The following is a 56013-nucleotide window of genomic DNA, read 5'->3' as shown; positions in this document are numbered from 1 at the left end:
CGATCGGATCGGGATGCTGGTGCAGGATCTCGACCCCGACCGTGCCCTGTCCGGCGATCACGTCCGGGTCGTCGTAAGGATGGACGAAAGTCAGGCCCTGCTCGGCCTCCAGCTTGCGGGCGTGTTCGTAGGCGACGTCGAAGGTATCGCCGTGCAGGACGATCTCGGCGCCCCAGTAGCGGACGGCCTCGACCTTGATCGGCGGCGTCGTCACCGGCATGACGATGACGGCGCGAAGGCCGAGGCGCTTGGCCGACAGCGCCACCCCTTGGGCGTGATTGCCGGCCGAGGCGCAGATGACGCCGGCTGCCCGCGCCGCCGCGTCGAGCCGGACCAGCTTGTTGTAGGCGCCCCTGATCTTGAACGAGAAAATGGGCTGGAGATCCTCGCGCTTCAGGAAGACATCGGCGCCGATCCGGCCGCCAAGGCGGGTCAGGGGATCGAGCGGCGTCTGCTCCGCGACGTCATAGACGCGGGCATCGAGGATCTTGCGCACATAGTCGGTCACGGCGGCCCCTCCAAGGCTGGCCGACGGTATAGCGCGAATGGCGCCGCCCGCGCTGCACGAAATCGGCAGCCCCCCATTCCCCCCCGATCGCGGGCGATGCAAAGGCCCGCGAATGTCACTAGATTACCGTCAACGCCCGCTCGAGTGGGCCACAAGAGAAAGAGGGAGAGAACACATGAGCGGTGAAATCACCGATGTCCTGATCATCGGCGCCGGCCTGTCAGGGATCGGCATGGCCTGCCATCTGGCGCGGGAATGCCCGGGCAAGTCGGTCGCCATCATCGAGCGGCGGAATGCCATCGGCGGCACCTGGGACCTGTTCCGCTACCCCGGCATCCGTTCCGACAGCGACATGTTCAGCTTCGGCTACAAGTTCCGCCCGTGGAACGACCTGAAGGTCCTGGCCGACGGCCCGTCGATCCGCAGCTATATCCGCGACACCGCCCGCGAATACGGCATCGACAAGAAGATCACCTTCGGCTTCCGCACCAAGAGCGTCGACTGGTCGTCGCGCGAGGGCTGCTGGACCGTGACCGGCACCGACGAGGCAACGGGCGAGACGCTCAGCCGCAAGGCCCGCTTCGTCATCGGCGCCACCGGCTATTACAATTATGACAAGGGCTTCCAGCCCGATTTCCCGGGTCTTGCCCAGTTCAAGGGCCAGCTGATCCACCCCCAGAAGTGGCCGGAGGGTCTCGACTACAAGGGCAAGCGGGTCGTCGTCATCGGCAGCGGCGCGACCGCGGTCACCCTTGTCCCGGCCATGGCGGGCGAGGCCGCCCATGTCACCATGCTGCAGCGTTCGCCGAGCTATATCTTCTCGGTGCCGGCGCTCGACAAGCTCTCGGGTTTCCTCAAGACCTTCCTGCCGGAATCCTTCGTCTACGGCCTTGCCCGCCGCCGCAACATCACGGTGCAGCGCTGGCTCTATATCGCCGCGCGGCGCTGGCCGAATCTGGTCCGGCGCTGGCTGCTGTCGAATGTGCGGAAGGCCGTCGGGCCCAACTTCGACATGAGCCATTTCACCCCGACCTATAATCCCTGGGACGAGCGCCTGTGCGCCGTGCCCAACGCCGATCTGTTCGCCGCGCTGAAATCCGGTCAGGCCTCGGTGGTCACCGACCAGATCGACAGTTTCACCGAGACCGGCATCCGTCTGAAATCGGGCAAGCTGCTCGAAGCCGACATCGTCGTCTCGGCGACCGGGCTGAACGTCCAGATGCTGGGCGGCACCGAAGTCTCGCTGGACGGCAAGACGAAGCCGGTCGCCAGCGCGATGATGTACAAGGGCGTCCTCGTGCAGGATCTGCCGAATTTCGCCTGCATCTTCGGCTATATCAACGCGCCCTGGACGCTGAAGGCCGATATCGCGTCCAGCTATATCTGCCGGCTGCTGAACCACATGGATCGCAACGGCATCAAGGTGGCAACGCCGCGCGATCTCGAGGGCAGCGCCCTTGACGATACGATCATGGGCGGCCTGTCGTCCGGTTATGTCCGCCGGGCCAAGGATGCCCTGCCGCGTCAGGGCCGCAAGCTGCCCTGGGCTGTGCTGCACGACTACAAGCGCGACAAGGTCATGCTGCTGGACGAGGCGATCGACGACGGCAACCTCGAATTCGCCCGGGGCTGAACGGATGGGGGCGCGGCTTTGGCCACGTCCCCTGCCCCTTTGCGATCACTCTGCCTTCGGCTCCTGCCGGTAGGCATAGGTCGCGTCGAAACGCGAGAGAACGTATTCGCCGGCGATGACCGGCGGATATTTCGCCGGCCGGTCCGGGCCGACGCAGGACGGCAGCGCCTCGATCAGCGTGTCGTAATTGGTGCCGAGGAAGAAGGGCATCGAATAGCGCGGCTTGCCCGACAGGTTCAGTGCCCGATGCCGGGTCGAGGCGAAGACATCATTGGTCCAGCGCGCCATCTGGTCGCCGATATTGACGACGAAGGTGCCCGGGATGGGCGGCGCCGAAACCCATTCGCCCCTGCCGTTCTGGACCTGCAGCGCCTGAACGCCCAGTTGCTGGCCGAGGATGGTGAAACACTCGTAGTCGGTATGGGCGCCGATGCCGATCTGGCGCTGGTCGATCGGGCCGTCCTGGCTGGGGTAGGACAGGATGCGCAGCACGCCCGTGGGCTTCGTCACCATCGGATCGAAATAATCCTCCGGCAGGTCGAGGGCGAGGGCGAAGGCCCGGAACAGCCGCCGGCCGAGGGCCTTCACCGCCTCGAAATAGGTCAGCATCTGGTCCTTGAAGCCGGGCAGGTTGTCCGGCCACTGGTTGGCGCCGTAAAGCGCCTCCCGCCCCCGGGCCATCGGATCGTCGGCCGGCAGTTCGTTCGCCATGTCGAAACCCTCGTGCAGGTCGCCGAGGGCGGTCTCGTCGGTGTTTTCCTCGAGCAGCGGGGTATAGCCGCTGTTGTTCACCGACTTCTTCACATGGATCTTCATCTTCTCTTCGAGCGGCAGGCCGAAGAAACGCGGACAGAGAGCGAAGGTATCGTCGATCACCTGCTGCGGCAGGCCGTGATTGCGGATGTAGAAGAAGCCGACGTTAACGCAGGCATCGCGCAGGGCCTTCGCCGTCGCCTGTTTCGCCACCGGATCGTCGCCCGCCATGGGGCCGAGGTCGATCTGCGGGATCTCGCTGAAATCGCTTTCCCGGGCCGAGAGCCCCGCCGCTTCGAGTTGCGCCTTCGCCGTCACTGTCGTCACCCTGTTCCTGATGTGCCCGCGAGGGGCGATACCGAAAGCACCAGCAAACACCATGCCAAGGCCCGCGCCTTCGATTGATATCCAATCTATAATCCATGGATATCATATATTCGACGTTCGACAGCCAGAAACCGCGCCCTCCGGCGCATGGCGCGAGTCGGAATTCGCAGCATTTACCGAGGCTTTGCAACCCTTTGGGCAAAAATCACGCGGGCCCTGCCGAAAATTTGTCCCGTCTGCATCAAGATTTGTTCTAATTTTAGGCAATCGGGGAAATTGATATCCAATAACCCGTTGCAGGATGGCAATGGCACGCTCCTTGCTGTTGCTTCCGCAATCGCCACCGACAGGATCAGGGGATATGTCCATGTCAGTCTTTACCGCCGCCCGCGCCCGCCTGCGGGGCACCGCCCTCGCCCTCGCCCTCGGGCTCGGCCTTGCCGTCCTCGCCGGCGCCCAGCCGGCCGATGCCTTCGACCTGAAGGGCCCGCCCAAGATCGCCTTCATCTATGCCGCGGCGATCAAGGACGGCGGCTGGAACGAGGCGATGGATGCCGCCCGCGTGAAGGTCGAAGAGGCGCTGGGCGTGAAGATCGCCACCTCCGAAAGCATTCCCGAGGAAGCGACGGCGTTCAAGGCGGCGGTCGATCTCTATGTGAAGCGCGGCTACAACATCATCGTCGGCACGTCCTACGGCTATTCCGACCCGATCCTCGAGGCGGCCAAGGCCTATCCCGACGTCGCCTTCCTGAACGCCTCGGGCACCACCAATGCCGCCAATCTCGAGAGCTTCTACGCCCGCACCTACGAGGCCTGGTACCTCGCCGGCATGGCCGCCGGCTCGGTCAGCGGGAGCGGCAAGGTCGGGATGCTGGCGGGCTTCCCGGTCAGCGTCGTCAACTGGGACATCAATGCCTTCACCCGCGGCGCGCAGGCGATGAAGCCGGGCGCCGAAGCGATCGCCATCTTCACAAATTCCTGGTGGGACCCGGTGAAGGAAGGCCAGACCTCGGAAGCCATGCTCGATCAGGGCGCCGACGTGATCGCCACCAATCTGTCCGCCGCTTCGGCCCTCAACGCCGCCGAGAAGAAGGGCAAATACGCCATCGGCTACCAGATCGACATGACCGCCTATGCCCCCAAGGGCATCCTGACCTCGGTCGTGTTCCGCTGGGAAAACTACCTGACGCCGACGATCAAGAAGATCATCGCCGGCGGCTGGACGCCGGAGGAATATGGCGCCTTCGTCGGCATCAGCACCAAGACCGTCGACCTGCTGCCCTTCACCGCCAATGTCCCGGCCGAGGCGCAGGCCAAGATCGCCGAGACCCGCGCCGCCATCGAAGCCGGCACCTTCAGCCCCTTCGCCGGCCCGGTGGTCAAGCAGGACGGCACCGAAGCCGTGCCCGCGGGCGCGGTCATGGATGACGAGAAGCTCTGGGCGCTCGATTACTTCGTCAAGGGCGTGATCGGCACCATGCCGGCGGCCTCGAAGTAAGCAGAACACGGTCAGGAGGGCGGGAATGAGCATCGGCCGGCCGCGTCCCGCCCTCTCCCTCAAGGGGATCGACAAGGCCTTCGGCGACAGGAAGGTGCTGGACGGGGCCCATTTCACCGTCCGCTGGGGCGAGGTTCATGCCCTCCTCGGCGAGAATGGCGCCGGCAAGTCGACGATCATGAATGTCGCGACCGGCGTCTATGCCGCCGACGCCGGCACGATCGAGGTCGACGAGCAGGACTTTCCCTTGCGCGGCCCGGCCGACGCGGCCAGGGCCGGCATCGGCATGGTGCACCAGCATTACCGCCTGGTCGGCCGCTTCACCGTCGCCGAAAACATGCTGCTGGCCGCCGGCACCCAGGTGCCGGGCATCGCCACCCTGCGCCAGGCCGGCGCCGCCATCGAGGCCAAGGGCCGGGAGGTCGGCCTCGCGGTCGATGCCTCGGCGCGGATCGACACCCTCTCGGTCGCGGAGCGCCAGCGGGTCGAGATCCTGAAGGTGCTGATCCTCGGCGCCCGCATCGTCATCCTGGACGAGCCGACCGCCGTGCTGACCGACGCCGAGTCCCGCGCCATGCTGGAGTTCGTGCGCCGCCTCGCCGCCGCCGGCACCGCCGTCGTGCTGATCACCCACAAGCTGCGCGAAGTCCTAGAACACGCCGACCGGGTGACCGTGATGCGGCAGGGCAAGACCGTGCTGGCCGACGCGACGACGGCGGGCCTCGACACCGGCGAACTCGCCCGCCTGATGGTCGGGGAGCGGACGCCCCCGCCGCCCCGCGCCGCCATCGCGCCCGGCCCCACGCGCCTGAGGCTGGAAGGCTTTTCGGTGCGCCGGCCCGACGGCACCCCGGGCATCGAGGGCATCGACATCGAGTTGCGCGCGGGCGAAATCCTCGGCATCGCCGGGGTCGGCGGCAATGGCCAGCAGCCGCTGGCCGATGGCCTGATCGGCCTCGCCGAGACCGCCGCCGGCCGCCTGTCGATCGACGGCATCGACCTTTCCGCCGCGCCGGTCGCCGCCCGGCGCCGGGCCGGGCTTCGCATCATCCCGTCCGACCGTTTCGCCAGCGGCCTCGTCGGCGATCTCAGCATCGCCGAAAACCTGTGCCTGACCGCCCTTTCGAGCCCCGCGCTGAACCGCGGTTTCCTGCTGCGGCCGGGGGCGATGCGCCGGCGCGCGGCAGAAGCCATCGAGCGTTTCGCCATCGCCGGGGCGGCGCCCGGACGGGTCAGCCGCCTGCTGTCCGGCGGCAATGCCCAGAAGCTGATCCTGGCGCGGGAAATCGACGATCACCTGTCGGTGCTGGTCGCCCATTCGCCGACGCGGGGCCTCGACGTTAAGGCCTGCGATTTCGTGCATGACACGATCCGCGCCTCGGCCGCGCGGGGCGCCGCCTGCCTGCTGATCAGCGAAGACCTCGAGGAAATCCTCACCCTCTCCACCCGCATCGCGGTCATTTGCGCCGGCCGCATCACGGGCGAACTTTCGATGCGGGAAGCCGACGCCGAGCGCATCGGCAGATTGATGATGGGCCATGTTTGACCGGATCACCCTCGTCCGCCGCCAGGATGTGCCCTGGACGGCGCGCACCGCCACCTTTCTCGGCGGCCTCGGCTTCGGCATCGCGCTGTCCTGCCTGCTGCTGGTCGCGGCGGGCGTGCCGACGGAAAGCCTGATCGACGAACTCGTCGTGCAGGTCTTCCTGTCGTCGGACGGCCTCGCCCAGACCGTGACCGCCGCCGCGCCGCTGATCCTCGTCGGCCTGTGCTCGGCGCTGGCGACGCGGGTGCGTTTCTGGAACATCGGGATCGAGGGCCAGCTGTGGCTGGGCGCCATCGCCGCCGCCGCCGTCGGCATTCTCGACATCGGGCCGGAGGCGATCCGCGTCTGGCTGATGATGCTGGCGGCCCTCGCGGCGGGCGCGCTGTGGATCCTGCCGCCCCTCGTCCTCAAGAGCCGCTTCGGCGTTTCCGAGACGGTGCTGACCCTGCTCCTTTCCAATGTCGGCTTTCTCTGCGTCCAGCATCTGCTGTTTGGTGCCTGGAAAGACCCGAACAATGGCTTTCCGGTCTCGCCCCAGATGGGGCCGGCGGAACAGCTCGCCCGCTTCGGCTGGGGCAATGTCGGCATGGGCACCGCGCTTGCCCTGACCATCGCCGTGCTCGCCTATGTCTTCATCGACCGCAGCCGGATCGGCCTGCAGGCGCGGGCCATCGGCCTCAACCCGACGACGGCGCGGGCCGCCGGCCTGCCGGTGACGGCGACCGTCGCCCTGATGGTGCTTTTGTCGGGCGCGCTGGCCGGGCTTGCCGGCGGGGTGATCGTCGCCGGCACCGAATTCCGCCTGACCCAATATCTCGGCAACAATTACACCTTCAGCGGCATCACCATCGGCTTCCTCGCCCGCACCCACCCGCTCGGCGTCATCGTCGCCGCCTTCGGCGTCGCCGGCATGTTCACGGCGGGCTCGTCACTCAAGGTATTCTATGGCCTGTCCGACGCCGTCGTCGTGCTGATCCAGGGCATCGTGCTGATGTCGCTGCTGTCGGCGCAATTCTTCTCGACCTATCGGCTGTCGGTCGCGCGGCGGGGGGTGGCGTGATGATCGACTTCCTCGTCACCTGGCTCGCCTCGACGCCGACCTTCGCGACACCGATCCTGCTTGCCTGCATTGGCCTCATCGTCTGCGAGCGGGCCGGCGTGCTCAACCTCGGGGCCGAGGGCATGATGGCGGTGGGCGCCATGGCCGCGGTCGCCGTCACCCTGACCGGCGGCAATCCCTGGACCGGCATCCTGGCCGGTATCGGCGCGGGCGCCCTGCTCGGTCTCGTCTTCGGCCTCGCCGTCGTCGTGTTGCGCGCCGACCAGATCCTGGCGGGTCTTGCCGCCGTCGCCATCGGCCTCGGCGCCGCGGGGCTGATCGGCAAGCCCTATGTCCATACGACGGTGACGGGCATCGCCAGGCTGGATATTCCCGGCCTCTCGGACCTGCCCGTGGTCGGGCCGATCCTCTTCGCGCAGGACCCCTTCGTCTATATCGCCGTGGCGCTGGCCCTGCTCGGCTGGTTCTACCTGATGCGGACGCGGGCGGGCCTTCGTCTCCGCGCCACCGGCGAGGACCCGGGGGCGGCCGATGTCGCCGGGGTCGATGTCCAGCTGACGCAGCTGGCGGCGGTTATCGTCTCGGGCGCGGCCTGCGGGCTTGCCGGGGCCTATCTCTCGGTCGTCGCGTCGCAGGTCTGGGTCGAGGGCATGGTGGCCGGCCGGGGCTGGATCGCCATCGGTCTCGTCATCTTCGCGCGCTGGAGCCCGCCGCGCGCCATCCTCGGCGCGCTGATCTTCGGCGGCGCCGATGCGCTGACGCCGCGCCTGCAGGCGGTCGGGGCCGATGTTCCGGCCTATCTGATGATGATGCTGCCCTATCTGCTGACCATCGCCGTGCTCGCCGTGCCGGCCCTGCTGCGCCGGGGCGGCAACGCGGAACCGGCCAGCCTCGGCCTGCCGTTCCTGCGGCAGGACCGGCGCTGAGCATGGCGGTCAGGCCGGGGTGGCGAGGAAGGGCGCGATGGCTTCCGCGAGGGGCAGCGGGCGTTTCGCCTCGCTTTCCTCGAGGAAGAAGCCCTTGACGATGACGCGGTTGTGTTCCGCGATCAGATCCTGCGCCTTCTTCAGCTGGCGCTTCTCGATCAGGTCGAGGATGCGCAGGTGATCGTCGGCAAGGGCACACTGGTCGAATTCGGAGCGGTAGATCGAGTGCAGCAGCGTAACCCTGCGGGTCAACTGGGCGTGCATGTCCTCGAGCACGCGGTTGCCGGCAAGACGGACGAGGTCGAAATGGAAACCGATGCCGAGGTGGTCGGAAAGCCCGTGGTTGCTGTCATGCGCGGCCTGACGCTGCAATTCGGCCTGACGCCGGATCGCCGCCCAGGCCGTGGTGCCGACGCGGGTGACCGCCAGCGCGGCGGCGCCCTGCTCGATCACCGTCATCGCCTCGTAGATCTGCAGGGTTTCCTGCAGGCTGAGGCGGGAGACGAAGGCGCCCCGGTTGCGCTCGATGGTGACGAGCCCGTCCTCGGCCATGCGGATCAGGGCCTGACGGACGACGATGCGGCTGACGCCGAGCGCCTCGGCCAGCTCGCGCTCGCCCAGCTTGGCGCCGGGGGTCAGGCGCTGGCCCATGATGGCGCGGGTGAGGATCGTGGCGATCTCGCCGGACCGGCTGCTCATGGCGGCGATGGAATCCCGTTGCTGGCGAACATGCTTCCTTGATCGCAGGAATGCGTGGGCCGTTCAAGGATATTGGTACGCGAAAGCCATGGATTCACCGCAATCCCATGTCGATTTTGGAATCCAATTTGATGTATATTGGATTCCAATATAACGATGGGCTTCAAGATGACCGAGACAGGCGGGATCGACCCCGATACATGGAACCGCTGGCATGTCGTCGGCTGCCACGATGAATTGCCGGATGACGGCGCGCGGGCGACGAGGCTGCTGGGCCGGGCCATCACGGTGGAGCGCCGGGGCAGCGGGGCCGAGGTTCGCCTGACCGGCGGCGGGGCCCTGCCGGTCAAGGTCGCCTATGGTTATGTCTGGTCTTCGCTGGGCACGCCCGGGCCGCTGTTCGAGCTGCCGGAACATGCCGAAGCCGACCGTCGCAACCTGAACGGTTGCAGCTTCTTCGTTCGCACCTCGCCGCCCCGCGCCATCGAGAATTTTCTCGACATGGCGCATTTCCCCTTCGTCCACACCGGCATCCTGGGCGAGGAAGCCCATCCGGACGTGAAGGATTACGATGTCGCCATCAGCACCGACGGGCGCGAGGTGGTGGCCAGCAACTGCCATTTCTACCAACCGAAGGCCGCCGCCGCCTCGACCGGCGGGGTGGACGTGACCTATCGCTACCGGGTGCCGCATCCCTGGTGCGCCATCCTTTACAAGGACAGTCCGGCCAAGCCCGGGCGGAGCGATGTCATCGCCCTTTTCGTCCAGCCCTGCGGGGAGGAGGAGATCGTCGCCAACCTCGCCCTGTTCATCCTCGACGACGACACGCCCCTGCCGGCGCTGCGCCGCTTTCAGCAGCAGATTTTCGTGCAGGACAAGCCGATCCTCGAGAACCAGATGCCGCGCCGCCTGCCGCTCTACCCCCGGGCGGATTCCCCGGTCCGGGCCGACAAGGCCTCCATCGCCTATCGCCGCTGGCTGCGCCAGCTCGGCACCAGCTTCGGGGTGCTGTCGTGAGCTACCATCCCGTTGCCTCGTCGCGCGACCTTGCTGGCCGCCATGTCTTTCAAGCCTGTCTTCTGGGCCAGGACATCGCCCTGTGGCGGGCCGACGACGGCACGGTGAACGCCTGGGAAAACCGCTGTCCCCATCGCGGCGTCCGCCTCTCCCTCGGGGTCAATCTGGGCGACAGGTTGATGTGCCGTTATCATGGCTGGCGCTACGACAGCGGCAGCGGCGCCTGCAGCCATATCCCCGCCCATCCCGAGGGGCCGATCCCGGCGACCCTCTGCGCCCGGCGCTTTCCCGTCATCGAGGCGGGCGGACTGGTTTTCGTCGCGCTCGGCGACGATACCGCCGCCCTGCCCACGCTGCCGGAAACAGCCATCCCCCTGCGCGCCCTGCCGGTCGGTCGGCCGGCGGAAGCCATCGCCGCCGCCCTCGCCGGGGCTGGCCTTGCCGCCGCAGGGCCGCTTCATTTCGCGGAAACGCAAGGCGGCGCCACCGTCCATCTGCTGATCCAGCCGGCGAGCGGCACGACCTGCGTCATCCACGGCCTCGCGGACATGTCGGCCGAGGCTTTGCCCCTGCAACGCCATATGTCCCGGCTGATGGAAAGCCGCCGCCGCGCGTGGGAGGCCCGGCCATGATCGCCCTCCATGATTACGACCTTTCGGCCGAGGGTTATGCCGTCCGCCTGTTTCTCGCCCTGCTGGGACTGGATTACCGGCTCTTGCCGGTCGAATTCTATCCGGCGCGCGAGCATGAGGGGGAGGAGTTCCGCGCCCTGAGCCCCATGGCCAGCCTGCCCGTGCTGGTCGACGGCGATCTCGTGCTGACCGAAGTCGCCGGCATCCTGAGCTATCTCGCCGCCCGCCATGGCGGCGCGGACTGGTATCCGGCGGGCGACGCGGCGCAGCTCGGCCGGATCGGCGACGGGCTGGCGCTGTCCGCGCGGCTGGCGGCGACCGCCGGGGCGGTCCGGCTGGCTGACGGCATGATGCTGCCCCTCGACGGCGCGGCGGCGCGGGCGGAGGCGAAGCGCCTGCTGCGCGTGATCGACGAGCGTCTGTGGTTCGGCGAGGCGGCGGGGGACGACTGGCTGTGCCCCGGCCCCCGGCCCAGCATCGCCGACATCGCCTGCTTCCCACACATCGTGCTGGCGGAGGAAGGCGACATTCCCCTGATCGACTATCCCGCCATCCGCCGCTGGCTGGACCGGGTGCGGCGCCTGCCGGGCTTCGTCGTCATGCCCGGGGTGTTCGGCGCCTGAGCCTTACTCCGCCGGGGCGGCGGCGGCGCGGCCTTCGACCGGCAGCAGCAGGCAGAAGGCGGCGCCGATCCCGGCGAACAGGGCGAGCGCGACCAGCAACCCGTCGAGCGAGCCGGTGAGCCGGTGGATCAGCGGCACCAGGCTGACGCCCAGCGACGAGACCCCGAGGGTGAGAACGAATTTCGCCCCGAAGGCCCGGCCGCGCCAGGCCGGCGGCGTATAGCGGGCGAGCAGCGAATTCTCCGCCGGCTGGCCGACGACATTGCCCGAGACCATGAGCACGGCGACCCCGACCAGCGCCGAGCCGGAAAGCGAGACCGCGATCAGGATGAAGGGGATCTGCACCAGCTGCGCCATCAGATAGACGGCGCGGGGCGGAAAGCGGTCGGCCAGTTCGCCGCCGACATATTGCGTGAGGGCGGAAACCAGATAGACGACGGAGACGAGCAGGCCGATGCCGAAAGTGCCGTCGACGAGGCCCCCTGCCCGCTCCTCGAACAATTTCGGCAGGCCGACCGAGGTCGCCTGGAAGATCAGCCCGCTCATCAGCATGGTGACCGACAGCACCCAGAAGGCGCGGCGCACGTCACCCCGGCTGGGCGGCGCGCCGGGCGCGACGTCATGGGCCGGATCGGCGATGCGCCCCAGGCGGATCAGCACGGCGAACCACAGCCCGACCAGCAGGGAGACGATGCCCGGCACGATGAAGGCCGCGCGCCAGCCGAACCGATCGGCCAGGTAACCGGCAACCACCGCCGCCGCCGCGGTCCCGAGGGAGCCGAAGATGCCGTTGATGCCGAGCGCCCGCCCCCGGTTGGTCGCCACCCGCACCAGCCAGGCGATGCCGACCGGATGATAGATCGAGGCGAAAAGCCCGATCAGGGTAAGGCCGACCGTCAGGCCGGTCAGGCCCTGCGCGAGGCCGGTCAGGATCGACGAGGCACCGAGGCCGAGGAAGAACACGGCGATCATGCCCGGCGCGCTCCAGCGGTCGCCGAGCCAGCCGGCCGGCACGGCGCCGAGGCCGAACATCAGGAACAAGGGCACCGAGGCAAAGGCCAGCGTGTCGTAACCAAGGCCCCAGTCCTTCTCGATCGACAGCACCACCGTCGCGTAGAGCAGGGTGAAGAGATGCGAGAAACTATGGGCCACGCTGGAAAAGCCGAGGCCGAGGCGGGCTGAGGTCGCGGTGGCGGACGTTGGGGCGCGGTCGTCGTCATGGCGGGGATGATGCGCCAAGGCCCGGGCTTTGTCCCCTGCCCGGATTTCAAGGCCCCATGCTATGGTCGGCACGCGAGGTGAGCATGGACCGTATAGCCCCCGAAAACTGGTACCGCGTGCAGCGTCTGGCCGACGACATCAGCCTGATCGACGAGCCCTTCATCGTGCCCTTTTACCGCTGCAACATGTGGCATGTCCGGGGGCGGGAGCGCGATCTTCTGGTCGATTCCGGCATGGGCGTCGTGTCCTTGCGCGCCCATATCCCGCTGGTAAGCGAAAAGACCTGTGTCGCCGTCGCCAGCCACACCCATTTCGACCATGTCGGCTGCCATCACGAATTCGGCCATTGCCTGGTCCATGCGGCGGAGGCGGAAATCCTGCGCCACCCGACACGGGCGAACACCCTGGCCGAGCCCTATGTGGGCGACGCCATCTTCACCGGCCTGCCGCCCGAGCCTTACACGAGCGCGACCTACACGGTGAAAGGCGTCGCCGCCCCCGGCCTGATCGGGGACGGCGACGTGATCGACCTCGGCGACCGGCAATTCACCGTGATCCACACGCCCGGCCACTCACCGGGCGGCATCGCCCTGTTCGAGGCGTCGACCGGCACGCTGATATCCGGAGATATCGTCTATGACGGCCCGCTGATCGACCAGGGCGAAGGCATCGACCGCCCGGCCTATGCGGACAGCCTGCGCCGCCTGCTGGCGCTGCCCGTCCTTACCGTGCATGGCGGTCATTTTCCGTCCTATGGCGGCCAGCGTCACCGACAGATCATCGAGGACTGGCTGCGCCGCTATGAGGCGGGGGGCTGATCACTCCCCCGGGTCGATCATCTCGATGTCGCGCATGAAACCGGCGAGGCTGGTGCGCTTCTTGGTCGTCTCCTCGAGGATGGCGACATTGTAGGGCACGCGCTTTTCCGGCTCGCGGATCGCGGTCATCGGGTCTTCGCCGTCGCGGATATAGCCCATCGAGAAACAGCCGAGCTGATAGCCCATGACCTTCAGGAGATCGTCCGGCAGGGTGCGGGCAATCTCGATCGGCGTCGTCAGATACTGGTTTTCTTCCTGGCGCACCCAGCCGACGGCATAGGTGATGTTGATCGCCTGGCGCAGCTTGTCGGACTTGTTCTCGCCGGCGCCGTGGAACACCTTGCCGGTATAGAACAGGGCGGAGCCGCGCTTCATCACCGCCGGCAGCGAATCCTCGATCGAGTATTTCTTGCGCGTCGACAGATGGCTGCCGGGCACGACGCGGGTCGCGCCCATCTCCTCGGTGTAATCGGTCAGCGCCCACAGCAGGTTGCACTGGATTTCGTAATCGAGCGGGAACGGGAAGAAGTCCCAGGCGACCTCGTCCTGATGCAGCTTCTGCGCGGGCGAACCCGGGTAGACGCTGATGATCTGCGTCAGGTGCAGGCGGAAGGTCGAGGCATTGGCCAGCACGAGGCCGGCGGTGCCGAGCACGGTCGGCAGCATGATCAATTCGCGCGCCGCGGGCGAGCGGGCGATCAGCGCGCCCGTGCGCTTCGTCTGCAGCCCAAGGAAATTGTCGAGGCCATACATCGAATTCTCGACATAGGGTGACATTTCAGCGGTGATGCGATCCATCAAGGAACTGGGCGCAAGCTCATCGACGATGCAATAGCCGTTTTCCTTCATCGTCTTGGCGATATCTTCGGGTTTTGCATCGGATGGCAGATGGATCAGGGACATGGACTTTCTCCCGGCCAGTAAAACAACTGAACAATACTAGGCTTTACCAACACCGCCGCGGTATCCATCCGAAGGTGGATGAGCCCACTTTATTTGCGTCTGTCCGCCGCATTTCGCCAATGGCACGATGCAAAGACCGTTCACAAACGCGATGCCCGGCCCTAATCTGATCACTTCGTTGCAGCGCAGCACATTTGCCGTTCCGGCAGGAGGCAAGGGTCATGGCTCAGCCGCCCGTCAACAGCGATGCCCCGATCGAGCAGATGATGCTCTTCGCGCATCGCAGCTTCGCGGTCTCCTCGGTCGTCTTCTACTGGGTGGACGATACGTCGGAGATGACCGATTTCCGTGCCGACGGCACGCCGGGCGACTTCATGCGCCGCTACATGGGCGGCATGAGGCAGCTCGACCCGCTGCTGGTCAGCCGGATCTCCAGTCAGGGCAAACGCATCGCCCGCCTTTCCGAGGAATGGCACAATGTGCCGACCGATCAGGGCGACGCCTATCGGCATTTCCTCGGCGATTACGGCATCGTCGACAATATCGACTTCGTGTTCTGGAACGGGGGGGCGCCGGTTGCCGGCCTCGGCCTGCTGCCCCGGGCGGAGGACACGCCCGTGGACCTGCGCTGCCTGAACCTCGGCGCCCTGCACCGCTATTTCGAATTCAACCTCGGCCTTCATCCCCGCCTGCGCGCCCGGCGCCTGCGCCACGACTTGCGCGACCGCTACCGCCTGTCCCCGCGCGAGATCGAGGTCGCGGCCCTGATCGGCGCCGGCGCCAGCAACACCGATATCGCAGAGGTGCTGAACATCGGTGTCGCCACGGTGAAGACCTATGTCCTCGCCATCCTGGCCAAGCTCGAGGTCGACAACCGCGCCAGCATCGCCGCGCTGACCGCCGGCCTCGGCTTCGACCCCGGGGCCGAGCGGATCGGTCTGCGCAGCCCCTGACATCCGGCGCCTCTAGACCGCCTGGGCGGCGGTATCGGCCGCCGCCTTGGCCGCCTTGCTGGCGCGGCGATTGCGCAACACGTCCTCGAACTCGTCATCGCCCATGATGCCGTCGCGGCGCAGGGTCATGCACAGCACGATGACGGCACCGAGGAAGAAGCCGGTCAGGCCGAACATGGTCGGCAGCTTGGTGCCGAAGACCATGGGGCCGTTCTCCAGCGTCCGCGCCAGTTCCGAGCCAACCGAGATCAGCGCCGTGCCGACGATGACGCCCGAGACCGAACGCATCCCGCCAAGGATGACCATGGCCATGATCAGGAAGGTCTGGGTGAAGTAATAGCTGTTGGGCCCGATGGTGCCGAGATAGGTCGCGTGCAGCACGCCGCCGATGGCGACGAGGAAACCCGACAGAACCCAGGCCTTGAGGCGCAGCCGCTCCACCCGGACACCCATCGAACGGGCGGCCAGCATGTTCTCGCTCGAAGCGCGAAGCTGCAGCCCGTCCTCGGAGTCGCGGAAGAATTTGGCGACGAAGATAACGAAGGCCGACGCCAGCATGGCCCAGGGCAGGCTGGAAGCGATCGGAATGCCATAGAGCGAGCGCGGCCCGCGCGTCAGGTCGATCCAGGCGTTGAAGACGACATAGCAGATGACGAGGACGGCAAGGGTCAGGATTTCCCCCGCCGCGCCCGACACGCGCTTGATCAGCAGGCCCGAGACCCAGGCGAAGGCGACGGTGACCGCAAGGGCGATCAGGATCGCCGTGACGACGTCGAACTGCACGAAGCCGAGGCCAAAGGGCGCATCCGGGATCTGCGTCTTCTTGAGCGCGAGCGGGATGGTCAGGATCGCGACGACATAGGCGGAAACACCCATGAAGGAGACATGGCCGAAACTGACGACGCCCGAATTCCCCATGAACACCTGCAGGCCGATGGCGACCACGAGGTTCATGAAGAAGGCATAGGCGATGCGCACCTGATAGGCTTCGGCGAAGAAGTAGATCAGCGTGCCCACCGCCGTCAGGACGATGATGGGCAGGGCCGAATTGCGCGCGGTGCGGAGCAGGTGATTCATGCTTCCTTGTCTCCCAGCTCGACTTTCCGGCCAAGGAGGCCCTGCGGGAAAGCCACGAGAACGAGGCCGACGACACCGAAGACGATGGCATCGCGATAGGCGGTGATTTCCTGCGGCAGCGTGACCTGCAGCAGCACCTCGAAGACACCGAGGGCAACGCCCCCGATCACAGCCCCCTGCAGCGAGCCGAGACCACCCAGCACGCAGGCGACGAAGGCCTTGAGCACGGGGACAGAGCCCATGAAGGGATCGACCGCGCCGCGCCGGCTGATGATGAAGACGGCGGCGATGCCGGCGAGAATCCCAGAGATGATGAAGGCGGACTGGATCACCCAGTTGGCCTTGATGCCCATCAGGCGCACCGCCATGAAATCCTTGGAGGCGGCGCGCATGGCCATGCCGACCGTGGTCTTCTTCAGGATGATCAGCAAGGCGGCGATGGCGATGGTCGTCACCACGGTTTCCAGCACCTGCAGCGTCGGCACGGTCAATTCGCCGATGGTGATCATCGAGGACAGGAAATCCGGCGTCTGAACCGGCTTCGGCCGCGTCGCGACGAAAATGATGAACACGTTCTGCACGATGATCGAGACGCCGAAGGCGGTCAGAATCCCCGTATTGGTCGAGGCATTGCGGATCGCCCGGAATGCCACCTTCTCGAACACGATGGCGGCGAGGGCCGCGCCACCGATGCCGATGGGCAGGGCGAGCCAGGGATTGGGCAGCCAGGTCGCCGCCGCGAAGAACATGGCGTAACCGGCGACGGTGATCAGTTCGCCATGGGCGAAATTGACGAGACCGATGATCGAAAAGACGATGGCGAGGCCGAGCGCCAGCAGCGCATATTCGCTGCCGACACTAAGCGCGTTCACCAGTTGCTGGATGAAGTATTCCATGGTGCCTGCGCTCCCGTCAGTGAACACCGGAGCCGAGATAGGCTTCCATCAGGTCTTCGGAATCGACCATCGCCTTGGCGTCGCCCTCATAGACCAGGCTGCCACTGGCGAGGATGTAGCCCCGATCGGAGATGCCGAGGGCATCGGTCGCGTTCTGCTCGACGACGAGCATGGTCAGGCCGTCGCGCTTCAGGTCCAGCATCAGCTCGAAGATGCGGTCGACGATGCGCGGCGCGAGGCCGAGCGAAGGCTCGTCCAGCATCAGCAGCTTTGGCCGCGACATCAGCGAGCGGGCGATGGCCAGCATCTGCTGCTCGCCGCCCGACAGGGTCTTGGCGGTCTGGTGATAACGCTCGCCGAGGATCGGGAACATCTTCAGATATTTCTCGATGTCGGCGGCGACGCCGTCGCGGTCCTTGCGCGTCGCCGCGCCGAGGTGAAGATTTTCGGCGACCGAAAGGTCGGCGAACACGCGGCGCCCCTCGGGGGTCAGGGTCAGGCCCATGGCAACCACGGTTTCCGCCGGCTTCTTCGTGATGTCGGTGCCCTCGAAGCGGATGGTACCCCCGGCGACCGGCAGGATACCCACCGCCGCCGAGACCAGGCTGGACTTGCCGGCCCCGTTAGGACCGAGAAGGGAGACGATCTCCCCCTTCTCGACCTTGAGGCTGACGCCCCGCACCGCCTTCACGACACCGTATTGCACGGTGATGTTCGACAGCTCCAGCATCAGGGTGCCGGCACGTATTCAGGCAGGATGTCCTGGATCTTGGAGAACTTGCCGTTCACCACCTCGACCACCGCCATGCGCTTGATCGGCACGCCGCCACGATCCTTGTAGGTGATCGAGTCGGTGGTGATGCCCTTCATGTCCTTGATTTCCTTGATCGCGGCATTGACGGCGGCCGGCTCGGCACTGCCCGCCGCCTCGATCGCGGTCTTGACCACCAGCACGGATTCGCCGGCGAGGCCGAAGAAGATGTTCTGGATCTTGTAACCGCGCTTGGTGCAATCGGTGTAGAATTCCTCGAGCGCGGAACCCGGGGCCGGGAAGCCATGGGTCACGAACTTGATCATCTTGGCGCTGTCGCCAGCGATCTCCAGGATGCCCGGATCGTCATAACCGTCGGTGCCCATGAAGGTGATCTTGTCGAGGCCGGCCGCCATGAACTGGCGCGGGAAGACGGCGCCGTCCGGCGTGATGAACCCGCCGAAGATCACGTCGGGCTTCGGGTCCATGGCCTGGATTTCGGCGAGCTGGGCGCGATAGTCCGACAGGCCGGTGTTGTAGTTGATGCGCTTCAGCACCTTGCCGCCCAGATGCTCGAAAGCCGCGCCGAAATATTCCGGCGTCGCGAGACCATAGGAGCCGATGTCGCGGGTGATCATCAGCACGGCATTCTTGTAGCCCTGCTTGATCGCATATTCGGCGGCGGCGCCGGCCGAGAGATTGTCGCCGTAAGGTACGAGATAGGCATTCTCCGGGCTCGCCGCCGGGAACTGCACCTGCGTGGAACCGACAGAGAGCACGGCAACGCCATGCGGCAGCGCGAGGGCGGCGATCGGGATCGAGGTATCGTCCGACGGCGGCGAAAGGATCGCCGTCGCGCCGAGGTCGATCAGCTCCTGACCGGCGGTCGCGGCCATCACCGCGTCCGACTTCATGTCACGCGCTTCGAGGCGCAGCTTGCGGCCGAGCACGCCGCCCTTCTCGTTGATGCGGTCGATCTCGCACTGGGCACCATCGACGCTGTCGTAGGGCGCATACATGCCCGTCACGGCGGCGGCGTAACCGATGATGATATCATCGGCGGCCTGGGCCGGAAGGGGTGACAGGGTCGCGAGGCCGAGCGACGCCGCCAATGAAAGAACACCATACCGTTTCATGACCGATCCCCTTGTAAGCCCCGGAAAGTTGGATGACGACATTGATTACTTGCGCGCCTTGCGCCCGAGATAGACTTCGATCACCCGCTCGTCGTGACGCACCTCTTCGGGCGGACCGCTGACGATGACGGCGCCGAGGTGCATGACGTAGAGCAGCTCGCTCACCTCCATGATGAACTTCAGGTCATGTTCGATGACGACGATGCCGCAACCGAAACGGTCGCGGATCATGCGCACCGACGAGATCAGCGCATGGGATTCCTGTTCGTTCATGCCGGCCGCCGGCTCGTCCAGCAGGATGACCCGCGGGGCGAGCGCCAGCGCACGGGCGATTTCCACCCGGCGCTGGTGGCCATAGGGCAGGTGTCCGGCCTTCAGATCGGCCATGGCCGACAGGCCGAGCAGGTCGAGGATCTCGTCCACATTCGGCACCTCGATTCCCTCGCGCTTCAGGCGGCGGAAGGTGATCGAGGCGACCTCGACGTTCTCGCGCACGGTCAGGCGCTTGAACAGGCGGATGTTCTGGAAGGTGCGGGCGATGCCGGCTTCCGCGCAGGTCTCGGGCGAAGTGGCGCCCAGCGGCTGACCGCCCAGATAGACATTGCCGGACGTCGGCGTCAGCGTGCCTGAGATAAGGTTCATCAGGGTCGTCTTGCCGGCGCCATTGGGGCCGATCAGGCCGACGATCTGCCCGACCTCGCACGAAAGCGTCACGTCACGCACCGCGTAGACGCCGCCGAACTGCTTGGTGACATTGTCGACGAAAAGGCCGGAGCCCCGGTTCGCGGCGACGGCGGTCGATGCCGCGACGTCCATTGATGCCTCTACGGCGACATCGGCCTTACGAAGTGCTGTCAACGCCTTTACCTCACGCCAGACGGGCCTGCGCCCTCCGTCATTGGCCTGATTGTCAGACCATTCACGAAGGGGTGTCAATCCCTCCCCCACAGTTGTTTCATGAATTTGTCTTCGGATTTCCACCATTGTGGTTAACAAGATCGAGCAATACTGTCGGAATGGACTTCAATTCCACCTTTAGGTGGAGGGTCCACCAAAAGGTGGAGCTCAGTATTGTCATTTTAATATTGACGCATTGGCACCTTTAACCTCTCCATACCACTGTGTCGGGCCATTGAAGCCTTGCGTGACTAAGCGGTCAGGTTGAATCGGACGGAACCCTCAACGCATCAATGGTTCCTCGTTCATACCTATGGCGCGAAAAATGCGCCCCATCCCATCGTCGACCCTGAGGAGGGACAAACCGGTGTTGAATGCGTTGCCCAAGAACGATCTGGCCAGCCAGGCCCTCGACCATTGCATCTTCCCGATCATCGACGCCGCCGATGTGAAGCGCGACGGCCCGGTGGTCATTGCCTCGGGCAAGGGCATGACCATCACGGATGGCTCCGGCGTCGATTATCTCGACATGATCAGCGCCTATACGCGCGCCAATTCGCTCGGTTATGGCAACGAGGAGATCGCCAAGGCGGTCTACGACCAGCTGTGCAAGATGCATTACGCCGGCACGGTGAGCATGGTGACCGAGCCCATGGTGCAACTGGCCAAGTCGCTTTCGGAATTGCGGCCCGATGCCGGTCTGTCGCGCGCCTTCTTCGTCTCGGGCGGCTCCGAAGCCGTCGAATCGGCGATCAAGATCGCCAAGCAGTATCAGATCGGCAGCGGCAAGAAGCCCCATGCCTACAAGATCATCGCGCGCTGGAGCGCCTATCACGGCGCGACGGCCGGGGCCATGGCGCTGACCGATCACCTCTCGGTCGCGCAGACGCCGGACCCGCGGATGCCGGGTGTCTCCAAGATCCCGAACCCGACCTGCTATCGCAATCCCTTTGGCATGGGCGATGAAGAATACGCCATGTTCTGCGCCGATTATCTCGAGCAGCAGATCATCCACGAAGGGCCGGAGCTGGTCGCCGCCTTCATCGGCGAGCCCCTGATGCAGGCCAATGGCGCCCAGGTGCCGAGCAAGGCCTATTGGCAGCGCGTGCGCGAGATTTGCGACAAATACGGCGTCCTCCTCATCATCGACGAGGTGATCTGCTGTTTCGGCCGTACCGGCAAATGGTTCGCCGCCGAACATTTCGACGTGATGCCCGACATCACGACGATGGCGAAGGCGCTGTCCGCCGGCTATGCCCCGATCGGCGCCGTGCTGACACGGCCCGACATCGCCGATGCCATCGACCATTTCCGCCATGTCCACACCTTCTCGGGCCATGCCGGCTGCGCCGCCGCCGCCAATGCGGTGATCGCGATCAAGCAGCGCGAGCGGCTGATCCCCAAGGCGCTGGAAAACGGCGTCTATTTCAAGGCCGGCCTGGTCGAGGCGCTGGGCGAGATGCCCGCGGTCGGCGATATCCGCGGCCTCGGCCATTGGCACGCGGTCGATTTCACCAGCAACCGCAAGACCAAGGCCCTGCCCGACCCCAAGATGGTGAAGGGCATCGCCGAGAAGATGCGCAGCCTCGGCGTGCTGGTCGGCGCGGCGGGCACCGCCATTGAAGTCGCCCCGGCGCTGATCGCCTCCCACGCCGATTTCGACCGCACCGTCGCCGCCTTCAAGCAGGCGATCGAGAGCGTTTCCAAGGATTACGACATCGCCTGAGCGGGCGGTCATTCAGGCGAGAGAGAACTCATGGCAGCAATCACCAAGGACGGTCGCCGCACGGCGATCGTCTCCGGCGGGCTTGGCGTCATCGGCCGTAATCTGGTCGATCACCTGTCGGAAAGCGGCGAATGGAACATCATCGCCCTGTCGCGGCGCGGTGCGGATTTCGAGAGCAAGGCGACCTATGTGCCGATCGACCTTCTCGACCCCGTGTCCTCGCGCGAGGTTCTGGCGCAATTCACCGATGTCGACTGCATCTTCCACGCCGCCTATCAGGAGCGGCAGGCCCCGGCGGAACAGGTGTCGGCCAATCTCGACCTGCTGCGCAACCTCGTGACCGGGGTCGCCGCGGCGTCGCCCGGCCTGTCCCGCGTCGTCCACTACGAAGGCGCGAAATATTACGGCGTCCATCTCGGCGCCTTCCCCACCCCGGCGAAGGAATCCGATGCGCGCCACATGCCGCCGAACTTCTATTACGACCAGGAAGACTGGCTGAAGGAAGCATCGGCGGGCGCGTCGTGGGATTATGTCGTGCTGCGGCCCGACGTTGTCTGCGGCTTCGCCGTCGGCAGCCCGATGAGCCTCGTCACCGTGCTCGCGGTCTATGCCCTGATCAGCAAGGAGTTGGGCCTGCCGCTGAAATTCCCGGGCACGGCCGATTGCTATACCCGCCTCGCGCAGGTGACCGACGCCGGCCAGCTCGCGGCCGCCTCGGCCTGGGCGATCGGCAATGCGGCGGGCGGCGAAGCCTATAATGTGACCAATGGCGACCTGTTCCGCTGGAATCAGTTGTGGCCTGCCCTCGCCCGCATGTTCGACATGGAGGTGGGCGGGGTCCAGACCATCCGCCTGACCGAATTCATGGCCGACAAGGCGCCCATCTGGCAGCGCATCGTCGAAAAACATGGTCTTCGGAACATAGCTTACGACAAGATCGCGGCCTGGGGGTTCGGCGACTTCGTCTTCCGCTGCGATTTCGACGTGATCTCCAGCATGACCAAGATCCGCCTCGCCGGCTTCAATCAGATGGTCGACAGCGAGGCCATGTTCCAGCGCCTGTTCACGGGCCTGCGCCAGCGTCGCGTGATCCCCTGAGCAGAACAGCATCCTCTTCGAGGAAGGCGATGATCGCCTTCTTCGTCGAGTCGATGTGACGCTGCATCATCGCCCGCGCCCTTTCGTCGTCGCGGTCGAAGATCGCATCGAAGATATGCCGGTGGTAGATGTCGGCATCCTTGCGTGACTGGATGAAATAGCCGCCGAAGGGCAGGAACATCTCGCGCCTGATATCCTCGACCGCCTTGGCCAGCATCGAATTGCGCGCCGCCAGGGCGATTTCCATGTGAAACTCGGTATCGGCGGCATTGAACACCTGCGCACTCTCGACCCGATTGAGGTCGGAGATTTTGCATTGTTCCATGCGCTGCATCGCCGCCTCCAGCCGCGCCAGGTCGTCGTCGGTCCGCCGGCACGCGGCGAGTTCCGCCGCCGCCCCCTCGATCACCAGACGAAAATCCATCAGCTCGTTCAGATGGGCGCGCTGGCGCCTGATCCAGGCCCGCAGCTCTACCGGATCCTCGACCTGCGAATCGCGAACGACGAGGCCGCCGGTCGCGCCGCGCCGCACCTCGATGAGACCGCTGTCCTGCAGCAGGCGCACGGCTTCCCGAATGGTGGAACGCGAAACCGACAGGCGCTCGGCGAGGACACGTTCGGGCGGGAGCTTCTCGCCGGGCAGGAACAGGCCGAGCTGGATGCAGCGCTTGATCTGTTCCATCGCCAGTTCATGGGCCGCCGGCTGGCTGATCGGCCCAATAAGCTCATCCCGCAATTCGACGCCTCCCCGGGCAGCCCCCCTGCCCTCGCGATCCTGTCGCCCCTGCCCCTACTATAGGAAAAAGCCGACCGGCATTGCACGCGGCATGTTGCGCCGGCGTTACGGCACCGATGTCGCCAGCGCGCCCTGCGGTGCCTTGCGGAAATCGAGCCGCCAGGACCACAGGGCGATGCCGAGCGCGGTCAGCGCCAGCACGACCCCGATCCAGGCGATATCGCCATAATCGACACCACCGTCGATGGCGATACCGCCGAACCAGGCGCCGCTGGCATTGCCGAGGTTGAACGCCCCCTGATTGAGGATGGAGGCGAGATTGGGCGCCCCCACCGCCTCCCTGACCACCCGCAGCTGGAGCGGCGAGATCAGGGCGAAGGCGGTGCCGCCCCAGATGAAGACCGTCGCCACCGTCGGCCAGAACATCGAGGTGACGAGACCGAAGACCGTGAGAATGGCGGCAACGGCGACGAAGCCGCCCACCACCGTCGCCATCAGCCGCCGGTCGGCGAGGCGCCCGCCGACGAAATTGCCGATCGTCAGGCCGACACCGAACACCAGGAGGACATAGGTCACCACCTCGGGCGTCACATGAGTCACGCGCTCGAGGATGGGCGCGATATAGGTCAGCACGCTGAACAGGCTGGCCGAGGCGAGCACCGACAACAGCATGGCGAGATAGACCTGCAATCGGGCGAGGCTGCGCACCTCGCGCATCAGGCTGCCGGTCGCGACGGTCAGATTATGCGGCAGCCAGGCCCAGAGCGCGATGGCGGCGACGACGCCGATGCCCGTGACGGCATAGAAGGTGGAGCGCCAGCCCAGGGCCTGTCCGAGGGCGGTGCCAAAGGGCACGCCCAGGATGTTGGCGATGGTCAGGCCCGCGAACATCATGGCGATGGCGCTGGCCTGCCGGTGTGGCGCCACCACCTCGCCCGCGACGACGGCACCAAGACCGAAGAAGGCACCATGGCAGAAGGAGGTGAGAATACGGGCCGCCATCAGGCTCCAGTAATCGGGGGCGATGGCGCAATAGAAATTGCCGGCGATGAAAATGCCCATCAGCATCAGCAGCACCTGCCGCCGGGGCATCCGCGCCGTGGCGAGACCGAGAATGGGCGAGCCGAGCGCGACCCCGAGGGCATAGCCCGAGACCAGCATCCCCGCCTGCGGCACCGTGACCGAGAGATCGCGCGAGACGTCGAGCAACAGGCCCATGATGACGAATTCGGTCGTGCCGATGCCGAAGGCCGCCAGCGCCAGTGCGATCAAAGGTAGAGACATGAAAACCCCATACGCCACGGATTGGAACAATTCGAGAAAGAGCGTGACAGGCCGCCGACCCGGCGACCAATGAGCTTCACGCAATGTTGCATTGCGGCGTCATCCCGCTGATCACCCAGCGCAGATGCCGCGCGCCATCGTCGATCTGGGCCGGCGTGAAGGCGCCGAAGCCAAGAAGAAGGCGCGGGTCCGGCCGCTGGCCCTGCGTGTGGAAGGAGACGGGCATGACCTCCAGCCCCTCGGCCGCGGCCGCCCGGGCAATGGCGATGGCATCGAGGCCGGGCCGCAGGGTCGCCAGCAGTTCCATGCCGGAATCCGAAGGTTCGGCGGTCATGTAGTCGCCAAGATCGCGGGCGACGGCTTCAAGCAGTGCCGCCTGACGCTGGACATAGAGTTTGCGCATCCGCGCGACATGGGCGGCGAAATGCCCCTCGGCCATGAAATTGGCGACCAGGATCTGGTCGAGGATGGGCGAGTAGCGCCCGACGACGGTACGCGCCGCGACGAAATATTCGATCAGGGCATCGGGCACCACGGCATAGCCGAGGCGAAGCGCGGGAAACAGGCTCTTCGAGAAGGTGCCGAGATAGATTACCCGCCCCTCGGTATCGAGCGCCTGAAGGGGCGGCAGCGGCCTTCCGCCATAGCGGAATTCGCTGTCGTAATCGTCCTCGATGATCCAGCTGTCGTGGGCACCGGCCCAGGCAAGCAACTGCATCCGCCGCTCGAGGCTCATCGCCATGCCGAGGGGATATTGCTTCGACGGCGTCACATAGGCGAAGCGGGCGTCGGGAAAGGCGGCAAGCCCGGCGGCGACGTCGATGCCCTGAGCGTCGACCGGCACGGGACACGGCCGCGCCGAGGCCGCCGTGATCGCGGCATAGGCACCGTCATAGCCCGGGTCTTCGCACCAGGCACCGTCGCCGGGCATCAGCAGCAGGCGGCAGGCGGTATCGGCCGCGTGCTGCACCCCGGCGAAGATGACGATATTGGCGGCGCTGCAATGAACCCCGCGCGAGAGGGCAAGATGGGCGGCGATCCCCTCGCGCAAGGGATGGTAACCCTGCGGATCGCCCTCGCCCAGCAGATGACTGGCCGCACCGGCATCCATGCGCCGGAACAGATTCATGGTCAGCTTGGACCAGAGCTGGACCGGAAAGGCATCGACCGCCGGGAAATTGGCCCGGAAGGCGACCGGCCGGCGCATCCGGCGGAAGGTTTCGGGTATGTCGGAAAACCGCGCGAAACTCCGCCCCCGGTCGAGGCTGGAGGCCGCGGGCAGCACCGGATTGATCCGGGGCGCCGGCCGCGCCTTGCGGGCAAGGCCCGGCAGGCTGCGCGAGACATAGGTGCCGGACCCGGTCTGCCCGTCGAGGTAACCTTCGGCGATCATCTGCTCGAACACCAGCATGACCGTGTTGCGCGAGACGCCGAGAAGTTCCGCCAGGGTCCGGCTGGACGGCAGGCGGGCGCCCGGTTTAAGGGCGCCCGAGGTGATCTCGGCGACGAGGCGCGACTGGATCTGCCGGTGCAGGGGCGCGCCCCCGCTGCGCTGCAGGTCGAAGGCAAGGGCATCGAGCAGCGGCGGCATGATGTCAGATCGCGCTCCTCTCCCGCTCCGGCTTGTGGCCGAAGCGGACCGCGCCCGTGCGCATCAGGACGAACATGACCCCGAGCACCAGGAAGACGACGACATTGACCCCGCTCGCCAGGGCATAGAGTTCCGGCTTGATGCCGTAACGCAGGGCGCCCCAGGCGACCGACGGCAGGGTCGGCGTCGCGCCGAGCAGATAGAAGGAAATCTCCAGATTGTTGAAGGCCATGATGAAGCAGACGATGAAGGCCCCGAACAACCCCGGCCAGATCAGCGGCAGGGTCACCTCGAAGAAGGTGCGCAGCGGCGTCGCGCCGAAGACCATGGCGGCGTCGTCCAACCGCCAGTCATAGCGATAGAGCTGGGTCGCGATGATCAGCAGGGCGTAGGAAAAGCAATGGACGGTATTGGCCAGGATGGCCGAGAAGAGATTGCCGCCCAGTTGCAGGAACAACCCGTTGAAAATCAGCGACGACAGGCCAAGCAGGACTTCGGCGACGAAGAGCGGGGCGATGAACAGGATGAGGAATTTCACCGTGTGCCGCCCGGCGTGGCGCAGCAGGCCCATGGTCGCAAGGCAGGCGAGCAGGGTCGAGAGCAGCGCCGTCAGCACGCCGATCAGCAGCGAATTGCCCAGCGCCGTCTGATAGAGCGTGTTTTCCGCCAGTTTCTCGAAAGTCGCCCAAGTCAGTTGGGGCGGATAGGGAAAACTGTAGTTCTTGGAAACGGAGCCAAGACCGATATGCAGGATCGGCAGGTAGAGGAACAGATAGCAGATCAGCATGGTGCCGATCAGCGCCGGCTTCTGCAGTTTCCGCGCGATATTGCCTTTCGCCATCACGACCTCCCGAAACCGGTAAAGCCGCTGCGCCGCAGGTCGACGAAGCGGAAGACCAGCAACACGCCGGCGATGGACAGCAGGAACAGCACGACGCCCATGGCGGCGCCCAGCGCCCAGGTGCCGGATTCGCCGAATTGCTGCGCCAGCGCCATGCCATAGAGCGTGCCGCTCGGGCCCCCGAGGAAACGGGGCACCAGCGTGGCCGACAGACAGGGCACGAAACAGAGGGCGAAACCGATCAGTGTGCCAAAGAGGTTCAGCGGCCAGGTCACCTCGATAAAGCCGCGGAAGGGTCCGGCACCGAAAATGCGCGCGGCGTCGATCAGGCGCATGTCGAAGTTGAGCAGCGAGAGATAGATGACCGTGACCACGATCGGCAGATACAGATAGACGAGGCCGATGGCGCTGGCGAAATTGGTGTACATGATGAAGCGCAAGGGCGCGGCGCCCAGCGCCATCAGGACACCGTTGAAAAGGCCGAGCGGGCCGAGCAAGCCCTGCAACGCGATCACCCGCAACACCTCGCCGGTCAGGAACGGAATGGCGAAGCCGAGCGACAGCAGCAGCTTGTAACGCCCACCGTAGACGATGACGCCGTAGGCGACCGGCCAGGCGATGGCGACGCAAAGCGCCGAGACAATCACCGCCATGACGAGGGAACGGATCAGGAAGGTGACATAGGCCCCCGCCGTGGCGATGACGTAGTAATTGTCGACATTCCAGTCCTGGATGATGTGGTAATTCTCGGTGCGCCAGAAGCTGAGCACGATCATCGAGACGAGCGGCAGCACGAACAGCAGCACGAGAAAGACCGACGGCACCCCGAGGAAAATCCAGGCCCGGGGATCGCGGGAAATCCGCAGCCCCCCGATCATCGGCGCAGCCCCAGATCGGGTTTCACCGGATAGAGGTCGACATCGCCCGAAGCCCAATGGGCGACCACCGCATGACCGATGGACGGCCCTTCCCCGCTGCGCGGCCGGCTGGCGACGAGGCCGAGGCCGTCGCTGGTTTCCAGCAGATATTCGGCATAGGCGCCGCGCAGGATGACGTCGCGCACCGTGCAGGGCAGGCTGTTGTCCTCGCCGACGAAGCCTTCGGGGGCGAGCGCGACCTTCTCGTTCTTGACGAAGGCGAAGGCGGCATCGCCGGGCTTCAGACCGCCATTGCCGCTGGCAGTCAGGGACAGGCCCCCGGCGTCGATGGTGCAGCTGCCGCCGTCCGCCGCCGTCACCTTGCCCTCGAACTTGTTCGAGCGGCCGACGAATTGCGCGATGAAGGCGGTCTTCGGCTTGTCGTAGAGCGTCGTTCGCTCGGCAAAATCCTCGACATGGCCCTTGTTCACGACCGCGATGCGGTCGCTCATGCTCAGGGCCTCTTCCTGATTATGGGTGACATAGATGAAGGGGATGCCCAGCTTCATCTGGTAGCGGCGGATCTCGACCTCCATCTCCTGCCGCAGCTCGCGGTCGAGATTGGCCAGCGGCTCGTCGAGCAGCAGGACCTTGGGCCGGCCGACGAGGCCACGACCGAGGGCGACACGCTGCTGCTGCCCGCCCGAGAGCTGGTTGGGATAGCGCCCGTCGAGACCCTGGAGCGACAGGATGCCGAGCGCCCAGTCGATCCGCTCGTCCATCTCCGCCTTCGGCATCTTCATCATGCGCAAGGGAAAGGCCAGATTCTCGCGCACCGTGCGGTGGGGGAACAGCAGGAATTCCTGAAACACCATGGCGACGCCGCGCTTGTGCGGCGGCAACTCGGTCACGTCCTGACCGTCGATCAGCACGCGGCCCTCGGTCGGCTTTTCCAGACCGGCGATGACGCGCAGCAAGGTCGTCTTGCCCGAGCCGCTCGGCCCCAGCAGGGAAACGAATTCCTGCTTTGCGATCGCCATGTTCACCCGGTCGATCGCCCAGACGCTGGCATATTGTTTCGATATGCCCTGAAGCGAAATATACACGCGGCAACCCCTTCCCCAAGCAACACCAACGGATACAGGGCCACCGGCGCGAAGGCCGATGGCCGGGGCCGTGATCAGGCGGCCTGCACGCGGGACCAGACGCGTTCCCACTTCTCGGTCGAGGACGGCTGGTCGAACATATACATGCCGCGCAATTCGTCGGTCCGGTTCATCAGGTAGAGCACCTGATCCTCGGCCGAGGACAGGAGGCGGATGTCGATGGTGGTCGAACAGCCGCTGGCCTTGCCGATCTGGACCATGGTCTCGGGCTTGATCATCGTGTCGATGAAGGCGTGACAGATATCCGCCTTCTCGGCATCGGTGACACCCGAGGAGATCAGCCAGGTATCGACCCAGCCGAGACCGCCTTCCTTGGGCTTCAGCGTATGATCGACGGTGATGTCGAGTTCGCCCTTGGCCTTCTTTTCCAGCATCAGGCGGTAGACTTGCGCGAATTCCGGCGCGGCCACGATGGCACCCGAAACCAGCAGCTGCTCGAGGGTCGCCGCGTCCTGATAGCGGGTGAGCAGTAGGGGCTTCTGCTCGATCAGCAGCTTCTCGACGCCGTCCAGTTCCTCGTCGGTCAGCTTGTAGGGGTTGAACGACTTGCCGTCGGGCCGGGGCTTGTCGATCGTGCCCATGCGATGCGCGACCATGATCCCGGCGAGGGCGATATTCTCCTCGAAACGGGCATTGGTGGCGAGGCGGCCGCTGTAGTCGGGCGAGAACAGCAATTCGAGGCTCTTGGCCTTTTCAACCGGCACTTCACCGACATTATAGGTGATGCCGTAGGAGCCCCAGCAGAAGGGCACGCCGAAGAAGACGCCCGAGGTCTCGTCCTTCAGCAGCGGGAAGGCATCCGGCTTGAAGGCCGGGAAGTAATTGGCCGTGCCCGGAATCTTGGCGTAATCCATGTCGCGGATCAGCTTTTCCCGGAAATAGAGGCTGGGCCAGAAGCCGTCGGCCTGGACGAGATCGAAATCCTTGGTCCCGCCGACACGCAGCTTGTTGTAGGCCTCGGAATTGCCGTCGAAGAAGGTCGGAGCGAATTTGACCTTGTGCTTCTCCTCGAAGGCACCGATCACGTCGCGCACCGCATAGGCTTCCCACATCAGGGCGCGCAACGCGGTCGGCGCGGCCGAAGCCGGGCGGATATAGGGCGCGGCGACCAGGGCGGCGGCGGCCCCGGCGATGGTCTTCATGGCGCCGCGGCGGCTCGGCCCGCTCTTGCGGGGGGCGGCCTTGTTGCTGTCGTTCGTCGATGTCATGCGCAGTCCCTCACCCTTGTCCCCGTGGATCGTTGAAGAAACCTGCTTCCCTTGCGCTCCCTCGATGGTGTCGGACGGGGGTCGTTGCTGCCCCCGTCCCCTGTATTCAGGCTGCCGCCCGTCACGCCGCCTTGACGAAGGGGTGATCGGGGTCGGCGTAATTGACCGGGGTCATGTGCCAGCCCTCGGCGTGCTTCTTCCAGTAGAGTTCCTTCAGCTTCACGCTGATCGGACCCGGCCGGTCGTTGTTCATGATGTGGTCGTTCACCCGGGCGCAGGGCATGACGCCGCCGGCCGTGGTCGAGGTGAAGACCTCGTCGGCCTCCATCAGATCCTGCAGGGTGATCGGGGTGATCTTGCCCTCGAGGCCGAGTTCCGGGCAGAGGTCGAGCACCGAGCGACGGGTCACGCCTTCGAGCGCGCCGCGATCCGGGGTCAGCACCTGTTTGCCCTTCACGATGAAGACGTTGAAGCCCGAGCCTTCGGTCAGATAGCCGTCCTGGTCGATCAGCACGGCGGTATCGAAGCCCTTGTCATGGGCTTCCCACAGGCCCTGCACGAAATCGCGCCAGCAGTAATTCTTGTAGGTCGGGTTGAGCGACTTGGGCGAGATGCGCGGCACGGAGGCGACCAGCAGATGGGCCCCCCGCTCCTGCACCGCGGGCGGGATCACGTCGACCCAGGGCGCGGCATAGGCGATGAAGGTGTTGTCGCAGTCCATGGGCTTGCGCGAGCCATAGATGCGCGGCACGCCCCGGGTGGAGACCATGGCGACGAAGGCATCCTTCAGGCCCGACAGCGCGACGCAGCGGCCCAGGATCTCGCGCATCTGGTCGCGGGTCACCGGCGGCGTCAGGCGAAAGCCCTTCAGCGAACGCTCGAAACGGTCGAGGTGATCCTCGAGGCGGAAAAAGGCGCCGTCCTTCACGTGGACAACGTCATAGGTTACGTCGGAATGAACGAACCCCCAGTCGCCGACCGGGATCTTCGCTTCCGACATCGGCACATAGGTGCCGTTCAGGTAGCAGGCGCCCTTCGAGAAATCAGGCATAGCGTCCGACATGTCCCACACTCCAGCTCGTCCGTGGTAAGCCACATTTGCCCGGTCAGGCTGAAACCGATTGCCACCCCTCACAAGCGCCGCTTGGCGCGAATTCGAGGGGGCCAATTGGCACCCTCGCCCCCGCTTGCCGCAGGTGCGAGAAAAGCCTAGCCCCGAGCGCGCGGCGCCGCGCTCCACCTTTCGGGGGAGTGCGGCCAGCCACGGACAGGTCGGTGGTCGGATTTTTGGTGGGACGGCGGATACCCCGGACCCCGGCGATGGGCCGCCGGGGTCGCCCCGCAAGGGCTGCGGGGGTGTCGGAAGCGGCGTCTACATCGCGCCGCAGTCGCTGCCGATCAGATCGTCGGCCAGCGCCTTCTGCTCGGCGCTGAGGCTGTCGTAAAGCGCGACCGTCGCAGCCCTTGTCGACTTCAGCAGATCGACCATGCTTTCCATGGCGGCGATACGCAGGTCCAGCCGGTCAATGGCATTGTCTTCGGCGCGGCCATCCATCATCGCCTGATGGTTGCCGGCGCGGGCGGCGATCCGGCTTTTCACCGCTTCCTCATAATCGGCCCAGACTTTGCCCTGCGCCTCGGTGATGCCGAGCTGGGCCTTGAGATAGGCGAGGCGGGCGTCGACCATGGCGCCCATCATCATGCCGGGGCCACGCCCTCTCATGCCGCCACCAGGCCCCATGCCAGAACCCGGTCCCATGCCAGAACCCGGTCCCATGCCAGAACCGGGGCCCATTCCGCCGCCGGGCCCCATCATGCCCATGCTGGGACAGGTGCCGCCAATCATTCCACCACCGGGTCCGGCGGGTTGGGCCAGTCCCGGGGTTGCCGCCAGCAGGACGGCCGCCAGAGGCAAGGCCGCGTAACGATAGAGCTTGTTCATTTTCCGTCTCCTCGCTGCCCCTCTGCGGTGGAGACTGGGCCGGTGAGTGCGAGAGGTCATTGACCGAGGTCAAATACCCCGCAACACCTCGTCCGTGTTCTGACCGAGAGCCGGCGACGGCCGGTCGAGCACCATGGGGCTGCGCGAGAAGCGGATCGGGGTGCGGACACCGGGCACCGGCGCCCCGCCGAAATCGAGTTCGAGCTGCATCTGCCGGTGCCGGACCTGCGGGTCGGCGAAGACCTGCGCCACCGTGTTGATCGGCCCCGCCGGCACGCCGACGGCCTCGAAGGCGGCCAGAAGATCGTCGCGTTTCATGCCGGCCATGCGGGCGGCGAGCATCGGGATCAGTTCGGCCCGGTTGCGCACCCGGTCGGCGTTGGTGGTGAAGCGGGGATCGGTCGCGAGTTCGCCAAGGCCGAGGGCTTCCGCCGCCTTGCGGAACTGCCCGTCGTTGCCGACGGCGAGGATCAGATGGCCGTCCGCGGCGGAAAATGCCTGATAGGGCACGATGCTGGGATGGGCATTGCCCTGACGGGTCGGCACAGCGCCGGTCGCGAGATAGGCATGGGCATGATTGCCGAGGATCGCCACCTGCGTGTCGAGCAGGGCCATGTCGATATGCTGGCCAAGACCGGAGCGGTTACGCTCGGCCAGCGCGGCCTGAATGGCGACGACCGAATAGACCCCGGTGAACAGGTCGACGAGGGGCACGCCCACCCGCTGCGGCTCGCCCTCCTTCTCGCCGGTCAGGCTCATGATGCCGCCGAGACCCTGGATCATCAGGTCGTAGCCGGCGCGCCCGGCATAGGGCCCGTCCTGACCGAAGCCAGTGATCGAGCAATAGACGAGGCGGGGGTTGAGCGCGGCAAGGCTGGCGTAATCGAGGCCGTAGCGGGCAAGGCCGCCGACCTTGAAATTCTCGATCAGCACGTCGGCACCCTCGACAAGCGCGCGCACCGCCGCCTGCCCCTCCGGCGTCGCGATATCGACGGCGACCGAGCGTTTCCCCCGGTTACAGGAATGGTAATAGGCGGCGCCGAGGCTGCCGCCGTCCGCCGCCGGGATGAAGGGCGGGCCCCAGCCGCGCGTGTCGTCCCCCTCCCCCGGCTTTTCGATCTTGATCACCTCGGCGCCGAGGTCGGCGAGGATCTGGCCGGCCCAGGGTCCGGCCAGGATGCGGGCCAGCTCGACGACCTTCAGTCCGGCGAGGGGGGCGTCAGCCATGATCAGAAGAAGGCCTGCAGGCCCGTCTGCGCCCGGCCGAGGATCAGGGCGTGAACGTCATGGGTGCCCTCGTAGGTGTTGACGGTTTCGAGGTTCAGCAGATGACGGATGACGTGGAATTCGCCCGAGATGCCGTTGCCGCCGTGCATGTCGCGAGACTGCCGGGCGATATCCAGCGACTTGCCGCAATTGTTGCGCTTCACGAGCGAGATGGCTTCCGGCAGGACCTTGCCCTCGTCCATCAGCCGCCCGACGCGGAGCGAGGCCTGAAGGCCAAGGGTGATTTCGGTCTGCATGTCGGCGAGCTTCTTCTGGACCAGCTGGGTCTGCGCCAGCGGGCGGCCGAACTGCTTGCGGTCCAGCGTATATTGCCGGGCCGCGTGCCAGCAGAATTCGGCGGCGCCCAGCGCGCCCCAGGAAATGCCGTAACGCGCCCGGTTCAGGCAGCCGAACGGCCCGCCGAGGCCGGAGGCGTTGGGCAGCAGGTTCTCGTCCGGCACGAAGACGTCCTCGAGCACGATTTCGCCGGTGATCGAGGCGCGAAGCGAGAGTTTGTTCTCGATCGCGGGGGTGGAGAAGCCGGCGAAACCGCGTTCGACCACGAAGCCCTTGATCGCATTGTCATGGGCATCAGACTTGGCCCAGACCACGGCGAGATCGGCGATCGGCGCATTGGTGATCCACATCTTGGCGCCATGCAGAATGTAACCGCCATCGACCTTCTTCGCCCGCGTCCGCATCCCGCCGGGATCGGAGCCGTGATCGGGCTCGGTCAGGCCGAAGCAACCGACCCACTCGCCGGTCGCCAGCTTCGGCAGATATTTCTTGCGCTGGAGTTCGCTGCCATAGGCATAGATCGGATGCATGACAAGGGATGACTGCACGCTCATCGCCGAGCGATAACCGGAATCGACCCGCTCCACTTCCCGCGCGGCGAGGCCATAGGCGACATAGGACGCGGCCGAGCCGCCATATTCCTCCGGCAGGGTGGAGCCGAGGAAACCGAGTTCCCCCATCTCGCTCATGATCTCGCGGTCGAAACGCTCGTCCCGGAAGGCCGAGAGCACGCGCGGCATCAGCTTTTCCTGGGCATAGGCGCGGACGCTGTCGCGCACCAGCCGCTCGTCCTCTGTCAGCTGCTCTTCGATGAGGAACGGGTCTTCCCAGGCGAAGACGGCGCGCGACGAGGACATGACTCTCTCCCAAAGGCTTTATCTGCACGCAGGATGAACCAGCGCAGGCCGCCGGGCAACGCATGATGCGGCATCAAGTTGATGATCTTTCCTCATCAACCAAGCTATCCTCTACCGGCCTCGTCACTCCGGCGAAGGCCGGAACCTTTATCCGCCAGGGCGCCTCCATCGGCGCAAGGTCCCGGCCTTCGCCGGGACGACGCATGATCATTCATGAGCCCCCGTGATGACCGACAGTTTCAGCCGCCGCCTGATCCCGCCGCTCGGCAGCCTCGTCGCCTTCGAGGCGGCGGCGCGGCTGGGCAGTTTCACCAAGGCGGCGGCCGAGCTGAACCTGACGCAGGGCGCGGTCAGCCGGCAGGTGAAGGACCTCGAGGCCCGCCTGGGTCTCGCACTGTTCGAGCGGGTTCGCCAGCGCGTGCATCTGACCGAGGCGGGCCGCTTCTATGCCGAGGCTTTGCGCGACACGCTCGCCCGCTTCGCCTCGGCGACGGCCCAGACCATCGCCTTCAAGGGCAAGGGCGGTACCCTCGACCTCGCGATATTGCCGACCATCGGCACCCGCTGGCTGATCCCGCGCCTGCCCGATTTCTTCCGTCAGCACCCGGAAGTGACGATCCGCTTCTCGACCCGCCTCCGCCCCTTCGATTTCGAGCGCGAGGGGCTCGACGCCGCCATCCACTTCGGCGATGCCCATTGGCCGGGCGCGGTGCTGCATCCCCTGATGGGCGAAGTGCTGGTGCCGGTCGCCGCGCCATCCCTGATCGAGACGGAAGGCTGGCGCCGGCCGCAGGACCTCGCCCGGGCGACGCTGCTCGTGCAGGCGACACGGCCGAAGGCCTGGGGCGAATGGTTCGAGGCTCAGGGGCTGGAGGCCCGGCCGGGCCAGCCGCGCATTTCCTTCGAGCAATTCGCGCAAGTTTTGCAGGCGGCGGTCGCCGGCCTCGGCGTTGCGCTGGCGCCGCAGGTGCTGGTCGCCGACGAGATCGGACGGGGCGAATTGTCGGTGCTGTTCGATGCGAAGGTGACCAGCCGGCAGGGCTATTTCTTCGTCTATCCGGAGGCGAAGCGCGGCCTGCCCGCACTGATCGCCTTCCGCGACTGGCTGCTCAGCGTCTCTCCACCCCGCACCACGACGCCATGAACAGGGCGAGAACCTGCGCGACCTCGACCATGGAGGCGACAGTGTCAGGTTGTTACCCTTTCAGCACAATTGGAATAAAAAAATTTACCTGCTCAAAGAAAGAGCTAAAAGTTCGCTCAACAAATCAGTGTCATCAAACAATAATGAAACCCATTTATTACACTGTTCAAATATAGAAACTATTTGATCACGTTGCGTAACGCCTTTTTTCGCCAAATCAAAAAAATTTTTCTGCGCAATAAATAATGTATGTGGATTTCTGTTATTTTTATCATTCAATAAATACGCAATGCTTCCATCTTTCCTGATGGATTCAACTCTAGAACTTAATATATCTAAAGACCGAATGCGAGCATCGCCTAAATTTGGGTTTGCCTCCACTCTCAATATAAAATCAATGCTCTCCTGAGACGGTTTCGCAAACGGAATTTTATGATCCTTGTTATTATACAGAAGACCAACTGATACAAAAACATTATTTTTTGTGTTATTTGGCCAAAATTCAATCGCCACCCTCCCAAATCTATTTGTTATTTTTGCAGAAAATCCCTTTTTCACAAACATCCAATCGAAATCATTTAGTAATTTATCAACGAATTTCTTCATATCATCAAAAAATTTAACCCCCCGTATATAATTACCCACTCCATCTTCTGTTAAAATATTTCCAGAACTCAATTTATTCTCCTCCATGAAAACCATTAGTTCGTCCAATAAACCGCTCTTATCTATGCAACCGTTCATCGATAAATATACATCTTCCCATAAAATTGATCTGAACTCAATCCCCGCCACATCACTATGATCATTCGCCGCACGCAAAGAATCTTTAAAATTCTGACACATGAACACCATATAATTTTTACATTGAGACCTAAATAAAGATAGATAATTTTTTATCTGATTATAATTGTAACCGGAGTCCCACTTATTCTCTATCAGAATTCTGAATGCTTCACCATTCTCCAATGTGCCGACAATTTCCACATCCGGATAAACAATGCTCCCCGCCCCCCCATCATCTTGATATCTATCAGCTACGCGGGTATCAATAACCAAACTTTCATGCCGAACCGGCATTTTCAATATTGAAACCAACCAAATTTTACAAAAATCAACGTTCTTTTTAAGAACGTATACAAATGACTCCGTGAGAAAATTCTCTCTAGGAGTCACATTGTCTCGCGGCCTCTGATTAAAGAGGGATATGAAAATATTACCAGAATCATTAATATTTTCCATTTTTCCCTCCCACAAAAAGGAAATAATATTAAACATTGATATATATTTCGATATCAAAATAAATATCGCGTCAATTTTTATATCACCCCATCCCTCCAAATCCTGCCTTTATACTGCGTCTCTCCACCCCGCACCACGACGCCATGAACAGGGCGAGGACCTGCGCGACCTCGACCATGGAGGCGAGGTCGACCCATTCGTCGATGCCGTGGATGCTGCCGGCCTTGGGGCCATAGCAGGTCGCCGGCGTGTTGCCGTAGAGGATGAAGAAACGGGCGTCCGTCGTCGCGGTCGAGGCCAGTTCGACGATGGGCTTCTCGCTCACCGCCTCATGGGCGCGGCGCAGGCCCGACAGCAGCGGATCCCGCGGGTCGATGGCGCAGCCCTCGGCCTGGAAGCCGCGATAGCGCAGCTTCACCACGGCGCCGCGTAAGGCCGGCACCTTGGCGACCGCATCCCGGACCGCGCCTTCCAGCGCCTTTTTCACGGCGGCGATCGACATGCCGGGATAGAAGCCGACGCGAACGTCGATCGAGGCGGCGCAGGGCACTGACGACGGCCATTCGCCGCCCGAAATCCGCCCGAGGTTGAAATTCACCGGGTGCCTGTGGTCGCGGTAACAGGCATGGCGGAAACCGGGTTCGTTCCACGCCGCCTCGACCTTACGCAGGGCATCGAACAGGGCATAGACGCCTTCGATGGCATTGGTCCCGGCCGAAGTGTCGAGGACATGGGCCGGCTTGCCGAACATATCGACCGTCAGCCACATCACGCCCAATTGCGCGATCAGCAGGCTCTGGTCGAAGGGCTCGGGGATGATGGCGGCATCGGCGCGGTAACCCCGGGCGAGACAGGCGAGGGCGCCGTTGCCCGTGCATTCTTCCTCGATCACCGATTGCAGATAGACGGGCGCGGCCGGCTGCAGGCCAAGGCGGGCGAGCGCATCGAAGGCCAGGCAATAGGCGGCGATGCCCGCCTTCATGTCGCCCGCGCCCCTTCCGTACAGCTTGCCGTGCTCGACCCGGGGGGTGAAGGGCGGCGCGGTCCAGAGGGCTTCCGGCCCGGTCGGCACCACGTCGATATGGCCGTTCAGGATCAGCGACCTGCCGGTCGCCGCCTTGGGCACATGGCGACCGATGACATTCTCCCGCCCCTTGTAGACATCGGTCACCGGCGGCGAGAAGCCGGGCAGGCCGCGGATCGCGTCGAGATCGACCTCGAAACGGTCGACGTCGAGGCCCATGGCGGCGAAACGCTGCGCCATCAGCTTCTGCGCCCCCGCCTCCCTGCCCAGCACCGAGCCTTCGGCAACCAGATCGGCCAGAAATGCCGTGCCGTCATCGGCGAGACCGGCGACGGCATTCTTGATATCGGCAGACAGGGCGGGATCGAGGTTCATTCTCTGTCACTCCATGGGGCGGTGTTTCCCTCCTCACCCACCCCTCTCCTCCCGGGAGGAGAGGGCTCGAATCCCCCTCTCCGCCCTTCGGGGGGAGAGGGCCGGGGTGAGGTGGGAAACACCGAATGTTCAATCGACTTCCCCCGCCAGCCGCTGGAAATCCTCGCCGTCGATCTGGTGGATCAGATCGTCGGCGGCGTGGCGGAAACCGGCGCGGGCATAGAAACCTTGCGCCGCGATATTGGCGGCATCGACCGACAGGCGGATATAGGCGCCGCCCGTCTCGGCCGAGCGCGCGGCGCAGGCGGCGAGCAGGCGCCGGCCCCAGCCGCCGCCCCGGCAGGCGGGATCGACATAAAGGTCCTGGACATAGGCCCCGGGCCGCCCGCGCCAGGTCGAGAACGAGCGGAAATAAAGGCAGAGGCCGACCGGCCGCCCCCCCTCCTCCGCGATCAGCGCCTCGAACGCCGGGTCGGGACCGAAGCCCCAGCGCCTGATATCCTCGACCGTGCCGGCGATCTTATGCGCCTGACCGAGCACGGCACCGATGCCGAGGATCATGGCATGGATCGCCCCGGCATCCTCGCTGGTGGCGAGGCGGATCGCTGAAGACGCCATGGGTACGCCACCATCCCTCATGACATCAGTAGTCTTCTGCCGGCGGGACTTCGACCCCGCCCAGGGTCCGCATCAGAAGCGCCAGATCGCGATAGGCCCCTGGTGCGGGCGACCACCGATCGACCACATGATAGCGCCCATCGCGGATACCCTCGACGATCCACTGGGCGCCATCGAATCGAGGATTGTAATAGCCCGGGGGATCGGGGGGCTCCGGCGTCGGCATGTCCCAATAGCTCGCATCGGCAACCGCCTGTCGAAGAGCCGTCACGCTCTCCCTATCCAGCGCCACCGACGTTTCCTTGATCTCGTCTTTTTCGAGCCTCTTTCGTAGGAGTTCCGCTTCTTCTCTTAGAGTACGATCCATTCCGTTAGGGGTGTCCAGGATACTCATGATCGGCACGGCAGCCATTCGTGCCGTCACTACGACCTTGTCATCCGTGATGGTTATCCGCACGGTGATAGCCCCCTCGAACGACCGCAGCCAGACGAGGCGATAAACCTCCGCGCCATCGTCCGCACAGGTCAACGGCGGCTCGCGAAGATGGGTGAGACTGGCGCTGAACCAATCTCGGAAAATAGAAGAAATGTCCGCCCGGGTCGGGTAATCCGCCTCGGCCGGAACCCTGCCGTCGACACAGCGGACGGGCTGTGCCGAGGCACCACCTGTCACCATGGCCAGCAATCCCACCAGCGCCCACCATCGACGTGCCATCCGCACCCCCTCAGAAATTCACCCGATCCCCGCCCTTCAGGCCGAGGAGGGTCCGGGCGTCGTCCGGCGTCGCGATGTCCAGCGACAGGTTTTCGAGGATGTCGCGGATGCGCGCGACCTGTTCCGCGTTGGATTTCGCCAGCCGGCCCCTGCCCAGCGTGATGCTGTCCTCGAGGCCGACGCGGACATGGCCGCCCATGATCGCGCCCATGGTGACAAGCGGCATCTGGTGCCGTCCGGCGCCAAGAACCGAGAACTGGTAATCGTCGCCGAACAGCTTGTCGGCGATCCGCTTCATGTGGAGGAGATTCTCCGGGTCCGGCCCGATACCGCCAAGGACGCCGAGCACGAACTGGATGAACAGCGGCGCCTTGACGAGCCCCCGGTCGCGGAAATGGGCGAGGGTGTAGAGATGACCGACGTCGTAGCACTCGAACTCGAATTTGGCGCCGCAGCCGTTGCCCAGCTTGTCCAGAATGCCTTCGATATCCTTGAAGGTATTCTTGAAGATCGTGTCGCGGGTGTTCTCCAGCAGCTTGGGTTCCCAGTCGAATTTCCAGTCGCTGTAACGCTCGACCGCCGGGAACAGGCCGAAATTCATCGAGCCCATGTTGAGCGAGCACATCTCGGGGCTCGCCCTTAAGGGCGCCGCCAGCCGCTCGTCCAGCGTCATCGCCGAGGAGCCGCCGGTCGTGATGTTGACGACGGCATCGCAGGCCTGGCGGATGCGCGGCAGGAACTGCATGAAGACATCCGGGTCCGGGCTCGGTCGGCCGTCCTTCGGGTCGCGGGCGTGCAGATGCAGGATGGCGGCCCCGGCCTCCGCCGCCTCGATCGCCTGCGCCGCGATATCGTCCGGCGTATAGGGCAGATGCTCGCTCATGGTCGGCGTGTGGATCGAGCCGGTGACGGCGCAGGAAATGACGACCTTGCGGGCGGCCATGATCACGCCCCCCGCGGCAGGTCGAGTTCACGGGCGAGGACATCGAGACTGTCCTCGATGATCGCCATCACCTCGTCGACCTGCGCCGGCGTGATGATCATCGGCGGGCAGACCAGGAAGTGATCGCCCTCGTTGCCGCCGCGCGTCCGCCGCGAATAGATGATCAGGCCCTTGTCATAGGCGATGTCGACGATGCGCTGATAGGCATTGAGATGCGCCGGCAGGGGTTGCATCGTCTCGGGATCGGCGACCAGCTCGGCCGCCAGCAGCAGGCCCTTGCCGCGCACGTCGCCGATGAAGGGGAAGCGGGTCTTCAGACCTTCCAGCCGGTCGCGGATCACCTCGCCCATGCGGGCGGCATTGCCGATCAGGTCTTCCTTCTCCATCACTTCGAGCACGGCGAGGCCGGCGGCGGAGGCGAGCGGATTGCCGGCATAGGTGAAGCCATGCAGGAAGCCGCCCTTGTCGAGGACGGGTTGCACCATCCAGTCGGGCGCGAGCATGGCGCCGAGCGGGCAATAGCCGGAGCCGATGCCTTTCGAGAGCGCGATCAGATCGGGCCGCCCGCCCGGCCAGTGATCGCCACCCAGGAACCTGCCGGTGCGCCCCGCGCCGCTCATCACCTCGTCATGGATCAGGATGACGCCGTATTTGCTGCAGATTTCGCGCACCCGCGGGTAATAGCTGTCGGGCGCGACCAGGGCGCCCGTCGAGGCGCCGCCGACCGGCTCCATGATGAAGGCGAGCACGGTGTCCGGCCCCTGCGCCCGGATTTCCGCCTCCAGCATGTCGGCATAGCGGATGCCGCGCTCCTCCATGGTCAGGCTGTCACGGTCGAGATAGGCGGTGGGCGCCGGGATCTTCGGCATCTCGTGCATCATGGGCGCGAAGGGCGCCGCCAGCGCGGCATAGCCGGTAATGGCGAGGGCGCCCAGCGTGCAGCCATGATACGACGGAAAGCGCGAAATCACCTTGAAGCGCGAGGCCTGCCCGGTCGCCAGCGCATATTGCCGGGCGAGCTTCAGGCAGGATTCCGTCGCCTCCGACCCGCCGGAGACGAAGAACACCCGCTCGAAGCCGGCACCCGCCTTCTCGCACAGTTTGGTCGCCAGATCCTCGGCCGGGTCATTCTCGTAATGCAGGCGATAGGCGAAGGTCGCCTTGTCCATCTGCCGCTTCATGGCGTCGAGGACATAAGGATTGGAATGGCCGATGTTGACCACCATCGCGCCCGATGAGCCGTCGATGCGGCGGCCGCCGTATTGGTCCCAGATATAGATGCCCTCGGCCCGATCGACCGGCGGGCGGCGCGTGCCGCTCTGATAGAAGAGGTTGGACGGACGACGGTTGCTGCCGGCTTGAGTCATTTTGGAACGCGCACCTCTGGTCGGGCCGCCAGAGTGCGCGCCCGAAGCGCCGCTTTCAAGGGATGCGGAAGCCCCGCCCCCTCCCCTCGCGCCGATCAACTTCGTTGATTGTCTCGAAAACCCGAAAAACATTATAGCCGTGGCCAATGGTTGTCATGACGCAGCGCCATATGCTGCACTGGCGTTACAGGGTATTGCGGGGATTGGGGTTGGGCATGGAGCCATCGGACAAGGCCGTGAAGGAGCATCCGCGTCTGGAACTGAGCGGGATCACCAAGGCATTCCCCGGCGTCATCGCCAACAGCGATGTCGGATTCAAGGTCGCACCGGGCGAAATCCACGCGCTGCTGGGCGAGAACGGCGCCGGCAAGAGCACACTGGTCAAGCAGATCTACGGCATCCTCAAGCCCGATTCCGGCTCGATCCTGTGGGACGGGCGGGAGGTTGACATCCCCAGCCCCCATGCCGCACGGGCGCTGGGCATCGGCATGGTGTTCCAGCATTTCTCGCTGTTCGAGGCGATGACCGTGCTCGAGAACGTCGCCCTCGGCATGGACGATCCGGGCAAGGACCGGGTCGCCCTGGCGAAGCGCATCCGCCAAGTTTCCGAATCCTATGGCCTGCCGCTCGACCCGGCGCGCGAGGTGCACACGCTGTCGGTCGGCGAGCGCCAGCGGATCGAGATCGTGCGCTGCCTCCTGCAGTCGCCGCGCCTCCTCGTCATGGACGAGCCGACCTCGGTACTGACGCCGCAGGAAGTGGGCAAGCTGTTCGAGACCCTGCGCAAGCTGAAGTCGGAAGGCTGCTCCATCCTCTACATCAGCCACAAGCTGAACGAGATCAAGGAACTCTGCGACGGGGCGACGATCCTGCGCGGCGGCAAGGTGGTCGCCGCCTGCAATCCGCGGGAAGAAACGGCGCGTTCCATGGCGCAGCTGATGATCGGCGCGGAATTCCGCAGCGTCGCCCGGCGCGAGGGCGGCAAGGACGCCGGCCCCGTGCGCATGGAGCTGAAGGCCCTGTCCATGGCGCCGGAAATGGCCCATGGCGTGCCGCTGAAGAGCATCAACCTGTCCCTGCGCGGCGGCGAGATCCTGGGCATCGCCGGGGTCGCCGGCAACGGTCAGGGCGACCTTCTCGCCGCCATCGCCGGGGAGCGCAAGGCGGCGACGGCGGGCGCCGTCGTCATGGACGGCAAGCCGGTCGGCCGCCTCGGCCCGGCCGCGCGCCGCAAGCTCGGCCTCTGTACCGTGCCGGAGGAGCGGAACGGCCATGGTGCCGTGCCGGACATGTCGCTGACCGACAATGCCATGCTCTCCGCCCACAAGCGCATGGGCTTCATGAAGGGCGGTTTCCTCGATACCGCGAAATCGCGGAGTTTCGCCGCCGAGGTGATCAAGCGTTTCGACGTGCGCACGCCGGGCACCGAGACCGCCGCCGGCAGCCTGTCGGGCGGCAACCTGCAGAAATTCATCGTCGGCCGGGAAATCCTGCAGAAGCCGGAAATCCTCGTCGTCGCCCAGCCGACCTGGGGTGTCGACGCCGCCGCCGCCGCGACCATCCAGCAGGCGCTGGTCGATCTCGCGGCGACGGGCAGCGCCATCCTCGTCATCTCGCAGGATCTCGACGAATTGCTGACCCTGTCGGACCGGATCGCGGTCATCAACGCGGGGCAGGTCTCCGAAGCCATGCCGGCCGCGACCGTATCGGTCGAGGAAATCGGCCTTCTGATGGGCGGCATCCACGGGACGCCGGAAAAGGGAGCCGCGTAACATGGCCCTGAAGATCGAAGCGCGCCGGCAAATCTCGACGCGTATGCTCTATATGACGCCTTTCATCGCCGTGGCCGCCACGGTGGTCGCCGGCTTCTTCCTGTTCATGATGCTGGGCGCCGATCCCTTCGAGGCGCTCTATGTCTTCTTCATCTCGCCGCTCGAGACCAAATACGGTCTCTCGGAACTCGGGGTGAAGGCGGCGCCGCTGATCATGATCGCCATCGGCCTCGCCCTTGGTTACCGCGCCAACATCTGGAACATCGGTGCCGAAGGCCAGCTGACCCTCGGCGCGGTCTGCGGCGGCGCCGTCGCCCTCGCCTTCTGGGAGGAACAGGGCCTCTACATCCTGCCGCTGATGGCGCTCGCCGGCATGGCGGGCGGCGCGGCCTATGCCGCGATCCCGGCCTTCCTGAAGACGAAGTTCAACGTCAACGAAATCCTGACCAGCCTGATGCTGACCTATGTCGCCACGCTGTTCCTCGCCGTGCTCGTGTTCGGCCCGCTGAAGGACCCGATGGGCTTCAACTTCCCGCAGTCGCGCATGTTCAGCGACAGCGCGACCCTGCCCATCATCTGGGAAGAGACCCGGCTGCACATCGGTTTCGTCGTCGCCCTGCTCGCCGCCGTCGCCGGCTGGGTGCTGCTCACCCGCTCGATCATCGGCTTCCAGATCAGAACCCTCGGCTCCGCCCCCGCCGCCGCGCGCTATGCCGGTTTCGACCGCACCCGCCTCACCTGGTTCTGCCTGATGCTGACCGGCGCCCTCGCCGGCCTCGCCGGCACCTTCGAGGTCGCGGGGCCGATCGGCCAGCTCGTGCCCAATATCTCGCCCGGTTACGGCTTCACGGCGATCATCGTCGCCTTCCTCGGCCGGCTGCATCCCCTCGGCATCATCGCCTCGGGCCTGCTGATGGCGCTGTCCTACATGGGCGGCGAGAACGCCCAGATCAACCTGAGCCTGCCGCAGGCGGTGACCGGCGTGTTCCAGGGCATGTTGCTGTTTTTCCTGCTGGCGTCGGATTTCCTGGTGCGTTACCGGGTACGGCGCGTGAAGCCGCTGGCCGAGGGAGTCTGAGCCATGAATATCGACACCCTTCTGCCCATGCTGCTGACCGTCATCGCCGCGGCGACGCCGCTGCTGCTGGCGGCGATCGGTGAACTGGTCACGGAAAAATCCGGCGTGCTCAACCTCGGGGTCGAGGGCATGATGCTGGTCGGCGCGGTGATCGCCTTCGCCGTCACCGTCGGCACCGGCAGCGCCATCCTCGGCATCATCGCGGCGGCCTTCGCCGGCATCGCGCTCTCCCTCGTCTTCGGCCTGCTGACCCTGACCCTGATGGCCAATCAGGTGGCGACCGGGCTTGCCCTGACCATCTTCGGCATCGGCGTGTCCTCGCTGATCGGCAGCAGCTATATCGGCACCCCGGTCGAGAAGCTGGCGGTGCTGCATATCCCCGGGCTGTCGGATATTCCGGTGCTCGGGCCCCTGCTCTTCGGTCATGACATCCTGGTTTATGCCTCGGTCGCGATCACCGTCCTCGTCGCCTGGTTCCTGAAATCGTCGCGCGCGGGGCTGATCCTGCGGGCCGTCGGCGAATCCGACCTCTCGGCCCATTCGATCGGCTATGACGTGATCAAGGTGCGCTATCTCGCCGTCATGTTCGGCGGATTGTGCAGCGGCATCGCCGGCGCCTATCTCTCGCTGTCCTACACGCCGATGTGGGTCGAGGGGATGACGGCGGGGCGCGGCTGGATCGCCCTTGCCCTCGTCGCCTTTGCCTCCTGGCGGCCGTGGCGCGTGCTGGGCGGCGCCTATATCTTCGGCGGCGTCACCATCCTGCAGCTCTATCTGCAGGGCGCGGGCGGCATCGGCATCCCGGCGCAGGTCATGAACATGCTGCCCTATCTCGCCACCATCATCGTGCTCACCGTGATTTCGGCCGGCCCCTGGCGGGGCAGGCTGGATGCACCGGCCTGCCTCGGCAAACCCTTCCGTCCGGCAAGCTGATCCCTCGCCTCTTCCTTCACCCCCTCTCACCCCATCCCGTTGTTTTCCACCGGAGCCTTCAGATGATCAGACCCATTGACCGACGTACCTTCATCGTCGGCGGCGCCGCCGCCGGCCTGACCCTGGCCAGCGGCGCCCTGCACCGCGCCAGCGCCGCCGATCCGCTGAAGATCGGCTTCATCTATGTCGGCCCGGTCGGCGATTTCGGCTGGACCCATGGCCACGATCTCGGCCGCAAGGCGGTCGAGGCCAAGTTCGGCGACCTGGTGAAGACCACCTATGTCGAGAATGTCGCCGAAGGCCCGGACGCCGAGCGCGTCATCCGCAAGCTGGCGACCGACGGCAACAAGCTGATCTTCACCACCTCCTTCGGCTACATGGAGCCGACGCTGAAGGTGGCCAAGGCCTTCCCCAAGGTCTTCTTCGAACATGCGACGGGCTTCAAGACCGCGCCGAACGTCGCCGTCTACAACTCCCGCTTCTACGAGGGCCGGGCGGTCGTCGGCCATCTGGCCGGCAGCCTGACCAAGACCGGCAAGATCGGCTATATCGCCTCGGTGCCGATCCCCGAAGTCGTCATGGGCATCAACGCGACCGCCATCTGGGCGCGCAAGGTACGCCCGGACGCGGAAGTGAAGGTGGTCTGGATCAATTCCTGGTATGACCCGGGCAAGGAAGGCGACGCCGCCAAGGCCCTGATCGACCAGGGCGTCGACATCATCACGCAGCACACCGACAGCCCGGCGCCGCTGCAGATCGCCGAACAGCGCGGCGTGCTCGGCGTCGGTCAGGCCTCGGACATGAAGTCCTTCGCGCCCAAGGCCCAGCTGACCGCCATCGTCGACGAATGGGGCCCCTATTACATCGAGCGCGCCCAGGCGGCCCTCGACGGCACCTGGAAGACCTCCGACACCTGGCACGGCCTCAAGGAAGGCTTCCTGTCCCTCGCCCCTTACGGCGATGCCGTGCCGGCCGAGCTGCGTGCTTCGGCCGACGCGATCAAGGCCGGCATCATCGACGGCTCGATCCATCCCTTCACCGGCCCGATCAAGGACCAGAAGGGTGAAGTGAAGGTCGCCGACGGCGCCAAGCTGGCCGACGGCGATCTGCTCGGCATGAACTGGTACGTCGAAGGCGTTTCGGCGTAAAACGGCGTCTCCCGCCCCGCCACTTCCTTGAGGGAGAGGCGGGGCGGATTGCCGAGTCCCGACCTGAAGATGCGATCATGACCGCACCCCGCGCCCTTCGCGGCCGCCTGCTCGACTTCACGGCCGATCCCGCTGCCGCCGGAGCGGCTGCCCTGCGCCTTGTCGACGACGGCATCCTGGTGATGGAAGGCGGCAGGATCACCCGGCGTGGCCCGGCCGCCGACCTCCTGCCCACGCTCGGCGCCATGCCGCTCGACGACCATTCGGGCAAGCTGATCCTGCCCGGCTTCATCGACCTGCATATCCACTACCCGCAAAGCCGCGTCATCGCCGCCTTCGGCACCCAGCTGATGGACTGGCTGGAGCGCTATACGTTCCCCGAGGAATCCCGCCTCGCCGATCCCGCCGTCGCCTCGGCCATGGCGCGGTTCTTCATCGACGAATTGCTGGCCAATGGCACGACCACCGCCGTCGTCTATGGCACCGTCCATGCCGCCGCCGCCGATGCCTTCTTCGAGGCGAGCGCGGCCGCCCATACCCGCATGATCGCCGGCAAGTCGATGATGGATCGCAATGCTCCCACCTGGCTGACCGACACGGCCAAGGGCTCGTATGATTCCGTGAAAGATCTGATCACCCGCTGGCACGGCAACGGGCGCCAGCTCTATGCCGTCACCCCGCGCTTCGCCATCACCTCGACCGACGAGCAGATGGAAGCCTGCGCCGCCCTCATGCAGGAGCACGAGGGCGTCTATCTCCAGACCCATCTGTCGGAAAACGACAAGGAAATCGCCTTCGTCCGCGAGCTTTACCCCTGGGCCAGGAATTACGCCGACGTCTATCGCCACTTCGGCGTGATGGGGCCGCGCTCCCTCTTCGGTCACAGCATCCATCTCGACGACAGCGAAGTCGCCATGCTGGCGGACAGCGGCTCGATCGCCGTGTTCTGCCCGACCTCCAACACCTTCCTCGGCTCGGGCCTGTTCGACCGGGACCGGCTGGCGGCGGGGGGCGTGCGCATCGGCCTTGCCACCGATGTCGGCGGCGGCACATCCTATTCCATGCTGGCGACGGCGGGGGAGGCCTACAAGGTGCTGCAATTGCGCCGCCAGACCCTGCGTCCGCTCGACGCCTTTCACATGATGACGCGCGGCAATGCCGAGGTGCTGGGCCTCACCCACGAGATCGGCACGCTCGATGTCGGCTCGGAAGCGGATGTCGTCATCCTCGACGCGCGGGCGACGCCGGCCATGGCCCATCGCATGACCGCGGTCGAGGACGATATCGAGCAGGAACTCTTCGTCCTGATGATCATGGGCGACGACCGCTCGGTCGCCGTCACCTATGTCGCCGGCGAACGGGCGGTCAGGCCGCGATAAGCTCGAATTTGTCGACGTCCACGACGCCCTTGTCGGTGATCTTCAGATGGGGGATCACCGGCAGCGGCAGGAAGGCGAGCTGCAGGAAAGGCTCGGGCAGCGGGCAGCCCAATTCGCGGATCACCTTGCGCAGGGCGACGAGGTCGCTGCGCACCCCCTCGAAGGGTTTCAGCGAGATGAGGCCGGCCATGGGCAGCGCGAGTTCGCCCACCACCCTGCCATCGACCACGGCGACGAAGCCGCCGCCGATCTCGATCAGGCGGTTGACGGCGATGGCCATCTCGCCATCGTCCTGACCGACGACACAGACATTATGGCTGTCGTGTCCGACCGAGGAGGCGAGCGCGCCCCGGGCAAGGCCGAAGCCCTTCACGAAGCCGCGGCCGATGTTGCGGTTCTTGCCGTGGCGGGCGACGACGCAGACCTTCAACACGTCATTTTCCGGCTGCGGCAGCCGGATGCCGTCCTTATAGGGCAGCGTCATGGTGAGATGCGATGTGACGACCGAACCCGCCTCGATGCCGATCACCGCGCCCGTGGGCGACGACGCCCGCACGACGAAATCCGCCGCCTCGACCGGGGCCAGCTTCATGGAATCGAGCCCGATGGGCGCCGGCAGCACACGGCTGTCGAACAGGCCCGGGGTCACGATGCGGCCGGCCGAGATCACGCCGTTCACATCGCAGCTGTCGAGATCGTTCAGCAGCACGATGTCGGCCCGGCGCCCGGGCGCGATCACGCCCCGATCGCGCAGGCCAAAGCCCTGTGCCGCCGACCAGGAGGCGGCGCGATAGGCATGGGCGACCGGCACCCCCGCCCTGATCGCGCGCCGGATCAGATAGTCGACATGGCCTTCCTCGTGGATGTCGAGCGGGTTGCGGTCGTCGGTGCAGAAGGCGAGGAAGGACGAAGTGTCGGCGGTGATGAGCGGCGAGAGCGTGTCCACGTCCTTGCACACGGTGCCCTCGCGGATCAGCACCTGCATCCCCTTGCGCAATTTCTCCCGCGCCTCGGCCAGGCTCGTCGTCTCGTGGCAGTTGCGGATGCCGCAGGAAAGATAGGCGTTCAGGTCCCGGCCCGAGAGCAGCGGCGAATGACCGTCGATATGGCAGCCCTCGAAAGCCGCGAGCTTGGCGAGGACGTCCGGGTCCTTGTAGAGGACGCCCGGCACATTCATGAATTCGGCAAGGCCGATCGAATGCTTGTGGCCCTTGTATTTCACCAGATCGTCGGCGGTCAGCGTCGCGCCCGAGGTCTCAAGATGGGTCGCCGGCACGCAGGACGACAGCTGGACCCGCAGATCCATCACCGTGCCCGCCGCCGCCCCGAGGAAATAGTCGAGGCCGGCTGTGCCCATCACGTTGCAGATTTCATGCGGATCGCAGATCGCCGTCGTCGTGCCGCGCGGCAGCACGCAGCGGTCGAATTCCCCAGGCGCGATCAGGCAGGATTCGACATGGACATGGGTGTCGATGAACCCGGGCACCGCCGTCAGGCCGCGCCCGTCGATCTCGATCCTGCCGCGATAGCCTTCGTAGGTGCCGACGATACGGTCGCCGCAGATGGCGATATCGCCCTCGGCGATCTCGGCGGTGAAGACGTTGAGGAAGCGCGTGTTGCGGATGACGACATCCGCCTCCATCCGGCCGAGGGCCTGATCAATCATGCGCTCGAGGAAACTCGTGTCGTATTTCGCCATGGCTACGCCTTCCCTGCTACGGGAACAAATGTAAGCAGCCAGGGACCGAATGCGAAGCGGGGAGCGCAAGGCTCCCCGCCATTTTCAAGCGCCTGAGGCGATTATTCCCGCTCGCCGGTCAGGTTCAGCAGCAGCTGGAAGATGTTGATGAAGTTGAGGTAGAGCGACAGGGCGCCGAACACCGCCATCTTCTGCTGCGATTCCGCGTCGTAATTGGAGGCATACTGCTCCTTGATCGACTGGGTATCCCAGGCGGTCAGGCCGACGAAGACGAGAATGCCGGCGACCGAGACGATGAACTGCAACGCGCTCGAGCCGAGGAAGATGTTCACGATCGAGGCGATCATGACGCCGATCAGGCCCATGATCAGGAACGAGCCGAATTTCGACAGGTCCTGCTTCGTCGTGTAGCCATAAAGGCTGGTGGCGCCGAACATGGCGGCGGCGATGAAGAAGGTGCGCGCGATGCTGGTCCCGGTGAAGACCAGGAAGATCGAGGCCATCGACAGGCCCATGACCGCGCAGAACAGCCAGAACATGCCCTGCGCCGTGCCGGCCGACATCTTCTCGATACGGAACGAGAAGAAGAACACGAAGGCGAGCGGCGCCAGCATGACGACCCACTTCAACGGCGTGCCGAAGATCGGCACGAACAGCGCCGGCGTCGTGCCCACGATGAAGGCGACGAGGCCGGTGAGCACGAGGCCGAGGCCCATGTAGTTGTAGATGCGCAGCATGTGGCGGCGCAGGCCCTCGTCGAACAGGGCACCGCGCGTCGCGGCGCCGGCCTGCCAGGCATAATTCGGGTTGTTCATGTCATTCCCTCCGGATCGGTCGTCAGTAGAGGCTGTTGGAAATTTCGGTGGCGGCTGCGGCCAGGGCCTTGCCGTCGGCACCGCCGGTCAGGGCATAGGCGACCTCGCCCATCTGCCAGTAGACGGCGGCGGCATCCCCGTCGGCACTGGATACGGGCGCGACGGAAACCGGGGTCACGGCGAAATCGCCCGGCCGCACCGCGAAGAGCGACAGCGGGCCGAGGCGCTCCGTCTCCAGCGTCATCTCGACGCTGGGCCCATAGGTCGAGGGGAAGATCTGCAGGTCGACGGCACGCCAGCCGGCTGGCAGCACGGGCAGGGTGATCGCCGTCGCCGCGCGGATTTCATCGGCGTCGAAAGCCTCGATCGAGCCGTCATGTACCCTCGACCGGGCCAGGGCCGCCTGATGCGCGCGCCGCGCGTCCTCGACGAAATCCGGCGGCCGGGCCGAAGCGATACTGTCGGAAATCATCAGCGGCCCGAGCACGCCATGGGCGGCCCAACCGACGAAGCCGATGGCCAGCACGGCGGCGATCCGGCGCAACATGCCGATCGGGCGGCGCGGTACCAGCCCTTCCGCCAGGCGGCCGGCGGCCTCGACCAGGCCGGGATCCGGGTGTTCGGGCAGCGGAAAGGCGAGACACAGGGCATCGCGCCGCGCGATATCCGCCATCACCCGGGCGGCGGCGGCGGGATCGGCGGCGAGATGGCTCGCGACCTCGATCCGCCTTGCGGGCGGCAACTGGTCGTCGACGAAGGCGTCGAGATCGAAGGCGGTGATCGGATCAATCGGCGTTGTCATCTGCCCCTCCCACCAGACGAAGGCCGGGCGGGCGGCCCTGCCCCTCTTCCATCGCGCGCAGCGCCGCGCGCGCCCGGCTGATCCGCGACATCACCGTGCCCGCCGGAATGTCGAGCACGGCCGCCGCCTCGGCATAGGACATGCCCTCGACCGCGACGAGATGCAGCGCCGCGCGCTGCTCCGCCGGCAGGCCGAGGAAGGCTTCGGCCACCTGACCGAGGCGGACCGCGTGTTCCTGCGCCGGGGCGCTGTGCTCGTCGGAAACGAAGGCGGCGTCGCGCCGGCCTCTCGCGTCATCGCGGCGGCGCCCGTCGATGAAGCAATTGTGCAGGATCGACAGCAGCCAGCTGCGCAACGGCCCATCCGGGCGAAAGCTCGCCCGGCGCTCGAAGGCACGCAGCAGGGCGTCCTGCACGAGATCGTCGGCGGCCGCCGCGTCCCGCGTCAGGGCCAGGGCATAGCGGCGCATGGGGCCGAGTTCCCCGATCACCCGCGCTCTGATCGTGTCCTGCGTCATGTCGGGTATACGTTGCGGTTCCCTGTTTTCTTCCCTGCAAAAATGCGACAAATCGCCCTCGCGCGCGGGGAATGATGCAGCGCAAGGAATCCTTGCGGTGGTGCGGCATTAATGGTGTCCAGGCGCCGTCATGGTTCCACCACATTCGGGGATCAGAGTCGAATTTGGGCAGCTCGCCCCGGAAGGAAAGCAGAACCAAGCGGCACCACGCCTTATCGACGGATGCAAGGAAAGGATAGTCCGATGACCACGACCCTCGCCGATGCCGAAAAAGCCATCCAGGCCGCCATTCTGAAAGTCCAGGCGCTGGGCGAAATTCCCAATCGCCCCGCCGTGATCGACGCCGCGGTAAAGCGCCTGATGATGGCGCAGGAGACCGAGGCCCAGGCCCGCGACCTGGTCGCCCATGCCGTCGCCGCCATGCGCCAGAAGGGCACGCTCAATGCCCATCAGGGCCCGCTGAACCTCTGGTCGGTCGACGACCTGCACGCCTGATCGGGCACGCCCGATCGGGTGTCCCGCGCCGCTTCGGGCGCGACCTTGCACCTCCCCCTCGGCTGGCCCATAGTGCGGCCCGCCGATCAGGGGAGTGTCGCATGTCCGGTCCCGTCGTCGTCGCGGTCGCGGCCAGTCCGCGCCACGGCTTCCACAAACAGCCCCTGCCCCGCATCGACCTGATGGCCGGTTTCGGCGTCATCGGCGATGCCCATGCCGGGGTCAACGTCCAGCACCGCTCGCGCGTCGCCCGCGACCGGATGCAGCCCAACCTGCGTCAGCTCCACCTCATCCATGCCGAACTCTTCGACGAACTCGCACGGGCCGGCTTCGCCGTCCGCCCGGCGGAACTGGGCGAGAATGTCACGACGCGGGGCCTCGACCTGCTCGCCCTGCCGCGCGGCACAAGGCTTCGCCTCGGCCCGGCGGTGGAGATCGAACTGACGGGCCTGCGCAACCCTTGCGTCCAGATCGACGGCTTCCAGCCGGGCCTGACCCGCGCCGTGCTCGACCGCGACGCCGCCGGCAACCTCGTGCGCAAGGCCGGCGTCATGGCCATCGTGCTCACCGACGGCCCAGTCCACCCCGGCGATACCATCGCCGTCACCCTGCCCGACTTTCCCCACACGCCGCTGCTGCCCGTCTGACCGCGCCCTTCAATCCGGGGACACTATACTCAATTGCGTTTAAATAAGTATAGTGTCCCCGGATTAAGCGGTGACCGTTCCGGAGGGGGGCGGAACGGCGGTGCGATTACTTGGTGCCGAACAGGCGGTCGCCGGCGTCGCCAAGGCCGGGGACGATATAGCCGTGATCGTTCAGGCATTCGTCGACGGCGGCGGTATAGACCGTCACGTCCGGGTGGGCCTTGCGCAGGGTGGCGATGCCTTCCGGCGCCGAGAGCAGGGAGACGAATTTGATCGAGCTGCAGCCGGCCTGTTTCACCTTGTTGACGGCGGCGACGGCGGAATTCCCGGTCGCCAGCATGGGATCGAGCACGATCGCCATGCGCTCGTCGATATCGCGCGGCAGCTTCAGGAAATATTCGACCGCCTGCAGGGTGGCCGGATCGCGGTAGAGACCGACATGGCCGACCCGGGCCGCCGGCAGGATGTCGAGCATCCCCGACAGAAGCCCGTCACCGGCGCGCAGCACCGAGACGAGGCAGAGCTTCTTGCCGGCGAGCTGCGGCATCATGCAGGTCTTGATCGGCGTCTCGATCTCGACCAGCTCGGTCGGCACGTCGCGCAGCACCTCATAGGCGAGCAGCATGGCGATCTCGCCCAGCAGACGGCGGAACCCCAGCGTGGAGGTTTCCTTCTTCCGCATGATGGTCAGCTTGTGCTGGACCAGGGGATGATCGACGAGGATCACCCCCGGGTCGCCGGCGTATACAGTCATGACGTCCCTCGGACTCGGGTTCAGGCGCCTATTACAGCACCGTCACGAGGCCGCGGCCAGCGCGGTGCCCGTCCGCTCCTGCTTGATCCCTTCGGCCAGCAGGAAGGCGAGTTCGAGCGCCTGCGAGGCGTTGAGACGCGGGTCGCAGTGGGTGATGTAGCGGTCGCCCAGCTGCTCGTCGACGATGTCGACCGCGCCGCCGATGCATTCGGTGACATTCTGCCCGGTCATCTCGAGATGGATGCCGCCGGCATAGGTGCCTTCCGACTGATGGACGGCGAAGAAGCCCCGCGTCTCGGTCAGGATGCGGTCGAACGGCCGGGTCTTCAGGCCCGACGCCGACTTGATCGTGTTGCCATGCATCGGATCGCAGGACCAGACGACCTTGCGCCCTTCCCGCTTCACCGCGCGGGCGAGAGCCGGCAGCTTGCGCTCGACCTGATCATGGCCCATGCGGGTGATCAGGGTCAGGCGGCCGGCCTCGTTGTTCGGGTTGAGGGCGTCGATCAGGCGGATCAGCTCGTCCGGCTCCATGCCCGGGCCGACCTTGCAACCGATCGGGTTCTTGATGCCGCGCATGAATTCGACATGGGCGCCATCGAGATTGCGGGTGCGCTCGCCGATCCACAGCATGTGGGCCGAGGTGTCGTACCAGCCGCCCTGGGTCGAATCCTCGCGGGTCATCGCCTGCTCGTAACCGAGCAGCAGCGCCTCGTGGCTGGTGTAGAAATCGGTCTGGCGCAGGGCCGGCGTGGTCTCGCCGGTCACGCCACAGGCGCGCATGAAGTTCAGCGATTCCTCGATCCGCTGGGCGATGTCGCGGTACCGCTCCATGGCCGGGCCGGAGACAAAGCCCATATTCCAGCGGTTCACCTGCCCGAGTTCGGCATAGCCACCCTGGGCGAAGGCGCGGATCAGGTTCAGCGTCGCCGCCGACTGGCCATAGGCCTGCAGCAGGCGGTTGGGATCGGGCACCCGCGCCTCGGAGGTGAATTCCGGGCCGTTGATGTTGTCGCCCCGGTAGGACGGCAGCGAGACGCCGCCGATTTCCTCGGTCGGGGCCGAACGCGGCTTGGCGAACTGGCCGGCGATGCGGCCAACCTTGACCACCGGGCAGGACGCGGCATAGGTCAGCACCACGGCCATCTGCAGGATGACGCGGAACATGTCGCGGATATTGTTCGGGTGGAACTCGGCGAAGCTCTCGGCGCAGTCGCCGCCCTGGAGCAGGAAAGCCCGCCCCTCGGCCACTTCACCCAGTGCCTTCTTCAGATTCCGCGCCTCGCCCGCGAACACCAGCGGCGGATAAGAACGGAGCTTCTCCTCGACCGCCGCGATCTGCGCGGCATCGGGATACTCGGGCACCTGCTTGATCGGCAGGTTGCGCCAGCTGTCTAGGCTCCAGGGCTTACCCATCGTTATGTTCCGGGTCTTGGCTTCAATAGGGACGACACATATAGGGAGTTTGGCGGGAGAACGCCAGCGGAACGGACGCCGCGCGACAACGCGACCGTCCCGCCTCGCGCAGGGAGCCATGCGCGGACGGCACGGTTGCCACCCTGCCGCCGCTCTGGAACACTGCCCGCCGCCATGAGACAGGGAGAATCCGTGATGGACGTGCGCGCCGCCGTCGCCTTCGAGGCCGGCAAACCGCTGGAAATCGTGACCGTGCAGCTCGAGGGGCCGCAGGCCGGCGAGGTGCTGGTCGAGATCAAGGCGACCGGGGTCTGCCATACCGATGCCTACACGCTGTCGGGCGCCGACCCGGAAGGCCTGTTCCCGACCATCCTCGGCCATGAGGGC

At 65.4% G+C, this 56013-nt stretch carries 54 protein-coding genes (1 of these 54 only partly in view); 21 read left to right on the top strand and 33 right to left on the bottom strand.

Features of this window, described 5'->3' with window-relative positions:
• Positions 1–508: the 5' portion of a threonine ammonia-lyase, biosynthetic gene (gene ilvA / locus DKG74_RS00265; protein ID WP_109901461.1), read on the bottom strand. It extends 1010 nt beyond the left edge of the window; only the first 508 of its 1518 coding nucleotides appear in the window; it begins with the start codon at positions 506–508; its stop codon lies off the left edge, out of view.
• Positions 509–683: 175 nt separating this feature from the next.
• Between ilvA and DKG74_RS00260 the strand changes: the two genes are divergently transcribed.
• On the top strand, positions 684–2141 hold the full coding sequence (locus tag DKG74_RS00260) for a flavin-containing monooxygenase (RefSeq protein ID WP_109901459.1): 1458 nt from the start codon (positions 684–686) through the stop codon (positions 2139–2141).
• Positions 2142–2186: 45 nt separating this feature from the next.
• Here DKG74_RS00260 and DKG74_RS00255 read toward each other — a convergent pair whose 3' ends face one another.
• On the bottom strand, positions 2187–3221 hold the full coding sequence (locus tag DKG74_RS00255) for an isopenicillin N synthase family dioxygenase (protein WP_243403980.1): 1035 nt from the start codon (positions 3219–3221) through the stop codon (positions 2187–2189).
• A 367-nt stretch (positions 3222–3588) separates the two neighbouring features.
• Here DKG74_RS00255 and DKG74_RS00250 point away from each other — a divergent pair, with 367 nt between their 5' ends.
• The 4 genes from DKG74_RS00250 to DKG74_RS21945 are packed head-to-tail and all read left to right on the top strand — an operon-like array spanning position 3589 to position 8251.
• On the top strand, positions 3589–4719 hold the full coding sequence (locus DKG74_RS00250) for a BMP family ABC transporter substrate-binding protein (RefSeq protein WP_165837455.1): 1131 nt from the start codon (positions 3589–3591) through the stop codon (positions 4717–4719).
• 25 nt (positions 4720–4744) lie between these two features.
• Positions 4745–6265, top strand: coding sequence for an ABC transporter ATP-binding protein (locus DKG74_RS00245; protein WP_109901453.1), 1521 nt, complete (start codon positions 4745–4747; stop codon positions 6263–6265).
• Positions 6258–7325 carry an ABC transporter permease gene (locus DKG74_RS00240; RefSeq protein WP_109901451.1) on the top strand — a complete coding sequence of 356 codons (1068 nt, stop codon included), beginning with the start codon at positions 6258–6260 and terminating at the stop codon, positions 7323–7325. The genes DKG74_RS00245 and DKG74_RS00240 overlap by 8 nt, the downstream gene beginning before the upstream one ends.
• The gene (locus tag DKG74_RS21945) at positions 7325–8251 is read left to right on the top strand and encodes an ABC transporter permease (protein ID WP_207779212.1); all 927 of its coding nucleotides are present in this window, start codon (positions 7325–7327) and stop codon (positions 8249–8251) included. The genes DKG74_RS00240 and DKG74_RS21945 overlap by 1 nt, the downstream gene beginning before the upstream one ends.
• 9 nt (positions 8252–8260) lie before the next feature.
• On the opposite strand, the gene DKG74_RS21940 is transcribed toward DKG74_RS21945, so the two are convergent.
• Positions 8261–8950 (bottom strand): GntR family transcriptional regulator, encoded by a 690-nt coding sequence (locus DKG74_RS21940; protein ID WP_109901449.1) that lies wholly within the window; start codon positions 8948–8950, stop codon positions 8261–8263.
• A gap of 168 nt (positions 8951–9118) precedes the next feature.
• Here DKG74_RS21940 and DKG74_RS21585 point away from each other — a divergent pair, with 168 nt between their 5' ends.
• The 3 genes from DKG74_RS21585 to DKG74_RS00215 are packed head-to-tail and all read left to right on the top strand — an operon-like array spanning position 9119 to position 11222.
• Positions 9119–9967 carry an aromatic ring-hydroxylating oxygenase subunit alpha gene (locus tag DKG74_RS21585; RefSeq protein WP_207779182.1) on the top strand — a complete coding sequence of 283 codons (849 nt, stop codon included), beginning with the start codon at positions 9119–9121 and terminating at the stop codon, positions 9965–9967.
• Positions 9964–10599: a Rieske (2Fe-2S) protein gene (locus DKG74_RS00220; RefSeq protein ID WP_165837454.1), complete on the top strand. Its 636-nt coding sequence runs from the start codon at positions 9964–9966 to the stop codon at positions 10597–10599. Before DKG74_RS21585 ends, DKG74_RS00220 begins: the two co-directional genes overlap by 4 nt.
• Positions 10596–11222 carry a glutathione S-transferase family protein gene (locus DKG74_RS00215; RefSeq protein WP_109901445.1) on the top strand — a complete coding sequence of 209 codons (627 nt, stop codon included), beginning with the start codon at positions 10596–10598 and terminating at the stop codon, positions 11220–11222. Before DKG74_RS00220 ends, DKG74_RS00215 begins: the two co-directional genes overlap by 4 nt.
• A 3-nt stretch (positions 11223–11225) precedes the next feature.
• Here DKG74_RS00215 and DKG74_RS00210 read toward each other — a convergent pair whose 3' ends face one another.
• Positions 11226–12461 (bottom strand): MFS transporter, encoded by a 1236-nt coding sequence (locus tag DKG74_RS00210; protein ID WP_109901443.1) that lies wholly within the window; start codon positions 12459–12461, stop codon positions 11226–11228.
• Positions 12462–12526: 65 nt separating this feature from the next.
• Between DKG74_RS00210 and DKG74_RS00205 the strand changes: the two genes are divergently transcribed.
• Positions 12527–13261: an MBL fold metallo-hydrolase gene (locus tag DKG74_RS00205; protein WP_109901441.1), complete on the top strand. Its 735-nt coding sequence runs from the start codon at positions 12527–12529 to the stop codon at positions 13259–13261.
• Here DKG74_RS00205 and DKG74_RS00200 read toward each other — a convergent pair whose 3' ends face one another.
• Positions 13262–14164 carry a phytanoyl-CoA dioxygenase family protein gene (locus tag DKG74_RS00200; RefSeq protein WP_109901439.1) on the bottom strand — a complete coding sequence of 301 codons (903 nt, stop codon included), beginning with the start codon at positions 14162–14164 and terminating at the stop codon, positions 13262–13264.
• 221 nt (positions 14165–14385) lie between these two features.
• On the opposite strand from DKG74_RS00200, the gene DKG74_RS00195 reads away from it, so the two are divergent.
• On the top strand, positions 14386–15117 hold the full coding sequence (locus tag DKG74_RS00195; RefSeq protein ID WP_109901437.1) for a helix-turn-helix transcriptional regulator: 732 nt from the start codon (positions 14386–14388) through the stop codon (positions 15115–15117).
• A gap of 12 nt (positions 15118–15129) precedes the next feature.
• Here DKG74_RS00195 and DKG74_RS00190 read toward each other — a convergent pair whose 3' ends face one another.
• The 5 genes from DKG74_RS00190 to DKG74_RS00170 are packed head-to-tail and all read right to left on the bottom strand — an operon-like array spanning position 15130 to position 19793.
• Complete coding sequence (locus DKG74_RS00190; protein ID WP_109901435.1) at positions 15130–16194, bottom strand: branched-chain amino acid ABC transporter permease; 1065 nt, start codon at positions 16192–16194, stop codon at positions 15130–15132.
• A complete protein-coding gene (locus DKG74_RS00185; RefSeq protein WP_109901433.1) occupies positions 16191–17090 on the bottom strand; it encodes a branched-chain amino acid ABC transporter permease in 900 nt (299 codons plus the stop codon). Before DKG74_RS00185 ends, DKG74_RS00190 begins: the two co-directional genes overlap by 4 nt.
• Positions 17091–17106: 16 nt before the next feature.
• Positions 17107–17820 carry an ABC transporter ATP-binding protein gene (locus DKG74_RS00180; protein WP_109901431.1) on the bottom strand — a complete coding sequence of 238 codons (714 nt, stop codon included), beginning with the start codon at positions 17818–17820 and terminating at the stop codon, positions 17107–17109.
• Positions 17820–18977: an ABC transporter substrate-binding protein gene (locus DKG74_RS00175; RefSeq protein ID WP_165837453.1), complete on the bottom strand. Its 1158-nt coding sequence runs from the start codon at positions 18975–18977 to the stop codon at positions 17820–17822. The genes DKG74_RS00180 and DKG74_RS00175 overlap by 1 nt, the downstream gene beginning before the upstream one ends.
• Before the next feature lie 45 nt (positions 18978–19022).
• On the bottom strand, positions 19023–19793 hold the full coding sequence (locus DKG74_RS00170; protein WP_109901427.1) for an ABC transporter ATP-binding protein: 771 nt from the start codon (positions 19791–19793) through the stop codon (positions 19023–19025).
• A 448-nt stretch (positions 19794–20241) separates the two neighbouring features.
• Here DKG74_RS00170 and DKG74_RS00165 point away from each other — a divergent pair, with 448 nt between their 5' ends.
• Positions 20242–21600, top strand: coding sequence for an aminotransferase family protein (locus tag DKG74_RS00165; RefSeq protein WP_165837452.1), 1359 nt, complete (start codon positions 20242–20244; stop codon positions 21598–21600).
• A gap of 30 nt (positions 21601–21630) precedes the next feature.
• Positions 21631–22698 (top strand): SDR family oxidoreductase, encoded by a 1068-nt coding sequence (locus tag DKG74_RS00160; protein WP_109901423.1) that lies wholly within the window; start codon positions 21631–21633, stop codon positions 22696–22698.
• On the opposite strand, the gene DKG74_RS00155 is transcribed toward DKG74_RS00160, so the two are convergent.
• The 11 genes from DKG74_RS00155 to DKG74_RS00105 form a co-directional block, all read right to left on the bottom strand.
• Entirely contained in the window at positions 22664–23434 is a 771-nt protein-coding gene (locus DKG74_RS00155; protein ID WP_133251449.1) for a FadR/GntR family transcriptional regulator, read from the bottom strand. The two genes, DKG74_RS00160 and DKG74_RS00155, sit on opposite strands and share 35 nt — an antisense overlap.
• Before the next feature lie 105 nt (positions 23435–23539).
• On the bottom strand, positions 23540–24718 hold the full coding sequence (locus DKG74_RS00150; protein ID WP_109901419.1) for an MFS transporter: 1179 nt from the start codon (positions 24716–24718) through the stop codon (positions 23540–23542).
• Positions 24719–24794: 76 nt separating this feature from the next.
• On the bottom strand, positions 24795–26309 hold the full coding sequence (gene pdxR / locus DKG74_RS00145; RefSeq protein ID WP_109901417.1) for a MocR-like pyridoxine biosynthesis transcription factor PdxR: 1515 nt from the start codon (positions 26307–26309) through the stop codon (positions 24795–24797).
• Between the two features lie 4 nt (positions 26310–26313).
• Positions 26314–27150, bottom strand: coding sequence for an ABC transporter permease (locus DKG74_RS00140; RefSeq protein WP_109901415.1), 837 nt, complete (start codon positions 27148–27150; stop codon positions 26314–26316).
• Complete coding sequence (locus DKG74_RS00135; RefSeq protein ID WP_109901413.1) at positions 27150–28028, bottom strand: ABC transporter permease; 879 nt, start codon at positions 28026–28028, stop codon at positions 27150–27152. The genes DKG74_RS00140 and DKG74_RS00135 overlap by 1 nt, the downstream gene beginning before the upstream one ends.
• Positions 28025–29113, bottom strand: a complete 1089-nt coding sequence (locus DKG74_RS00130) for an ABC transporter ATP-binding protein (RefSeq protein ID WP_109901411.1) — start codon at positions 29111–29113, stop codon at positions 28025–28027. Before DKG74_RS00130 ends, DKG74_RS00135 begins: the two co-directional genes overlap by 4 nt.
• A gap of 74 nt (positions 29114–29187) precedes the next feature.
• The gene (locus tag DKG74_RS00125; protein ID WP_109901409.1) at positions 29188–30381 is read right to left on the bottom strand and encodes an ABC transporter substrate-binding protein; all 1194 of its coding nucleotides are present in this window, start codon (positions 30379–30381) and stop codon (positions 29188–29190) included.
• 121 nt (positions 30382–30502) lie between these two features.
• Complete coding sequence (locus tag DKG74_RS00120; protein WP_109901407.1) at positions 30503–31444, bottom strand: aminotransferase class IV; 942 nt, start codon at positions 31442–31444, stop codon at positions 30503–30505.
• A 309-nt stretch (positions 31445–31753) separates the two neighbouring features.
• Positions 31754–32104 carry a Spy/CpxP family protein refolding chaperone gene (locus DKG74_RS21580; protein WP_165837451.1) on the bottom strand — a complete coding sequence of 117 codons (351 nt, stop codon included), beginning with the start codon at positions 32102–32104 and terminating at the stop codon, positions 31754–31756.
• Between the two features lie 288 nt (positions 32105–32392).
• The gene (locus tag DKG74_RS00110; protein ID WP_109901403.1) at positions 32393–33550 is read right to left on the bottom strand and encodes a CaiB/BaiF CoA transferase family protein; all 1158 of its coding nucleotides are present in this window, start codon (positions 33548–33550) and stop codon (positions 32393–32395) included.
• 2 nt (positions 33551–33552) lie between these two features.
• The gene (locus tag DKG74_RS00105) at positions 33553–34743 is read right to left on the bottom strand and encodes an acyl-CoA dehydrogenase (protein WP_109901401.1); all 1191 of its coding nucleotides are present in this window, start codon (positions 34741–34743) and stop codon (positions 33553–33555) included.
• A gap of 226 nt (positions 34744–34969) precedes the next feature.
• On the opposite strand from DKG74_RS00105, the gene gcvA reads away from it, so the two are divergent.
• The gene (gene gcvA / locus DKG74_RS00100; protein ID WP_109901399.1) at positions 34970–35887 is read left to right on the top strand and encodes a transcriptional regulator GcvA; all 918 of its coding nucleotides are present in this window, start codon (positions 34970–34972) and stop codon (positions 35885–35887) included.
• 84 nt (positions 35888–35971) lie between these two features.
• On the opposite strand, the gene DKG74_RS21395 is transcribed toward gcvA, so the two are convergent.
• The 6 genes from DKG74_RS21395 to DKG74_RS00075 form a co-directional block, all read right to left on the bottom strand.
• Positions 35972–37129 (bottom strand): hypothetical protein, encoded by a 1158-nt coding sequence (locus tag DKG74_RS21395; RefSeq protein ID WP_133251448.1) that lies wholly within the window; start codon positions 37127–37129, stop codon positions 35972–35974.
• Between the two features lie 82 nt (positions 37130–37211).
• Positions 37212–38528, bottom strand: a complete 1317-nt coding sequence (locus tag DKG74_RS00095) for a M20 family metallopeptidase (RefSeq protein WP_109901397.1) — start codon at positions 38526–38528, stop codon at positions 37212–37214.
• 129 nt (positions 38529–38657) lie between these two features.
• The gene (locus tag DKG74_RS00090) at positions 38658–39146 is read right to left on the bottom strand and encodes a GNAT family N-acetyltransferase (protein WP_109901395.1); all 489 of its coding nucleotides are present in this window, start codon (positions 39144–39146) and stop codon (positions 38658–38660) included.
• A gap of 25 nt (positions 39147–39171) precedes the next feature.
• Complete coding sequence (locus DKG74_RS00085) at positions 39172–39822, bottom strand: hypothetical protein (RefSeq protein ID WP_133251447.1); 651 nt, start codon at positions 39820–39822, stop codon at positions 39172–39174.
• 49 nt (positions 39823–39871) lie between these two features.
• Positions 39872–40804, bottom strand: coding sequence for a 3,5-dioxohexanoate:acetyl-CoA acetone transferase (gene kce / locus DKG74_RS00080; protein ID WP_109901391.1), 933 nt, complete (start codon positions 40802–40804; stop codon positions 39872–39874).
• A 2-nt stretch (positions 40805–40806) separates the two neighbouring features.
• Positions 40807–42171: an aminotransferase family protein gene (locus tag DKG74_RS00075; RefSeq protein WP_109901389.1), complete on the bottom strand. Its 1365-nt coding sequence runs from the start codon at positions 42169–42171 to the stop codon at positions 40807–40809.
• A 215-nt stretch (positions 42172–42386) separates the two neighbouring features.
• Here DKG74_RS00075 and DKG74_RS00070 point away from each other — a divergent pair, with 215 nt between their 5' ends.
• The 5 genes from DKG74_RS00070 to guaD all read left to right on the top strand — a co-directional run bounded on the left by DKG74_RS00070 (position 42387) and on the right by guaD (position 48481).
• Complete coding sequence (locus tag DKG74_RS00070) at positions 42387–43943, top strand: ABC transporter ATP-binding protein (protein WP_109901387.1); 1557 nt, start codon at positions 42387–42389, stop codon at positions 43941–43943.
• A gap of 1 nt (position 43944) precedes the next feature.
• The gene (locus DKG74_RS00065; protein ID WP_109901385.1) at positions 43945–45021 is read left to right on the top strand and encodes an ABC transporter permease; all 1077 of its coding nucleotides are present in this window, start codon (positions 43945–43947) and stop codon (positions 45019–45021) included.
• 3 nt (positions 45022–45024) lie between these two features.
• Positions 45025–45954 (top strand): ABC transporter permease, encoded by a 930-nt coding sequence (locus DKG74_RS00060; RefSeq protein WP_109901383.1) that lies wholly within the window; start codon positions 45025–45027, stop codon positions 45952–45954.
• A gap of 62 nt (positions 45955–46016) precedes the next feature.
• Positions 46017–47102, top strand: a complete 1086-nt coding sequence (locus tag DKG74_RS00055; RefSeq protein WP_109901381.1) for a BMP family ABC transporter substrate-binding protein — start codon at positions 46017–46019, stop codon at positions 47100–47102.
• 77 nt (positions 47103–47179) lie between these two features.
• The gene (guaD, locus tag DKG74_RS00050) at positions 47180–48481 is read left to right on the top strand and encodes a guanine deaminase (RefSeq protein ID WP_109901379.1); all 1302 of its coding nucleotides are present in this window, start codon (positions 47180–47182) and stop codon (positions 48479–48481) included.
• Here guaD and ade read toward each other — a convergent pair.
• The 4 genes from ade to DKG74_RS00030 form a co-directional block, all read right to left on the bottom strand.
• Entirely contained in the window at positions 48468–50180 is a 1713-nt protein-coding gene (ade, locus tag DKG74_RS00045) for an adenine deaminase (RefSeq protein WP_109901377.1), read from the bottom strand. The two genes, guaD and ade, sit on opposite strands and share 14 nt — an antisense overlap.
• Before the next feature lie 101 nt (positions 50181–50281).
• Positions 50282–50995 (bottom strand): Bax inhibitor-1/YccA family protein, encoded by a 714-nt coding sequence (locus DKG74_RS00040; RefSeq protein WP_109901375.1) that lies wholly within the window; start codon positions 50993–50995, stop codon positions 50282–50284.
• Positions 50996–51017: 22 nt separating this feature from the next.
• Positions 51018–51797, bottom strand: a complete 780-nt coding sequence (locus DKG74_RS00035; protein ID WP_109901373.1) for an anti-sigma factor family protein — start codon at positions 51795–51797, stop codon at positions 51018–51020.
• Positions 51781–52314 (bottom strand): sigma-70 family RNA polymerase sigma factor, encoded by a 534-nt coding sequence (locus DKG74_RS00030; protein WP_109901371.1) that lies wholly within the window; start codon positions 52312–52314, stop codon positions 51781–51783. Before DKG74_RS00030 ends, DKG74_RS00035 begins: the two co-directional genes overlap by 17 nt.
• Positions 52315–52557: 243 nt before the next feature.
• On the opposite strand from DKG74_RS00030, the gene DKG74_RS00025 reads away from it, so the two are divergent.
• Both DKG74_RS00025 and DKG74_RS00020 read left to right on the top strand, forming a co-directional pair.
• A complete protein-coding gene (locus DKG74_RS00025; RefSeq protein ID WP_109901369.1) occupies positions 52558–52809 on the top strand; it encodes a hypothetical protein in 252 nt (83 codons plus the stop codon).
• A 101-nt stretch (positions 52810–52910) separates the two neighbouring features.
• Positions 52911–53456: an MOSC domain-containing protein gene (locus DKG74_RS00020; protein WP_109901367.1), complete on the top strand. Its 546-nt coding sequence runs from the start codon at positions 52911–52913 to the stop codon at positions 53454–53456.
• A 106-nt stretch (positions 53457–53562) separates the two neighbouring features.
• Here DKG74_RS00020 and upp read toward each other — a convergent pair whose 3' ends face one another.
• Complete coding sequence (gene upp / locus DKG74_RS00015) at positions 53563–54210, bottom strand: uracil phosphoribosyltransferase (protein ID WP_109901365.1); 648 nt, start codon at positions 54208–54210, stop codon at positions 53563–53565.
• Between the two features lie 42 nt (positions 54211–54252).
• On the bottom strand, positions 54253–55626 hold the full coding sequence (locus DKG74_RS00010) for a class II 3-deoxy-7-phosphoheptulonate synthase (protein ID WP_109901363.1): 1374 nt from the start codon (positions 55624–55626) through the stop codon (positions 54253–54255).
• A gap of 195 nt (positions 55627–55821) precedes the next feature.
• On the opposite strand from DKG74_RS00010, the gene DKG74_RS00005 reads away from it, so the two are divergent.
• A partial coding sequence (locus DKG74_RS00005) for an alcohol dehydrogenase catalytic domain-containing protein (RefSeq protein WP_165837450.1) occupies positions 55822–56013 on the top strand: 192 nt, incomplete at its 3' end.

Origin of the sequence: Zavarzinia aquatilis, assembly GCF_003173035.1 — a bacterium.
In the GTDB taxonomy this organism is placed as follows: Bacteria; Pseudomonadota; Alphaproteobacteria; order Zavarziniales; family Zavarziniaceae; genus Zavarzinia; species Zavarzinia aquatilis.
Note: the sequence above shows the minus strand (reverse complement) of the source record. Positions and strands in the feature narration are given on the sequence as shown.

What these genes read in the sequence shown, in the direction of transcription:
- DKG74_RS00200 (WP_109901439.1), bottom strand. Translation starts at nt 14,164, where the DNA reads ATGTCCCTGATCCATCTGCCATCCGATGCAAAACCCGAAGATATCGCC.
- DKG74_RS00245 (WP_109901453.1), top strand. Translation starts at nt 4,745, where the DNA reads ATGAGCATCGGCCGGCCGCGTCCCGCCCTCTCCCTCAAGGGGATCGAC.
- DKG74_RS21395 (WP_133251448.1), bottom strand. Translation starts at nt 37,129, where the DNA reads ATGGAAAATATTAATGATTCTGGTAATATTTTCATATCCCTCTTTAAT.
- DKG74_RS00060 (WP_109901383.1), top strand. Translation starts at nt 45,025, where the DNA reads ATGAATATCGACACCCTTCTGCCCATGCTGCTGACCGTCATCGCCGCG.
- pdxR (WP_109901417.1), bottom strand. Translation starts at nt 26,309, where the DNA reads ATGCCGCCGCTGCTCGATGCCCTTGCCTTCGACCTGCAGCGCAGCGGG.
- DKG74_RS00135 (WP_109901413.1), bottom strand. Translation starts at nt 28,028, where the DNA reads ATGATCGGGGGGCTGCGGATTTCCCGCGATCCCCGGGCCTGGATTTTC.
- DKG74_RS00030 (WP_109901371.1), bottom strand. Translation starts at nt 52,314, where the DNA reads ATGACGCAGGACACGATCAGAGCGCGGGTGATCGGGGAACTCGGCCCC.
- DKG74_RS00215 (WP_109901445.1), top strand. Translation starts at nt 10,596, where the DNA reads ATGATCGCCCTCCATGATTACGACCTTTCGGCCGAGGGTTATGCCGTC.
- DKG74_RS00095 (WP_109901397.1), bottom strand. Translation starts at nt 38,528, where the DNA reads ATGAACCTCGATCCCGCCCTGTCTGCCGATATCAAGAATGCCGTCGCC.
- DKG74_RS00010 (WP_109901363.1), bottom strand. Translation starts at nt 55,626, where the DNA reads ATGGGTAAGCCCTGGAGCCTAGACAGCTGGCGCAACCTGCCGATCAAG.
- DKG74_RS00205 (WP_109901441.1), top strand. Translation starts at nt 12,527, where the DNA reads ATGGACCGTATAGCCCCCGAAAACTGGTACCGCGTGCAGCGTCTGGCC.
- gcvA (WP_109901399.1), top strand. Translation starts at nt 34,970, where the DNA reads ATGACCGACAGTTTCAGCCGCCGCCTGATCCCGCCGCTCGGCAGCCTC.
- DKG74_RS21580 (WP_165837451.1), bottom strand. Translation starts at nt 32,104, where the DNA reads ATGAGAGGGCGTGGCCCCGGCATGATGATGGGCGCCATGGTCGACGCC.
- DKG74_RS00110 (WP_109901403.1), bottom strand. Translation starts at nt 33,550, where the DNA reads ATGGCTGACGCCCCCCTCGCCGGACTGAAGGTCGTCGAGCTGGCCCGC.
- DKG74_RS00090 (WP_109901395.1), bottom strand. Translation starts at nt 39,146, where the DNA reads ATGGCGTCTTCAGCGATCCGCCTCGCCACCAGCGAGGATGCCGGGGCG.
- kce (WP_109901391.1), bottom strand. Translation starts at nt 40,804, where the DNA reads ATGGCCGCCCGCAAGGTCGTCATTTCCTGCGCCGTCACCGGCTCGATC.
- DKG74_RS00025 (WP_109901369.1), top strand. Translation starts at nt 52,558, where the DNA reads ATGACCACGACCCTCGCCGATGCCGAAAAAGCCATCCAGGCCGCCATT.
- DKG74_RS00140 (WP_109901415.1), bottom strand. Translation starts at nt 27,150, where the DNA reads ATGGCGAAAGGCAATATCGCGCGGAAACTGCAGAAGCCGGCGCTGATC.
- DKG74_RS00195 (WP_109901437.1), top strand. Translation starts at nt 14,386, where the DNA reads ATGGCTCAGCCGCCCGTCAACAGCGATGCCCCGATCGAGCAGATGATG.
- DKG74_RS00240 (WP_109901451.1), top strand. Translation starts at nt 6,258, where the DNA reads ATGTTTGACCGGATCACCCTCGTCCGCCGCCAGGATGTGCCCTGGACG.
- DKG74_RS00065 (WP_109901385.1), top strand. Translation starts at nt 43,945, where the DNA reads ATGGCCCTGAAGATCGAAGCGCGCCGGCAAATCTCGACGCGTATGCTC.
- DKG74_RS00040 (WP_109901375.1), bottom strand. Translation starts at nt 50,995, where the DNA reads ATGAACAACCCGAATTATGCCTGGCAGGCCGGCGCCGCGACGCGCGGT.
- DKG74_RS00105 (WP_109901401.1), bottom strand. Translation starts at nt 34,743, where the DNA reads ATGTCCTCGTCGCGCGCCGTCTTCGCCTGGGAAGACCCGTTCCTCATC.
- DKG74_RS00055 (WP_109901381.1), top strand. Translation starts at nt 46,017, where the DNA reads ATGATCAGACCCATTGACCGACGTACCTTCATCGTCGGCGGCGCCGCC.
- DKG74_RS00260 (WP_109901459.1), top strand. Translation starts at nt 684, where the DNA reads ATGAGCGGTGAAATCACCGATGTCCTGATCATCGGCGCCGGCCTGTCA.
- upp (WP_109901365.1), bottom strand. Translation starts at nt 54,210, where the DNA reads ATGACTGTATACGCCGGCGACCCGGGGGTGATCCTCGTCGATCATCCC.
- DKG74_RS00085 (WP_133251447.1), bottom strand. Translation starts at nt 39,822, where the DNA reads ATGGTGACAGGTGGTGCCTCGGCACAGCCCGTCCGCTGTGTCGACGGC.
- ade (WP_109901377.1), bottom strand. Translation starts at nt 50,180, where the DNA reads ATGGCGAAATACGACACGAGTTTCCTCGAGCGCATGATTGATCAGGCC.
- DKG74_RS00175 (WP_165837453.1), bottom strand. Translation starts at nt 18,977, where the DNA reads ATGAAACGGTATGGTGTTCTTTCATTGGCGGCGTCGCTCGGCCTCGCG.
- DKG74_RS00190 (WP_109901435.1), bottom strand. Translation starts at nt 16,194, where the DNA reads ATGAATCACCTGCTCCGCACCGCGCGCAATTCGGCCCTGCCCATCATC.
- DKG74_RS00035 (WP_109901373.1), bottom strand. Translation starts at nt 51,797, where the DNA reads ATGACAACGCCGATTGATCCGATCACCGCCTTCGATCTCGACGCCTTC.
- DKG74_RS00160 (WP_109901423.1), top strand. Translation starts at nt 21,631, where the DNA reads ATGGCAGCAATCACCAAGGACGGTCGCCGCACGGCGATCGTCTCCGGC.
- DKG74_RS00185 (WP_109901433.1), bottom strand. Translation starts at nt 17,090, where the DNA reads ATGGAATACTTCATCCAGCAACTGGTGAACGCGCTTAGTGTCGGCAGC.
- DKG74_RS00125 (WP_109901409.1), bottom strand. Translation starts at nt 30,381, where the DNA reads ATGACATCGACGAACGACAGCAACAAGGCCGCCCCCCGCAAGAGCGGG.
- DKG74_RS00250 (WP_165837455.1), top strand. Translation starts at nt 3,589, where the DNA reads ATGTCAGTCTTTACCGCCGCCCGCGCCCGCCTGCGGGGCACCGCCCTC.
- guaD (WP_109901379.1), top strand. Translation starts at nt 47,180, where the DNA reads ATGACCGCACCCCGCGCCCTTCGCGGCCGCCTGCTCGACTTCACGGCC.
- DKG74_RS21945 (WP_207779212.1), top strand. Translation starts at nt 7,325, where the DNA reads ATGATCGACTTCCTCGTCACCTGGCTCGCCTCGACGCCGACCTTCGCG.
- DKG74_RS21940 (WP_109901449.1), bottom strand. Translation starts at nt 8,950, where the DNA reads ATGAGCAGCCGGTCCGGCGAGATCGCCACGATCCTCACCCGCGCCATC.
- DKG74_RS00150 (WP_109901419.1), bottom strand. Translation starts at nt 24,718, where the DNA reads ATGTCTCTACCTTTGATCGCACTGGCGCTGGCGGCCTTCGGCATCGGC.
- DKG74_RS00120 (WP_109901407.1), bottom strand. Translation starts at nt 31,444, where the DNA reads ATGTCGGACGCTATGCCTGATTTCTCGAAGGGCGCCTGCTACCTGAAC.
- DKG74_RS00070 (WP_109901387.1), top strand. Translation starts at nt 42,387, where the DNA reads ATGGAGCCATCGGACAAGGCCGTGAAGGAGCATCCGCGTCTGGAACTG.
- DKG74_RS00170 (WP_109901427.1), bottom strand. Translation starts at nt 19,793, where the DNA reads ATGGACGTCGCGGCATCGACCGCCGTCGCCGCGAACCGGGGCTCCGGC.
- DKG74_RS21585 (WP_207779182.1), top strand. Translation starts at nt 9,119, where the DNA reads ATGACCGAGACAGGCGGGATCGACCCCGATACATGGAACCGCTGGCAT.
- DKG74_RS00180 (WP_109901431.1), bottom strand. Translation starts at nt 17,820, where the DNA reads ATGCTGGAGCTGTCGAACATCACCGTGCAATACGGTGTCGTGAAGGCG.
- DKG74_RS00020 (WP_109901367.1), top strand. Translation starts at nt 52,911, where the DNA reads ATGTCCGGTCCCGTCGTCGTCGCGGTCGCGGCCAGTCCGCGCCACGGC.
- DKG74_RS00075 (WP_109901389.1), bottom strand. Translation starts at nt 42,171, where the DNA reads ATGACTCAAGCCGGCAGCAACCGTCGTCCGTCCAACCTCTTCTATCAG.